This is a genomic window from Ferroplasma sp. (assembly GCF_037442045.1).
Classification (GTDB): Archaea; Thermoplasmatota; Thermoplasmata; order Thermoplasmatales; family Thermoplasmataceae; genus Ferroplasma.
Window position 1 is genome coordinate 1 of the sequence record NZ_JBBIRC010000001.1, and the last position, 55785, is coordinate 55785.

A 55785-nucleotide genomic window follows, 5' to 3' on the forward strand; every position below is an offset into this window, starting at 1 on the left:
TGCAGGTGCCGGGATTTGAACCCGAGTCGAAAGCTTGGAAGGCTTCCGTGCTACCAGGCTACACCACACCTGCTCAATTCCTGATTACAAATGCATTTATTTATTTTTCTATTTTTGCTTTATAATTTAGAATGATTATATTTATAATTAATATTCCCCTATAAATTTTATTTCCTTATGTGTTGTAACTCTTGAAGTTTCATTAATGTAAAGGTTATATACTGAATTAACAGGTGGAATGTTGGTAAGATTAAAGTATACGTATCCAGGTAAACTGGTATAATTATATTTTATAGGTGCACCATTTTCAGATATAGTGATATTTGTAATTTTGTATTTATAGTCTGTTAAATACCGTAATTCATAAGGACCGTGGGTTGATACAAGCTCGTATTCTTTATTGGTCTCATTTAATTTCTCCCAGTTGCCGTCGTGTAAGTATTCAAGATCTATTACTTCAGGTCCGGCAGCGACATGAAGCGGTGGGTTTAATGCTATTATCCAGAATACAAACCATGTAACTATAAGTTCAAGGTAAACTAACATTTTATGGGATATCCTCTTTGGCATTACTATTTTGAATAGTTTAACCAGATTTTTTAAGAAGTATATTACTGCTATAATCAAAATTATTGCAAGATACCAGTAACCATAGATTTCTAATTCCCCGGATAAAAGACCGACCAATGCGCCAGTTATGAATATAAGTATTATAGCTTTAGCTCTTTCACGTTCATACAATAAATATTCTCGTTTATCGAACTTTGGTTCCTCGAATAACGGTTCGTCATTTTTCTTAGGATTCACCATGGCTTTACCTGTTATCCGTTAATGAAAACAACATATTTATTGGTTTCGCATTTCTTATTATTCCAGAAGCAATAAGAACACCAGAAGCACCCAAATCCATGGATATGTCTATATCTTTCCTTGTTTTGACTCCAGCACCAACAAGAAATTTTGTTTTTCCACTGCACAGTTTGGATGCCTGTTCTATTATTTCAGGTTTAGATGTGGATACAGATACATTGCCGCCAATAAGTTCCGGTGGCTCGTATGCTATATATGATGGCTCCAGTATTGAATATTTTTTTACTTCATCAAGGTTTTCAACGCATAGAACTATTTCAAAATCAAGCGCTTTTGATTTTTTAACGGTTTCTTCTATAACTGAACTTTGTATCCTTCTTTCTGAATGATTCAATAGTGAACCATGTATTCCAATGTCCTTTAATGATTCTATGGAAATTGACCCGGTAAATGCACCATAACTGTTAGAATCCACATGCTGTGAAAATATTTTCAGGGAAGGGAATGTTTTTTGAAGCCTGAGATCAGTTGCAGCGATGCAGTAATAAAGACCTTTCTGATTATTTATGGTGCCAAACTCTGATAAAAGCTTTTCAGAATTATATCCGATAGCATTATTATAATGCTTAAAATTTATAAATATTTCTGGTTCCATAATTCAATAATACATAGATGCATATAATATTTTAATAATTTTAATTTTATAGGCATTCTTCTTTTAGTATTAAATTTAATGAGCCCTCCATGCAGCAACCGTTGCTTTTTTAATATTTAACAAAAATTTCATTTTTCAATATTATTATAAATACATATATAATAATCAGTAATGCTTATATAATATGTATTGATGTGGAAAATATGATAACAACAATAAGCAATGAGATAATACCCGATAAATGGTATAATGTAGTTCCGGACCTTCCAGAACCGCTTGCACCGCCAAGAGATTCAAAAAGTGATGTTTCATCCATAAATTTGCTTAATAAAATATTGCCAAAGGAGGTTTTAAAACAGGAATTTACATTTAGAAGATATGAAAAAATACCTGATGAGGTTATGGAGCAATATGAGCAGATTGGTAGGCCAACTCCACTGGTAAGAGCAAAAAACCTTGAAAAGGCACTGGATTATCATGGCAAAATATACTATAAATATGAAGGCGCAACAGTTACAGGTTCACATAAAATAAATACTGCTATACCACAGGCCTATTATGCCATGAAAGAGGGGGTCAATGGAGTTACAACAGAAACTGGAGCAGGGCAATGGGGATCTGCCACTGCACTTGCAGCATCATTGTACGGGCTTCCAGCTCAGATCTTCATGGTAAAAATCAGTTTTGAACAGAAACCTTTGAGAAAAACAGTAATGAACCTGTACAATGGAAATGTAGTTGCCAGCCCTTCAACATTAACAGCTTATGGAAGAAAGATATTAAAAGAAAACCCTGATACGCCGGGAACTTTAGGGATTGGAATCAGTGAAGCAGTAGAATATGCTCTTGACCATGATTACAGATATATGGTGGCCAGCGTAATGAATGTTGCACTTACACACCAGAGCGTAATAGGGCAGGAAACAAAAAAACAGCTTGAAATTCTTGGTGAACATGCTGATGTATTGATAGGATGTGTTGGCGGAGGAAGCAACTTCGGGGGTTTTGCATTTCCATTTATTCCTGATGGAGATGATACAGAAATTATAGCCACAACAGCACAGGAAGTTCCAAAATTTTCAAAGGGCGATTACAAATACGATTTAATGGACTCTGCTGGAATACTTCCTGAAGTCAGAATGTATTCTCTTGGTGCTGATTTTGTCCCACCGACGATTTATGCAGGAGGCTTAAGGTACCATGGTGCGTCTCCATCATTATCCCTTCTCATCAGCAAAGGCAGAATAAAAAGCGATGAAGTTACCGAAACCCAGGTAAAAGAAGCACTGAAATTGTTTGCCAATACACAGGGAATTATAGCTGCTCCTGAATCGGGACATGCAATTGCAACCATGATCAGTTATGTAAAGGCACATAAAAATGAGAAAAAAACCATAGTTGTGAATGTCAGTGGGCATGGTTATCTTGACCTTTCAATATTTGGGGAAAAGAAATGAAAAATCTAATACCGTATTTTACTCTTGGCTTTCCAGATAACGAGAAATTAACCCGCTTTCTTGACATAATTCCAGTAGACAAAATAAATTATATAGAGTTTGGATTTCCATCAAATGATCCGAGATACGATGGGCCAGTAATAAGAAAAACGCACATGGTCGGAAATAAAAATTTTTCTGATGAAGTTTATAAAAAATATTTTGAATATTTTCATAAAAACAATATAAAAATGTATTCTTTATCCTATTATTCAGATATAAAAGATCATTTTGATGAATTTATTGATTACCTGCAGAAAAGAAATTTTTCTGGCATAATAATTCCTGACCTTATCATAGATTATTTCAGTGAAGGAAAAGAAATAATCAATAAATTAACAGATCGAGGTTTTGAGTACATACCATTCTTCTCGCCATCTACGCCTGATTCTATAATAAAAGACATATCTTCTATTACATATTCCTGGATTTACTATGGCCTGCAGCCATCCACTGGTATAGATATACCATATGAACTGGACTACACCACTGAGAGAATAAATGATCTCCTTCCAGGGAGAGAAATAACCTATGGTTTTGGGATTAAAACCGATAATGATATTAAAGAGCTTATGAAAAATGGAGGATCGGGCGTTGCTATTGGAACATATCTTGAAAAAATGATCGAGGCAAACGATGAATCGGGATTTTTAGAGTATATAAATAAAATGAGGGGTGTTCTTGATGAATGATATGAATTATACTGCCGTAAAAAGGGATGTTATAAATGCAAGAAATACCATGTATGAACTGATTGATAAGCCAGATTCAGATAAAATTGAATTCCTTACAGAGCTCCATAATAGAGGAGAATCGCCGCAGGAAATTGCTGGATTTGCAATGGCGTTACGGGAAATGTCTAAAATAAATTTAAAGTTGCATGGATTAACAGATATTGTGGGCACCGGCGGGGATGGAAAAAATACTGTAAATGTAAGCACCGGAGCCAGCATACTTCTGGCATCAATGGGAATAAAAACCGCAAAGCACGGAAATTTCGGTATTACCGGACATCATGGCAGCGCAGATTTCATGAAATATATGGATTATAATTTTAAAATGAGTGAAAATGAAATACTTGAAAATATTAAAAGGAAAAGGTATGTTTATATTCTGGCCCCAGAATATAACAGCAGTTTTGCAAAATTTTTATCGGCGCGGAAACAAATAAATTTCAGAACTGTTTTTAATATACTTGGTCCATTGACAAATCCTTTGAATCCTGATAATGTTGTACTTGGAACGTACAGTGAAGACCTTGCAAATCTATATGCACAGGTTATAATGGAAGAGGGAAAGAAAGGTTTTGTTGTTCATGGTTCAGATGGCATGGATGAAATATCGCTTTCCAGTAAAAGTATATTATACAGTGTTGATAAAAAAATTGAAAAGAATATAGTGGATCCTGAAAAAATTACAGGGGGCATTGTAGAAATTGAGAGAATTTCCACAGAAGATTCTGTTAAAAGTTTTGAATTGCTGCTTTCGGGTTTGTCAGGCAAAAACAGTTATATAAAGAAATTTATTGCGATTAATGCAGCTCCTGCTGTGATTTTAAATGGGATGGCGAACAGTATTGAGGAGGCATATGATCTTTCCATTAACTATATTGAAAACGGAAAGGCCATTGCAAAATTAAGGGAGGTGTGCCAATGAAAGTGAAAATATGTGGCATTACAAATATTGAGGATGCTGACTACGCTATTAAGCTGGGTGCTGATTTTATAGGAGTAATCCTTGATCCTAAGGTGATAAGGCATGGGAATCAGAAACTTATAAAAGAAATAAAAATGAAACATCCTGATACTCTGGTCACAGGTGTATATACATCTATGCCCGAACACAGAGGCTACGAGGATTATATGCAGCTCCATTTCAACCATTCCATTGAAGATGTTTATTTTGCGAAAAAAACATTTCAAAAAAATATTATCTCTGTTATAGATTTTCATGAAAGCTATATAACTGACAAAATAAAATTGTATTTAAATTCAGGTTCCGATTACGTTCTTTTAGAAGATCGAACAGGCATTACCAATAGAAAAAATGAATTGATAAATATTTCTATGGAAAAGGTTGGAATAGCTGGAAAAATAGACAGCAATAATGTATTAAATCTTATGGAAACGGATCCTGACCTTATAGATGTGAGCAGTTCGCTGGAAGAATACCCGGGAAAAAAATCTTTTAAAAAAATGGATGAATTTTTCAGTAAAATTGGTGAGAAACGTGTTATTAGACAAAATTAAAGATCTAAAAAATAAAAACTTCGCTTATTTTTGCAAATTTGATGATACCAGAGTAAATGGAATAGAAAAACTGTATGTTTCCGATCAGGAACCGGTGAATGTATACAGCAATGCTATTGACCATATGAATAATGAATTTAACAGAAAGCTTGAAGATGGAATAACTATTCCTTTAATAGTGCCATATGATTTTATCGATGATATTTATCTGGATATAAAAATAAAGAGATCGTCATGGCCAGAGCTCTCTTATATAATACCGAATGAGGAATTTAATGGGAAGTATACAAGGAAGAAAAGCCATTCAACCGTTTTAAATAATGGTATTAAAGATAATGCGCTGGAAGCAAAAATAAGTGATGCAGTTGAACGAATTAAAAAGGGCGATTTACTTCAAATAGTACTGTCAAAAAGATTTAACCTTGAAAAATATGATACTTTATCTGCAGTGAAAAGGTTTCTAATAAGCGATAAATCACTTTATGTTTATTATTATAAGTTCGGTGACCTGGAAATAGCAGGGAGTTCACCGGAAAACCTTTTATCCATAGAAAATGGCATAATTACCATATATCCAGTTGCAGGAACAAGAAAAAGGGGTTCTTCTGAAATTGAGGATGCATTTCTTGAAAATGATTTAAAAAATGATGAAAAAGAACTTCTGGAACACAGAATGCTTGTGGACCTCGCAAGAAATGATATCGGCAGGATCTGCATCCCCGGATCTGTCAGTGTTAAAAATTCCATGGAGATACGGAAATTTGCCAGTGTAATGCATATAGTCAGCACCGTTTCAGGTGAACTCAAGGATTACATGCCAGGTGATGTTTTAAAATCAGTATTTCCGGCTGGAACAGTAAGCGGTGCACCAAAGAAAAAGGCAATAGCATTGATAAATGAATATGAAAGCTCACCAAGAGGAGCTTATGCAGGTGCACTTGGAGTAGTAAGCGAGGGAAGAATGGATTTTGCACTGCTCATACGAAGTTTATTCAAAACATCTGAGGAAAATTATACACAGGCTGGAGCAGGAATAGTAAAGGATTCAGTTCCATCAAATGAAATTCAGGAAATTTATTCAAAAATTTTAACAGCAACAGGTGATTTATATGAAAAGGATATTAATAATTGATAATTTCGATTCATTTGTTTACAATATATACCAGTATATTGCTTCATCTGAAGTACATGTAGATGTAAAAGCAAATAATGATCTGAATAATGCTGAAGGCTATGATGGGTATATAATATCACCTGGGCCTGGAAATCCAGAAAGGCAGGAAGATCGTGGGAATTTATATGAATTTATAGATAGAAACAGATCGGCAAAATTCCTTGGAGTATGTTTTGGAAATCAGATCCTTGGCTATTATCTTGGTTCAAGCATAGTACTGTCAAAAAGGCTGATGCACGGCCAGCCAGATATTATAGTTCATGGTGATTCTCCTCTATACAGAAATGTGCCTGAGAAGTTTACTGCAATAAGATACCATTCTCTTGTTCTTAATGGAACAAAAAATATTGTAGTTGATGCCTACTCACAGAATGATAAAGAGATTATGGGATTCCATTCGAAGGATGGAAATTTATTTGGTGTACAGTACCATCCTGAAAGCTATTATTCAGAATATGGCAAAATTATCTTTAAAAATTTTATTGATGCCCTATGATAGTTAACGAAATATACAAAAATAATGATAAAAGAGAAATTCTCAAATCTAATATGAGAGAGAGGGAAATAATAAGCTTAAAGGAAGCCCTTGCAAAAAATAAAAATGGCCCGGGAATAATAGGGGAGTATAAAAGAAAATCTCCATCAGGATTCAGAAATAAATCTAACACTGATATAGTTAAATACTTTGATGCTATAAAGGAAATCATCGCTGGAATCAGTATTTTAACGGAGCCTCAATACTTTGGTGGAAACCCGTTAGATGCCATTGCCGTGCAATGCTATAACAAACCAATCCTCATTAAGGATTTCATTTCCAGTAATGAAATGATCGATTCATCCTATATGGCTGGAGGTGATGCATATCTACTCATATGCGATTTCCTTGATTACGATAAAATTAAAAACATGGTACAATATGGCAAAAAACTTGGAATGGAAGCTCTGGTTGAAGTACATGATAAGAATAGCATTAAAAATATATTTCCAGATGAAAATGTGATCCTGGGATATAACAGAAGAAACCTGAAAACACTTAAAATGGATGATAACTCTCTGGAACTGTATGACAGGCTCAAATCATATGGATTGCCTCTGGTACTTGAAAGTGGAATAACATCAGAAAATATAGGCAGGCTTCACATAGAAAAATATCAGGGCCTGCTTATCGGTTCCTCCCTGCTGTCTGGCGATATAATAAGGTGGTAAAATGAGGGATATTAAAATAAATGATGAGATTACTCTTGGAGATAATAAATTCCTGATGATTGCGGGGCCCTGCTCTGTGGAAAGTGAGGAACAGATCATCAGCGTTGCCATGGATTTAAGAAAAATTGGTGTTAACGTTCTCAGAGGTGGTGCATTCAAGCCAAGAACATGCCCGGATTCATTCCAGGGTCTTGGAGAAGAGGGATTAAAATTACTTTCAAAAGCAAAGGAAGTTACTGGTATGGCAATTATTACTGAGGTTATGGATGGTGATGAGCTCCCACTTGTAGAAAAATATGCAGATATTATTCAAATTGGTTCGAGGAATTCACAGAATTTTTCCCTTCTAAAGAAAATAAGCAAACAAAATAAGCCCATGCTTTTAAAAAGAGGATTTGGAAATACAGTGGATGAATTGATAGGGGCAGCAAAATATTTATCAATGAACGGGAATAAAAATGTTATATTCTCCGAAAGGGGGATAAGGACGTTTGAACATTCAACAAGATTCACACTGGATATTTCAGCTATTCCGGTGCTACACGAAAGAACAGATTATCCTGTTATAATAGACCCGAGCCATGCGGCTGGATTAAATAGATACGTAGAGCCACTTGCACTTGGCGGGACTGCGTCCGGCGCTGATGGTCTGATAATAGAAGTGCACCCGGACCCGCCCAGTGCACTCAGCGATTCCGCACAGCAACTTACAGTTCCACAATTTAAGGATCTTTATTTAAAAGTACAAAAAATCAACAATATTTTTGGGAAAACTATGGTTTAGGTTATAATTATAAATTATCCTTTCATTACTGCAACAGGAATGAGTTTTGCAACTGGCTTTGCTATTTTAGCGCCATATACAACTTTTATTACTTCATCAATATCTTTGTAGCTCTCAGGTGATTCCTCTATTATTGCTTTTTTTGTTGCGGCACGGAGGTATATGCCCTGTGATTTCAATTCCATTTCAACTCCTTCTGATGTGAATTGCTCATTTGCCCTTTTTCTGCTTAAAACCCTCCCTGCGCCGTGGCATGAGCTGGAAAAGGTTATTTCTTCATTGCCTGGCAAACCCACCATAACATATGATGGCCCTCCCATATTTCCAGGTATTATAACTGGATGCCCGGTCACATTGAAATAGCCTTCTAGGGCATGGGCAGGCATGGCCCTTGTAGCCCCTTTCCTGTGAACCATTAACTTTTTTTTATTGCCATTTACATTATGAGTTTCCACCTTTGCCATATTGTGTGCCAGGCTGTATACGGTTTCTATCCCCATGTTTTCGAATTCTGAGCCAAAGATTTTCTCAAAGGACTTTCTGATTTTATACGTAATAATCTGCCTGTTTACAAAGCCAAAATTTGCTGCCGCATTCATTGCATTTATATAATCTTCCCCGATTTTACTATGTATATATGCCGATATTAGTTGTTTATCATCTTCATTTTTTACGCTATCGCTATCTTCATTCAGGCGCATAAGATAATCAGTAGCCACCTGATGCCCCAACCCTCTTGAACCGGTATGCACCATTACTGCAAGTTTTTTGCTGCTCATTCCAAATTTCTCTGCTGTACTTTGATCCATTAATGCATCTACTCTATCTATTTCCAGGAAATGGTTTCCAGCACCAAGTGTACCAAGCTCATTTTTACCCCTTCTGGCAGCCTTTTCACTTACATTAGATATATTTGAAGGCATTTTTCCATTTTCCTCTGTTCTTTCCAGATCTTTTTTGGTTGCAAAACCCTTATTATATGCCCATTCAATGCCTGATGCCATTATTTCGTTTTCATCATCTTCATTAATCCTGAAACTGGATTTATTGTCTATTCCGGCAGGTACATTTTTATATATTTCATCAAGCAGCAATTTTATTTTGCCTTTTGCTTCAGAATAATCAATATCAGTCATTATAAGTGATACACCACAGTTTATATCATACCCAACACCGCCTGGAGAAATTATTCCAGTGTCATAATCAAATGCAGCCACACCTCCTATTGGAAATCCATAGCCAAGATGAATATCTGGCATTGCCATGGAGCTTTTAACTATACCAGGCAAAGATGCAACATGCATTACCTGTTTTACTGGTTCATCATCTGTAAAATTTGAAAGAAGTTTATCATTGATATAAATTGTTCCTGGAACTTTCATATTCCCGGTAACTGGAATTTCATACTGATATTCGCTGATTTTCTTAATTGGCAACATTTGTTCTAAATTGCATGGTTGGACATAACTGTTTTCCTGAGAATTTAAATGCAAATAAGAAAAATTAATAAAATAGTTAAGTAATTAGGGCTAAATGGCAAAAATTTTTAACATTAAAAACTTTGACGAAAGAAAACAGTTCGAGATAAAACTTCAGATTGCACTGCTTAACAACACATTAAAAATTAAAGCCAATTCTAAAAACCCCGAAAAATATGATGAATATATTCAGGAACGCATTGAAAAAATGCGTGAAATTCTTGATACCACTGCAAAATTCAAAGTAATGGATGGGGATAAAACTCTGTATAGTTCAGAAGTTATAGGAGAACTCTGAATAAATCAATTTAAAAAATAATATATAAGTCCTTGTTATTTGTTATCATGAATAATTACTCAATTTTTAAAGAAATCATGGAAAACATAGAAACTCTTGACCGCCACATGACCATAATTAAAACTCTGCTAAGGGAACAGCCGCTTGGAATAATTAAAATGTCACAGCAGACAGGGATTCCGGAACATAAAATTAGATACTCTTTGCGTATTCTTGAACATACTGGAATTATAGAAGCTTCCCGTGAAGGTGCCATTCTTACATCTGATTTCATTGCAAATAAGGATCAGATACTGCAGGCTGCAAGGGAGAGCTCTGCCAGAATTGAGAGAATATATAAAGAATTGAAGGATATTCTGGAGTCGCCATGATGTTAAGGAGAAAAAAGCCGGCAGAAGATTATTACGTGAGAAGAGCTGTTCCAGCAGATGCCAGGGGAATAATAGAGTGTATGCAAAGCGTTATGGATGAAAAAATATATCTTGTCAGTGAATATTATTTGCTTACTGAAAGAGGGGAGCAGGAAAGGCTAAAAAATCGTGATGACCTTACCCTTATTTGCGAAGTGAGTGAAAGAATAGTTGGAGTGACAACAATACAGAGAGGTATGTACAAAAAAAACAGGCATACTGCATCCCTTGGAATTGCAATAAAAAAAGAATATCGCCATATGAATATGGGAAGCAGGATGATTAAAGAGGCGATTTCCTGGTCAAAACAACAGGGTATCGAGAAAATTAATCTGGAAGTGTTTTCCAGCAATACCAATGCAATAAAGGCTTACAGGAATATTGGCTTTCAGTATGAGGGTGTAAGAAAAAATCAGTTTCTTATTGGAGATAAATATGCTGATGATGTATTAATGACATATTTTACTTCAGAGTGGAATGAAGAATAACGTCTGACATAAAGCTTTAAATTCATTCTATTTATTAGCAATTAACATGCGCATGCTGAAAATCCGTAATATACTGTTCAGGGAGCTCCTTATATTCGTAGGTTTTACTGTGCTTTTATTCGTTTTATATAAATTTGTTCCAGAATCAATAATAAGAAATGATTTTCCAGGAACCAGCATAAATGTTCTTGGGCTGCATAGAAATTATTTTTTCCAGTATTTTTATTTCCTGTATGCTCTGGTTACAGGACGTGTAGGCTATGTACATAGCCTGATTTACTCTGGTTCGGTAACAGGAGCTATATCATTGTTATTTCCTGAAACAGTTGTTTTTTTGATTCTTACTTTTGCCATATCATATGAAGCCTCGTATATGATAGGATTCCATACAGGTACTGCATTCAAAACTGTGAAAAAATTGAGCATGAATATATTTCCACTTTTATTTTTATATCTTGGGGCTGGCCTTACTCTCCTTACCGTTTTTTCAGGATTGCTTGGCTGGTTCCCTTTCAGTGGCGTACTATCCAGCAGTTCTCTAGCTGAAAGCTGGATTTCCTATACGGGCAGGGATTTGTTTATCAGCTCACCAACAGATATAATAATAATTGATGGCATCATTCATAATTCCCCTGGAATACTCATTGATTATTTCAAACATATAGCTCTTCCTTTCCTGGCACTTTTCATACCAACCACAATATACCTGAGCGTATACATAAGCCATGAAACTTCTATTGAATATAATAAAAACTATATCAGATCCGGCATAACAAGAGATGCGTTCAGGGATAACTACACGGCATACATAAAAAGAGGGATAAAACCACGAATTCTGGAGGAGATAAAACCTGTATTTCTTATATTCATGGGTGGCATGGTCCTTGTTAGCTTTATATTTTCATATATGAATCTGGGCGAATTTACTGTATATTCATTCCTGAATTATGATTTTGGCTTTATGGGGGGAGTCTACAGCCTATTTATGCTCGCGCTTATAATAATAGTGTTTGATGCCATTGTGGATATAATCAATGTGGGGGCAAAAAATGAAAATTAACACAGGGCGCATGCTTGCAGTAATCAGTTCTGTAATTATTGCACTTTATCTGCTTGCATTCATTCTTGATCTTGTTGACCCGGGATATCTTGGTGTTCGCAGTCTGAGCAACCTGCTGATTTTCAGGAAAGGGCCTTCAATAATTCCGGCACCGCCTGTGCTTTCAAATGGCTGGAATGACTATATGGGCACTACATACTATGGCATATTGCTGTTTCCTGCCCTGCTTGGTTCACTGAAATTTGACTTCACAGTTATGTTTGTGTCACTTGCTATTTCGGCTTCAGTAGGAATTCTTATCGGCGGGTCTGCTGCAATTATTGGAAGAGGTTACAAAAAAATTATAGTTTATATTATGAAAATATTTTCCAGTGCGCCATATATACTTATCATGCTTCTTATTCTTTACATAGTAAGGCCACTGGAAACGGGCATTATTATTGCAATTTCAACTGGATGGTTTCCCTTTTATGTTTTGAGGTCTTTAAACATTTTTGAAACTAAATTAAAAAATAGAGAAAATTACAGCAATAAAAGATTATTATTGAATTTTTTGCCTTATTTTTTTACTGACATTGGTGCGATTACCGGGGTGGTTACAATAATAACCTATTTCGGTTTCTACTTCCGTAATCCTCTGGTCATCGATATAGGAAACATAATGTACCTTGATGGAAATGTGAATATCTTTCTTCTGTCTGGCGTATGGTGGATAGTGATTTTTCCACTTGCTTTTATAACTGTATTTATTTCTTTTACTGCTCTTTTAAGTTACGAACTGGGAGGGAAAGATGATGCAAGAATATGAAAATAGTGACAGTTTATTATTATTCAATGATTTCTGTATTGAATCCGGAAAAAATGGTGGTATAAAAAATTTAAATCTGGAAATTAAATCAAACTGTGATGTATTGCTGTATTCTGGAGAAGTAGATATATCCAAAATAACCGGCATATTTACATTTAATATATTTAATGATATTAAATTTTCTGGAAAACTACTTCACAAAGGGAGAGATATAATTGAGCTGGTCAATAAAATAAAAAAATTCAAAGTTAATGGCAACAGGATAGGCATACTAACTCGATTGATAGATGATATATTTCCATTACCTGCGGACCCTTTAGAACTTTTGGATCCAGATTTAACTATTTCCGAACAGATACTTGGTTTTATTCCATACAGGACAAGAATTGAAGTTTTGAATGGAATAATAAGAAGGGAAATGATTAAACTCACTGAAATAAAGGAAATTATAAAAGAATTTGATTCTGCAGATGATAAGAAGACATACGTGCTGAAAAAATCGATGGATTTTGGCATTTTACAGATTTACAGGAATATTTATGATATTCTTGATTCAGCGTCAGAAAACAGGGAAGATTTGATGGTTTCCTCTATAATTGCTGAAAAGAGTGGAGTCAATCTTGCTGATATAGTAGTTCTGAGAAATTATTACAGATACAGGATAGAATTTGACCTTTTACAGGGTGAGATTAACAGAAATAATATAGAAGAAAAAGATAATTCCAAACTTTATAAAAAACTTGCGGCCATTAAAAAAGAAACAAAAAGAACTTTTGACTTCACCGGGTTTAAACTTACAAGGCATTACAGTGAAAATATATTAAAAAATGAAATTCTTGCGCTTGTTAAAAACTACATGGAACTTATGGGCATTTCATTTAATCCTGATAACCTGGAAAGAGTTGCCGGCAACAGTAATATTTCTGATATTTATGGGATTCTGACATGTATTTCATTTCTTACAGACAAAAAGATGATGGTTATTGACCTATCGGGTTATTCTTCAGAGGCCATGAATATTATAGAATATATAAAAAGATTAAAATCTGTACAGAATATGGCATGCCTTTACATTTGCACAAACAAAGATATGTCAGAGAACAAAAATAAAATATTTGACAGGGTTATTTTTGCCTGAATATTACAGTGAAATTCTGTTGAATAAAACAATTCCATAACTGTTGACAGCGCCATAACCTGGAATTATGTAGTCCTGCATGTACAATTTCATTGTAATTGATCTTGATGCATTTATATACATATAAGTGCCATTCAAAAGTGAACTGACATTTCTGATATTTGTTTCATTATAATTTGCAGCAAGTTTTGATAAATTGTTATTTAATTCATTCATTAAAACAGATTGACTCCTGTTGCTTATATTATAAAGATAATAACTGAATCCATTATTATAGGAATAAGTGTAATTCATGGTATTTCCCAGCTCATTATAATATAGTGATAAATTCGTAGTTTCTGGAATTGTAGTTTCATACACTGGCATTAGATTTGCGCCTGCTTTTTCGTACTGCTGCATAAAGGAAACTGGCACAACTTCTATTGGAAATGTAATGTTGCCTGTACCTGCCATTTTCTCCAGATTGGTTTCAAATTCCGATAGATTTAGCCCGGAAACCAGAGGCGTTGTGAATAATGGTATTACCAGTGGTTTATATCTGTATGTAAGTACAGATGGGGTAACTGTAAGATTAAATTTATTTATCTCAGTTTTATTGCTTATGAAGGATTTCCACAGTTCCATGGCTTTTGTGGTATTGTGGCCTGGATATGCATACCAGAAGGCTTCTCTTACAGTTATATTGGAAAACAGGTTTTTGGGAAGGTTAGCACCTGCCACATATTTATCCAGGGCAGATATGTTGACATTTGAATTGAAATCATACATAACAGAAAGATTGTATGTATCATTGTAAGGTTTTACACCAGTGATATATGAAATATATGGATATGTTTCCGGGAAAAGTGCAATCTGAGATGTATTAAATCTCATATCCTGGTAGATTGAAGAAATCTGGCTCTTATATGTGATTGTAACGGAATTAATTGTTGGAACACTGTAATTGGAGGTTCCTTTAAAATAAGGATTCCTTACAAGTGTAATATAATGCCCCGGAATATAAGATGCAACCTCGTAGGGGCCATCAGCAAATGTACTGTTCATTACATAATTATTGCTGCGATTTTCAAAATATTTAAATCCTGATTGCGAAAATGTTAGATTTTCCCCCATGGATTTCAGGTATGATGCTGATGAAATAAATGTGCCGGGAGATGATAAAATGTTGAATACGGTATCGGAATTTATATTTTCTGTAAAGTTAAGAGTTATTGTGTTTGTTGTATTGCTGTATGTAATGGCTTTCATTATGTTCGTATAATTCATGGTGTCATGGTAATTCCCTGGAAGCAGGTACTGTGCAAGGATCCATCCTGGAGTTTGCGGCTCCTTATTTTCCAGCATGATGTCCATTAAAAGTGAATAATAAACATCATATGCTGTGACGGGCTTGCCATTCTGGAATTTAACATTATTGCTTATATTAAAAGTATAGTTATTTCCATTAATGCCATTGCCTTTAGCTGGCAGAGATGATGCTATTTCCGGGAAATAACTAGAATTGCCTTTTCCAATAAGAAGCTGCTCTGTATTGTAAAGTATTTCCAGATCTGCTCTTGAATATGCTTCTTGCGGGTTTAAATTCGTATATGGAGTTAAACTATCCATCACAATTGAATCACTTACTGTATTGATGTAAACTTTGGCATGTGGATTCACAGGAATGTCCATATAGTAATATGTTGTATAATTTTCAGTTCCATTTCCAGTAACTATTGCTAATTTCAGGGTATAATAGCCAGAAAAAAGGGTCAAATTGTAATCTACGCCAGAAACTGTAACGTTCATTGTCCTGTTCAGAGTCCCGTTTGTATAGATATAAAGCATCTGACTTAATATCTTGAATGTTGAATTTGCTGGGCATCCCGAATTGCTGGTGTTTATGTTTGCAGTTGTATTTCCAAAAAATATATTTGAACTTGAAATCACCGGTGGACTGGATGTTTTCATAATTGTAATCATTCCGTTAGATGTTCTGTTTCCATTACTTAAACTTTCAACATATACAGGTATATATATATTGAAATTTTTTGAACCGGATGTAAAATTTGCTTTATAATATATATAGTAAATTCCAGGGCTTGAATATAAATGACTTATTGTTACTGTATTACTGGTATAATTTAAAATCGTTTGGTTGTTGTCTCCCCAGTAAACTGTAAGTGTTTTATATGGCTCATTTGCTTTTAATGATAGTGTATAATTATCGCCTGCATAAAGATAATTTGGAGCGGTATTTACAGATACATCTGGCGATATTTGTGTTGTGTGCAAAGCAGAGAGAACTATAAAAGATGAAAGTAGAAGTATTAAAACTATTATAACAGCATACCATTTTTTCCTGGTTGACCTTGGATTTTTCGGATATGTTTCTGGATCTGGCATGCCTGAATTCATATTTTGATAATATAAAAGCAAATAATTAATGTTTTCTAAAATAATAATGCTTTACGAAAAATAATATAAATGATTGTAGTATATTACTTAATGACTGTAAAAGCTGTTGTTATGGCTGGGGGAAAAGGAACTAGACTTCGGCCAATAACATATTCTATTCCAAAGCCAGTAGTTCCTATAGCTGGCAAACCATGTATGCTTTATTTGCTTGATTCTTATTATAGTGCTGGAATAAAAGATATTATAGTAACTACTGGATATAAATTTAGTTCTCTTATAACCAGCATAATCGAAAATAAACATAATGACCAGGCGATTCTATTTTCTGTAGAGGAAGAACCTGCGGGTACAGCAGGAAGCGTAAAAATGGTTTCCAATTTTCTGGATGATACTTTTGTAGTTGGTAGTGGAGACATACTCTCAGATTTTAATATTGCTGAAATACTGGATTTTCATAGAAAAAATAAGGCAATGATCACAATAGTTTTGACGGAAGTGGATGACCCATCCCAGTTCGGCATAGTTGAAATGGAAAACAATAAAATTGTGAGATTTCTGGAAAAACCTGGAAAAGATGAAACATTCTCAAATATAGCAAGTACCGGAATCTACGTTATTGAGCCTGAAATCCTTGATTATATTAATGATATTCCCTATGATTTTGCCAGAGACCTCTTTCCAAACTTAATGAAGAACAATATAGATATATATGGTTATATGGGAAAGGGGGTATGGCTGGATACCGGTAGACCCAATGATCTTATAACGGCCAACCAGATCATGGTAGAAAAGTATGGAAAATCTTATGAGGATGATTTCATAAAGGGCAAAAATATAATTCTTGATCTGACTGGCATTCATGATGCTACAATTGAGAAATGTTACATAGGAAAAAATATTAAAATTATTGATGGAGTTAAAATAAAAAATTCTGCTGTATATGACAATACAGTTCTTGAAAATAATGTAGAAATAATCAACTCACTATTAATGAGTAATGTAACTGTAAAGCCAAACACAAAAATTAAAAATTCAGTAATAATGAAAAATTGCGTAATTGGAGAAGATTCAGAAATTATTGACAGCATAATTGCACCGGATATGGATATTAGAGGAAAATCAAGAATTTACAATGTTTCTCTTGCTTCTAAGGTTCTAGGAGATGAAATATAATAAGAAGATATATTGCAATAAGTATGATTGCAGCTAATATAGATATATAAATGAGCCGCTTATCATTGCCAAATATTATTGGTATCGGCCCGATCATAAGAAAACCTCCCATATGTGATTCTTTATGAGTTTTCTCAGAATCATAATCCTGATCTTGTTCATTAGTTTCCCTGTATTTTTTATTTAATTCTTCTGGTATTGAAATAAATAACAGGATCATGCCGAAAAAAATTAGCATGAATGGAATTATTGCAAGTGGGCTGCTGCTAAGTATAAATGGAATAAATAGAAATAAGCCTGCTTTTACAAGCCTATCAAAAGCCATTACAATTAAAATTAAAGCTCCAGATAAAATTAAAAGAATTCCAGTATACCGTATATTCATCTTTAATTAAAGGAACCCGGCCTTCTGCAAAATCAGAAGGTCTTCAGTGGTAAGCTGTTCACCAGCCTTAAATTTCTCATAAAGTTCTGTTGCTCTGTCCTGAAGTTCTGATTCCTTTTCCTTCCTTTTTGTAACTCTGCTCTTGTTCCTTATGGAAAATATTGCCTTTTCCATATCCTTCAATTCAGTCTTTGTCTTTATGAAAGCTGCATGTTCGGCTTCAGATTCCTGGCTGTATTTAATGAAAAGCTCGTGGTTTTCATCTGCTTCTTTCCGGACCTCGTCGAGCTTTTGGAGTTCATCATTAATCTCATCACTTAACTGGGAAATTCTGGTCGAAATTTCCTCTATATTCTTTTTATATTCCTCGCCAGTAGTCCTCTCCTGGTTGATATTTTCTGTGAGATTCTTTATATCATCATTTTTAAGAAGTTCCTCATCACGAAGTGTTTTTGATTTCTTTATTTCATTGTTTAATCTTCTAATGTCAACAATAAGCTTGTTTTCTTCTTCTTTTTTTAATTCTGTGGTTTGCTGCCTCTTTTCAAGATATTGTAGTTCCTTTTCCTTTACCCTGATATCTTTAAGGTCTATTCCAGTACCGAGCTTTGCTTTGTATTCACGTAATTGCTTTTTCAATTCAGAGAGAGCCTTATAATGAACTTCCTTTTCATCCCTAAGTCCCTTAATTTTCTCAATCAACTCGTTCTTTTCAGCGATTTTTTCCTTTGCATGCTCTCTCATTTCGTGAGTTTTCTGATTTAATTCATCACGAATTCTGGCATATTTTTGGGCTTCTGCATTAGCTTCATCTCGCTTTTTAATATGGAGTTCTACTTCATCTCTGATTGCCTCTTTTTTCGTCTCAAAATCTTCTAAAAGGTCCGTCATGCTAACACTTCGATGTCTTATTTCAGATAATGCGTTGGAATTAGTAATATTCTATTTCGCACATCTGTGGTTAAAATTTGTATTTAAAAAGACTATATAAGTATTACTATTAACTGTTCATTACAATAATATTATAAATCCAGATACTCTTATTTAATATAAAATTATATAACAAATAATCATAAACAAAAATGCATGGTGGTAATGTATACGAATTTGCTTTAAAATACAATATAGATTTGTCAAAAATTCTCGATTTTTCCGCTAACATGAATGATTTTATTACAGTGAAGAATCTATTTATAAATAAAGGATACATAGAACATTATCCTGAGAGCAACCTGGAAGAATATAAAAAAATACTTGCAGGCAGTGACTTTAGCATAAATAATATAACTATGGTTTCGGGATTGACTTCATTTATACATTTATATATGAATTCCATTAAAGGAAATTCTCTGATTATTTCACCATCGTTTACAGAATATATAAAATCAAATACATCTGGTAACAAAATACTTCTTCCCTTTAATGCAATAAATAAAAACCCGGAAATGATAAAAAATTACAATTATGAAACATTATTTCTGGTATATCCAGATAGCCCAACAGGACAAATGATGAATGAAGACAGTATTCACTCTATAATAGAAACTTCAATGAAAAAAAATTCAACTATATTTATTGATGAATCATTTATATGGTTTGTGAATAACCGAAAAATAAATGAAAAAGAAATGATTGAAAAATACAATAATGTTATTATAGGCCGATCGTTGACAAAGGTTTTGTCCATACCGGGATTAAGGCTAGGATATGTGTTATCAAATTCAGATACCATATCTGAAATAGAAAAAACCCTTGAACCATGGAGAATTAACCAGGGGGCCCTGCTATATTTACAAAACTATATGCCTCATTTCAGCGGGCTTGGGAAAAAGATTGAAATAGAAAGAAAATACCTGATAAAATCGCTTGAAAAGCAAAATTTTACTCTTATTGGCAAACCACAGGCAAATTATATTACATTTAAATTACCTGAAAATATTAATGGTGAAAAGCTTATGTCATTTCTTGCAACTAGAAATATAATGATAAGGCTTCTTGATGATTACTGTGACTTTGGCAGTAATTATATAAGAATTAACGTAAAGAGAAGGATTAAAAATAGAATTCTTGTTAAAAATATAAAAGGATATTTAGGTGATGCCATTGATTAAAATGATTCAGGTGCTTGGAACTGCATCAGATTCTGGAAAAAGCACGCTTGCCATGTCACTGTGCTATTACTTCGCGAATAAAGGATATAAAGTCGCACCGTTTAAGGCAATAAACATGTCACTTAACTCCATATCATTAAACGACTCATCAGAGATCTCAAGGGCACAGTGGCTTCAAGCAGTGGCGGCGGGAGCAGAGCCATCGTTTTATATGAATCCTTTCCTTATAAAACCGGAGGGTATGGGAAGATCTCAGATTATTGTTAATGGAAGAGCAATTGGAACAATGAAAGTCAATGATTATTATAAATATCTCTCTGATAATGCAGAAAAAATAATAAAATGCGCTATTAAAAAACTCTCAGAGAATTATGATCTGATAATAGCCGAAGGGGCTGGATCAGCAGCCGAAATCAATATGCAGGGTCGAGACTTTGCAAATTCTTATGTTTCAAGTTTATACAGTACTCCTGCTATTCTCATTTCAGATATTGATAAGGGCGGCGTCTTTGCCTCACTTTATGGAACTGTAAAGTTAATGGAACACAGTGATCTTGTAAAATATATGGTAATAAACAGAATGAGAGGAAATTCTGCTATGCTTGCAAGCGGCATATCAAAACTGGAAATATTGACTGAGAAGAAGGTCGCAGGAATAATACCATACTCAAGCATTTCATTGCCTGGTGAAGATTCAATGAACTATATAACATCAAAGAACAATGACAAAATTTGCATAATAAAATATCCATTTATGGAGAATTATAGTGATTTTGACCCTTTGTATCTTTTTAATATTGGATTTACCTATGTTGATAAATATAATGTTGATGCACTGGACAGATGTGACGTTATAATACTGCCAGGGTCAAAGCTTGTAGCTGAGGACCTTCAATATATGGAAAAAAATGGAATTGCAGAGAAATTGATTTCACTGAAAGGCAAAAAAACAATAATAGGCATATGCGGGGGATATCAAATGCTGGGAAATGCAATAAGAGGCAATAATGACGTCGAAAACATAAATGGTGAAATTAAAGGTTTGGGTCTCCTTGACATAGAAACTGAATATCTAAATGAGAAAATTTCTGGAACTGTAAATTACAGATTAAATGAGAAGAATTTTTCTGCGAATTCATCTGAAATAGGATATGAGATACATTATGGAAAAATTGTAAAAAATGGTGAATTGCCTCTGGCATATATTGGCAATGCTCCAGAAGGCTCAATGCATGGAAATATATATGGAACAAATATACATGGAATATTAGAAAACGCCGCGTTTTTAAGCCATATACTGCATTTTCAAACAAAAAATTACAGGAAGGAACTGATGAACAATATAGCTCAGGCCTCGAAGTTGTTTACAGAGAATATGGATATGAATTTAATTGAAAAAATGGTAATATGATTAACGTTCTGCTGCTTGCTGTATTTATTTTATTTCTTGCAATGCTTATTGACATTGTCTCTGGTGAGCCACCAGATAGTATTCATCCCGTTGTTTTTACAGGAATAACAATATCAAAATTCAAGCCTTTATTCATGAAATGCAAAAATAGAATAACTGGAGGGTGCTATTTTCTTTTCTGGATTATTGCAATAAATACCATTCCATTGCTTGCAGTTCTTTATATATTATATATTTTTAAAAATACAATATTGCTTATATTGTTTATAATAATATACGCATATTTCCTGAAAAGCACATTTTCTATTAAAAGCATGGGAAAACATATAAACAGGATTATTGGATCTATGAAGAAAGATGATATGATTGCTGCAAGAAGGTATACATCAATGGTTGTCCGCCGGAACACAACAGGTATGGATTCGCAACACATAGCCTCAGCTGCTATAGAAACCATAGCTGAAGGATTTGTAGATGGGTATCTTACTCCTCTGTTTTTTTATGCGTTTTTTGGGATTGCGGGAGCTATGGTGGCAAAAGTTATCAATACAATGGATTCAAATATAGCTTATAAGGACAGTAACTATTATGAATTTGGAAGATGCACAGCAATTGCTGATTCCATTACAAACTTTTTGAGTTCACGAATGGCCCCGGCAATATTCAGCATAAGTGCATTCTTTCTGAGAATAAAATATATAAAAAAGAAAATTCCAAATAGTACGGACAGCCTTAATGCAGGATACAGCATAGGTGCTATTTCAAAAATATTGGGAATCAGGCTTGAAAAACCAGGAGAATATATTGTGAATCCGGAAGGAAAAGAACCTGGCATTAAGGAAATCAAAAGAGCTTTGCATATATATTATCTGTCTTCAATTATATCAATTTTCATATTTGTTATTCCAGTTATGCTTATTTTGTATGTTCTTGGAATTTTTATAATTCTCTGAATTAAAATGCACTTGAATTAATTTAAAAGCAGATTCAGCATAAGTATTATAATAAAAAAATAATTTGCTCTTATGGAAATAGTCGAGGGAAATAGCATTTACAATAATATCAGTGATAAAAATGATATATTATATATACTTCTGGCTGGCACAACAGAGGTATCAACAATTCCGGGAATATCCGATGCAGGGGCATCTCCCGAATTAACAAAATTAACACCTGTACTGGATTCCGAGATAATATATGCTGGAAAATGCATAAGTTATAATGTTGTACCAATGACTGAAAATGGAATACCGACACCGTCTATTATTACAAGGGGATCAAATCAGCTGTCTGGAATTGATATTTTAATAGTGGATTCAGGAATGGTTCAGGACCCTAAAATTCCATTTATAAAAACTGGGCTCGGCAGTGCAGGAAATGGATCAGAGAAAAGAGCATTGTTACACTACTGGAATGCCATGGAATACGGAAAATACCTGGGCAATTTGCTGGATGGAAAGTATAAATATATATGCATCTCGGAGAGTGTTCCAGGAGGCACGACAACAGCTTACACCGTTCTTTTATCCGAAGGGATAAATGAAATGACCAGTAGCTCTATGAAAGATTCTCCAGACGGGATTAAAAAGGCATATGCAGAGAAGGCGTTGAGTAGAAAAATAAATTTTAGGGATGATAATGATAATATAGCAGAATTTGGAGATTATATGATGGCAATTGCTCTTGGGATAAGCAGTGCGGTGAAAAAATCAACAATTTTTTATGCAGGGGGAACACAGATGGCCACAGTTTTCTATCTTGATCAAAAGATAAATAATAAGGATAACAGATATGTATTCACAACAGGTTATATTATGAAGGATAAGGAAATGCTTATGAAAAAGCTTGTGGGATCAAAACTGATTTATGCAAATATGAACTTTTCCGGAATGGATGGATTGAAATATTATGATCAGGGTTATGTGAAGGAAGGCACCGGCTTTGGTGCTGCATTCGGCATTTCTTATCTTCTTGGAAATGATCCTGAAAAAATATACGAAAGTATAAAAAATACATATAAATTATTCCTGAAATAAGATGGAATAGTTATCCGAAAAAGGATTCCATGAAACTGTTTATTGCTTCCATGGACATCGATACAATTCTGGATATAAAAGGCCTTTTTGGCGTTAAATTTTTGATGGATTCTATTCCTGTTTTCGATTTTAGCAGAGTCATTACAGTATCCATTGTGCCAATACCGTCGATTAATCCTGTTGCCTTTGCCTGCTTTGAAGAGAATACAAGCCCGTTTGCAATACTTTCAAGCTCTTCCTCATTAAAGTTCCTTCTCTTTTTGACTTCATCCCTGAATGATGAATAAATATCATTCATAATATTTGAATAAATTTTATTTTCTTCTTCTGTCATTGGCCTGAATGGGGAATTAATATCCTTGTACTTTCCAACCTTGTTAATTCTCATTTTTATTCCAAAATTATCAAGAAATTCAGAGAGATCAGGAGACATGCTTATAACTCCTATTGATCCTACCAGTGATGTATTCATGGCAAATATTTTTTCAGCAGAGCATGCAAGCCAGTAAGCACCTGATGCACCAACGCTTTCAATCAGTGCATAAACAGGTTTCTGATTGGATATCTTGATCAATTGATTGTAAAGTATTTCTGTTGAATTGGCATCCCCGCCGCCTGAATTTATTACAAGTAAAAGGGCTTTAACCTTCTTTTTCTTTTCTATATATTCCAGAACTGGCATATACGAACTCAGGCTTCCGTGATTTATAGTTCCGTTAAAATTTAAAATACCTATATACATATATTAACATTCAAAACTATTTATTTAATTTATTGTTAATACTATCAGCATAATTGTCTATAGTTTTCTCCGGATCAGGTGAATTGTAAATAGATCTCCCAATAATTACATAATCTGCACCGAGAAGTATGGCTTCCGTAATATTTCCTCCCTGTGCGCCCACGCCGGGAGATATTATTTTCAGGTCTCCTGATAGTTCTTTAACTTTTTTAAGGTAATATGGTCTGTTTCCCGGCGCAACAAGGCCATAAACCCCTGCTTCCTTTGATGTGTTTATCAGTTCCTCTGTAATATTATCCAAATATGATTCCTGGGACATTGACACAACAGAAAAAACCTTCATTTCTTTTGCACTTTTAACTACCGCTTTCAATGAATTTAAACCGGTAAATGAATGGCTTATTATTCCATATGCGCCGTGTTCCCGTACTTTTTCTGTGATCAGGCTTACTGTATTGTCTATGTCAGCCAGCTTAAAATCGCATATAACGCTTGAATACTTTGATAGATCTCTAACTATTTTTATACCGTTTTCCAGAATTACGGGCCAGTTTACCTTAATTGCAAAAACTTTATCACCAACATTTTTTGCCAGTTCTATTGCAGTATCATAATTATAAACATCCAGAGCAAATATAATTTTATTGTCCATTATTGATTATATAGTATGGCTCTATATTAAATATGCCAAAATACATAAAATTAAATAAAAAAGGTTAATCAGCCAGTATGGATCGTGAAATGTTCATAGAAAAGGGTATAATAAAATTTGGAGATTTTACACTGACATCGGGGAAGAAGTCAAATTATTATATTGATATAAAGGAAGCGTGCACATACCCTGAGACTTTATCTGAAATTTGTGATGAACTTGCAAAAAAAACTATATACAATACTGTTGCAGGAATGGAACTCGGCGCTGTGCCTTTAATTGTTGGAGTTTCATTAAAAACGAATAAGCCCTATATTATAATCAGAAAGGAAGAAAGAGAGCATGGAACCAAAAAAAGGGTAATAGGAAATATAATTGTTGGCAACAAAGTTGATCTTATTGAGGATGTTGTAACCACTGGCAATTCTCTGCTGAAAACAGCAGTGGTGCTGAGAAACAGTGGTGCTATAGTAGATCATGCTTTATGTGTGGTTGATAGGGAAAATGGTGGAAGTGAACTATTGAAAGAAAATGGAATTAAGCTTGAATCGGTCAAAAAAGTATCTGAACTGTTATGAGAATGTATCATCTATTCTGCCAAGCTCAATTGATGTAGTTGCATTTCCAACCATTACGCCATTGCAGTTTGCAAGAATTGATGCACCTATATAATAACTGCCATAGTTTGCGGTTCCTGTTTTAACAGGCACATGAAATATATTGCTTAACTCCTTTATTTCATCTTCATTTGCTTCCGGTGAAACGAGCATTCCCTTATCATTAAGCACTGCAACGCTTCCAACGGTTTTAACTCCTGCTATAGTTGATTTTATTACTTCAACGCCAAGTATATCCCCTATCACTTTTTCAGATGATTCGGTAAAGGAAGGATGTATTATCGCTGCACGGTCACTGGTTATAATATTGTTTCCTATAGCATTTAGCCGGTCTTTTAAAATAACAAGATTTCTATTGCCAATATCAATACCTGAAAAATCATCTTTGCCAGAAAGGCCCGATACAATAATTCCATTGGAATTGAATGCAATCATGGTGCCAATTAAGCTGAAATTATCAATTATCACACCTGCAGTTCTGACTTTTAATGTTTCTTCTATAGATAATTTTGTTTCTTCCGGTACATTCCGCGGTATAATGGCAAAATCTTTAAAAACTTTGACATATACACCGATAAAATCACTGTCAAATATAGATAATTTGTTAATCATGATATTACGGCAGTATTACTTCAGTTGTGCCATCTTCGAGTTTAATTATTTTTAAACTTACCTTTGTGGGTATATGTTCCCTGCCACGGCTCCATATTAATTCATTTACTTTGTTATCGATCCAGATCTTTTCTTTTTCGGATTTTGTATATTTTGATACCGAATCCTTAATAATAGATATTGCTGTGTCAGCCCTTCTTCTTCTCGATGATGACCTTGCACCTCTGAGCGATACTGTTATTAATTCCTCTGTGGATAATTCATTATTTTCTACCATCGTTAACACCTATATTTTTAAGTTTGATCTTCTCCAATTTTTCCTCTTTGGGTTTTGTGTCATCTTTCTGTCTGTTTTCATCATCACCCATCCTGGAACTCTCCTGTTTGAATTTACATGTCTCATTAATCTAATTTTTTTGCCAAGCGGCTTGTTTTTGCTCATATTTATCTTCTCTCTATTTTTGTTTCTCTTTTTGTCCCTATTAACCTTGAAAGTATTCCCTTTAATTCATCATCGCCTATAACCCTGTTGATTCTGCCCATTCCTGCCAGCTGAATTAACTGGTTTTCTACGTTGCTTACAAGGTCTGGCTTTACAAGTTTGAGTGTACTTAATCTCTCTCTTGCTTCGGTGGATAATATCTGCCTCAGTATTTGCTGCCTCTGTGCGTCTTCCTGCTCACCCTGTTTCCGGTTTTCATCATCCATTTCACCCTGCTGAGCATTTCTCTGCATTTCCTGGAGTTTTCTTTTGCGTATATTATTTAATTCATCATCATTATCCATTTTCAACACCAGATATAGACATTAATACAATGTTGATAAAATTTTTTATTAAAGGTATTTTTCAAAAACCTTATCCTTTTCAGCAAGGCTTTTCATTACTTCCTTTGCTGCCTTATCAAGCATGGATCGCCCTGCAGGTGTAAGTGATCTTCCTGTTTTTATATCCTTTTTAAGGTATCCAAGTGCTTCAAGGGAATGAAGTATGCTCCTTATTATGAATCTGCTTCCCTGGACGGGATGATACCTTTTTGTGCCTCTGTCCTGGCGGCTTCCATACTCCTGGCTGAGTCTTGCTATTCCAATGCTGCTGTTTAAATAAACTTTTCTCATAATTGAAGCAAGCCTTGTATAATACCAGTCATCCTGAACCCATGCACGCTCTCTTCCGATACCGTCTTTAAGATAATTTACCCAGTCAGGTATCGCAACTTTGTTCTCCTTAAATTCTGATGCAAGCTTATTTAATAATAAATCTGCGGGAACTTCTCTAACATCTACCATATTATCACGATGCAGGTTTATTTATAAACTATTTATAACATTTTCGTTATTTTTAAAAATTTTAGGTTTTGCAAACAAAAATAAGATCAGCATTGCATTAACTAAAAGATCAAAATAAGTATAATAATTAATTGTGCGGAACAGGAAAAATGAAATGCCAATTGACAGAGACACTGATATTGCAAGGAGTAATAATGATATAACAAATATAAGCAGCATTGGGTAAGTTCCAAATGAATAATAATTTAAATTAGATGTCCCTGGCGGCAATTTTTTAAGGAGCCTGTTGAGATTTACCATTATTATTACATAAAACAATGTTATTGCATCCAAAAATTCAAAAATGTAAATAAATAAAATTTTATGGCTCATAACAATTGTAACAAGTATGAATGCCATTACTATGATTGAAAATATGATTAAACCGAATATGCCTTTATAAAATGCTATTGACTGCTTTTTCACAGGCAGTGAATTCAAAACCTCTATGCCTTTGCCTTCAACAACAAGAAGGTAAATTGAATAGAAAGAAGAAACAAACTCTACAAGATAAAACAGTGAAAACATTGATGAATCCATGCCAGACCCGACACCTATTCCTATAAACAGCGGGATAGCAAAAAGCACCGGGAGAAATATATATGATAAATTCTGTGGTTTTCTGAATGTACTTTTAGCATCTTTTTTCAGGAAAGCTACAAGCGTTGATCCTGTTTTCAACCTTGAATTTATTTTCTCACTGGATGTATTTTCCTCCGATGTCATCAATATATTGTATATTCTGTATCTCATAGAGAAATATATAAAGATAACTAATGCAAGAAAAAGTAATGATAATAATATTTCGATTATTCTGTATAATACAGGAAGTGCAGAATTAAAATATATAATATATTCAAGATTTATGGGAAATGCGAAGACACGTATATAAAAAGGCAGTGCTGCTACTGCGCTGCTAACATATCCAAAGTACGATGGGTCTTCAAGTAAAAGATAAAATGCACCTAAAAACAGAAAAAGTGCCATAATTTTAATAACGTTTTTAATAGAGGTATGTGTTTTAGCTTTTTTCCCTGAATAAACAAAGAGAATTGATGAAATAATGAAACTTAGGATTAATACAAGAAAAGCATAAATTATTGTAAGCAGTATGGTTTCGTAATTGCCTGTGAGCAAATAAAAAAATATAGCAGAGGGGAAAACAACAAAGATATATGAAGATGAATTGTAAATAAACCATGATACAAATGGAACATTTACATTAACCTTAATTGGCAATGATTTCAATGGGGACATGATATTATTATTGTATACCGAATTCAGAAAAACTATTGAATTATATATGCCTATTATAAATAAATATATAAACACTATAAGCCCGAATGACGCAAGCATTGATGGTTCATTCTCTTCAAAATAAACTGAATCGAGAAAGACAAATACCATGGTAAATAAAACAGCATTGGCCACATATGTCATTAATATATTTCTTGTAAAATACGCTTTTTTATTTCCTGTATTTACATTTCGTTGAAATTTTGGTGTATCCTTTATAGCAAGGTAACGCTGTTCAATCATTATCAATTTACTTAAAAACAGAGTTTGATTTTTCATTTTATCGATTCCCTCAGAGAGTCGATAAGATTATCAAGATCTTCATCACCAGTAAGCTTCAGGAATACTCCTTCCAGATCACCATTGCTGGATCCTGCCTCACTTTTTAGCTGCTCAAGATTTCCTGTCCCTGCTATATTTCCATTGTATAATATAGATATTGTATCACAGACATTTTGAGCTATTTCCATGATATGTGTTGAAAAAATTACAGTTTTACCCTGCTTGGTCATATCTTTTAATAATTCTTTAATTATGCGCGATGATTTTGGATCAAGCCCGTTCATTCCTTCATCCATAACAATGATTTTGGGATCATGCAGCAATGCCCCTATAATTGCAACCTTTTGTTTTGTGCCAAATGAAAGCGACCCTATAAATTCATTTAGATATTTTTCTATTTCCAGTGCAGTTGAAAATGCAGTTATCCTTTCTTTCAATGCATTAGCATCTATTTTAAATATGGATGCAATAAAATTAAAATATTCAACAGGAGTAAGCGATTCGTATAATGCTGGAGTTTCTGGTATATATCCTGTTATAGCTTTTATATTATCTAAATTTTCGGAAACAGGCATTTCATTAATTATTATTTCCCCTAACGAGGCGGGCAGGATTCCTGCCATTATTTTCAGGAGTGTAGTTTTTCCTGATCCGTTTGGGCCAAGTATGCCATATATCTGACCTCCTGCAATAGACAGGTTAATTCCATTAAGCGCCGTGGTACTTCCATACCTTTTGTATAAATTATTTATTTCAATAGTGTTCAACAATATTAATATTAAAACATATTATAAATATTTTTGTTGGCAGCAAGGAAGCCGAACATTAATTGTTATTCAAAACAATGTTATGTGGAAGAGCAAATGGAATATTTCTCCGGCAGTGAAAGTTATGGCAGCCGCACCAAGTGCAAGCAATGCCGACCTTAAGCCCGACTTAAATATTGGGATATTAAGGGAAAGTGCTACAATTGAGTTTGAAATTCCCTGCGCTACAAAGACAAGGATAACGGAAAATATTACTGCTACATACCTGGAAAAAAAAATAAAGGGCAATATTGGAATTACAGCACCAAGTATATAAGAAACAGCGGTATTTAATGCTGAATGTGTGGCTTCAGCAGAATATTTGCCGATCATATTTTCTATTGCCCTGCTTTTCGAAAATATATGCTTTCTGTTAAGCAATCCAATTTTATATTCAGATTGTGATTTCTGTGCAAGATATGCACCGAGTGCCATGCTGAATGTTCCGCTTATTCCTACAACCATGCCGCTCAATGCAATATCCATATGATTTGTTATTATGGCGGAAAGGCCAACTAAGGTTGCAAGTACTTCAACAAGTCCGTCGCTCATGCCATATAGAAAATCCCTGCTCTTTTGAATGTTTTTTTCACTGTTAGAAATTTTATTTGCAAATATTTCTTCATGCTCCATTTCTGAAATAATCAGATCATGCACCTTTTTTTTGTAAATATCATCTTCTTTATAATTATCAAGATAAGCTTTATACTTTTTAATTGATTGATATTCACCGTGTTCAAGTAAATTAATAATAAGGCTCTTGCCAACAACTTTTCTTATTATTATCATGAAAAGATATTTAAATTTCCTGTACTTGATCTTGTTCATATTTACGTTTGATGATTTCAGTGATTCTCCCCAGAAATTGGCATGTTCACTTTCAGTAGCTGCAAGTTTCCTGAAGTTCTCTTTCAGATCAGGATCATCTGTTGTTCTGTACATATATGAATAGAACACCATATCTGTCAATTCATCACGAAGGAAATTTATCTGATATCGTGGGTTGGAGTCTGCAACCATACAGCTAAATAGAGCAATCATATAAAAGGGCTCCCGCTCATTTAGGTATACCTTTATTGTTATATACATCGTATACAGAGCATTAACCATAAATAGAGATTAATTTATTATACCAATAATATAATAATACAAAAATGTACTGATGGCAAACTATATAACTGTTCTAAGATTATATTTTTATGGAAAATAATGTATTGCTAAACGGCGTTGAAATTAAAACTGAACTGCCTGGTCCAAATGCAAAAAAAGTAATAAAAGAAGATGAAAAATACCTGGCGACTTCAACAAAGTCTTTGCCTGTTGTTGCATCAAGAGGTTTGGGATGTTATATTGAAGATGTTGATAAAAATGTTTTCCTTGATTTTTCAAGTGGAATTAGCACCACAAATATAGGTTACGGCAATCAGTATGTTATTTCTAAAGTTCAGGATCAGCTGCATAAATTATGGCATTTTGCAGGAACAGATTTTTACTATGAAGAGCAGGTAGAATCGGCAAAGGCACTCATCAATGTTTCTCCCGGGAGCCATGACAAAAAGGTCTTTTATACAAATAGCGGTGCAGAAAGCAACGAAGCGTCACTGAAGCTTGCCAGAAGCTATACAAAGCGGCCACAGTTTATTGGGTTTATAGGGGGCTTCCATGGAAGAACAATGGGTGCACTGGCATTCACAGCATCACAGCCTATACATCATGATGGATTTTTCCCTGAGATGGATGGAGTTACACACATACCATTTCCAGATCCATACAGAAATCCTTTCAATATAGATGGGTATGATGATCCCGATGGCCTTACAAATGCAATTTTAGATTATCTGGAAGATTATGTGTTTGGAAAATTTTTGCCATCCAATAGTGTTGCTGCCATACTTGTTGAACCCATACAGGGAGAAGGAGGATATGTAGTCCCACCAAGAGATTTCCATAAAAAACTTATGGAGCTCGCACATGACAATGAAATATTATATATAATGGATGAAGTCCAGACAGGTTTTGGGAGAACTGGAACATTCTTCGCATCAGAATATTTTGGTGTCGACCCTGATATTATGTCCGTGGCTAAATCCATTGCTTCGGGAATACCAATGGGTGCATCGGTTGTAAAAAGCAAATATGATTTTGAAAAATCTGGGCTGCATTCCAATACTTTTGGCGGGAATCTTCTGGCTTCAGTTGCAAGCCGTGCAACAATTGAGGAAATAAAAAATCAGGATATGCTCGGAAATGCCAGAAAAATGGGAGACTATATGAATAAAAGATTGCATGAACTGCAGGAAAAGTACGATAACATTGGAGATGTGAGAGGGCTTGGATTAATGCAGGCAATAGATTTTGTTAAGAACCGGAAAACGAAGGCACATTTCAGCGAACTGAGAGATAAAACTATAGAAAATGCATACAAAAAAGGGCTTATACTGCTTGGAGCTGGAGAAAGCGGAATTCGTTTCATACCTCCACTTATAATAAATGAAAAACAGATCGATGAGGCAATGAATATACTTGGAAGTTCAATAAAACAGAGCTTATAAATTTAAATAATTTATTAAAGTTGTAAGTGGGAGGCCATTTTCCCATCTCAGTATATAATTTCCCGTTTTTGTAACTTCCTGCTTTGGAAGAAGCTCATAAAGTCCCCTCATTTTTCCCTTATAACTATAATTGCTCTCTATTGAAAAGAACCTCCAGAAATCACCCTTATAATTTTTTAATCTGTATGCATAAGTTATAAAAAGCCCGGATAAGATACATCTATTATGCAATTTTAATGCCTGATCCTGCTTGGTTCCGGAGGCTTCACTGAATGCTAAATGGTCTCTGGATGAGGATTTTACCTCTATAACAAGAGAATAATCATCACGCAGAGCCACAAGATCTGCCCCAAATGATCCTGCTGCCCTTGCAACATAGAATGGTTTGTCGAATATTGTATATATTGTATCCCTTGACACCGGATCCAGATTTTTTGCTATTCTTTCCACCGTGTTTTTTGTTCCTGATAGTATGTTCATTAATTCTCTTTCATATATGCTGCCGTTCATTTCAATCACTGAATTAAATTTTCAGGTCTTTTCTTATGTTCTTTAAAGAGTTAAGGCGATATTCAGACCTTTTTATGGCTTCCTCAAATCTGGCCTTTTCATCTGAAGTTTCAGGAATAATTTCAGGTATCTCTGAAGCATGGCCATTCTCATCAATTGCAACATAAGTAAAAAATGCTCTGGTCGTGACACTTTTATTTCCAGTTTCCACATTTTCCGAGGATACGTCAATTTCAATTTCCATTGTTGATTTAGTAGTGTAAGTAACCATAGAGTGCAAATGAACTATATAACCGAGTTTTATTGGCGAAAGAAAGAACAGGCTGTCTATACTCCCTGTTACAACCTTTTTTCTGCAGTGCTTAAATGCAGTTATGCTTCCTATATTATCCATCCATTCTACAAGGCGTCCACCATATAAATCACTAAACATGTTTGTATCTTCAGGGAGTACAATAATCTCCGAATTAACTTCTGATTCGCTTACTCTTTTTTCCATGCAGGTTTATTATAGATAATTTAATAATCTTATCATAAATACTTAATTATTGATGATGCTTCATGCAGAGAATTGTAATAGCAGCAGTCCAGAATGGTTCTGGAGAAAATACGGAAAATCCGAATTTAACTTTTTTTGAAGAAATATTCAAAGAGTTTGGTAAAACTATTTCCGAAAATGAAATTGTATTTACTTATAGCTGCAAATATGCATGGTATCCAGATCAGAGTTTTATTTCGATAAGTTCTATATTGAACACTTATGATCGCATTAAATATAGAGCAGGGTATTCCAGAGATATTGTACCAGTTCCTGCCAGAGTTGAAATTTCCAGGGTTTCATCTGCTAACAATGCTTTATCCAATAATAAAAACGGCGATAGAAATGGAGTCAACAAATTAATAATGGAGCCGGTACCGGTGGATGTGCTGGAAAAATCCGCAATAATGGCACTTTTATCAGATGGATATTTGCCTATTGTAATACCGGATTTTCCAGTTGCAAAGGAGCTTCAGTATTATTCTGATTCAAAGGAAAGTGTTGATATTTATTCGGCTTCTTCCCTGCTTGCAACTCTTATAGAAGCCGATAAACTTATAATTATATCTGAAAGAAGATTGGCCATTGACAATATTGAAACATTAAAAAATATAAAATATGCCAGACTAAGGGAGTTATTTTATAATAGCTCCTTTAAAGACCCTGAAATGCTGAAAATAATAGGGGCAATGCTGGATTTTATTTATAAAGGAGGAAAAGCTACTATGCTTATTTCATCCAATATGGAAAAGGTAATAGATATTAAAAAATAATTATTCATTGTTACTGCTTATTACAGCATCAGGGTGAACAAAACATTTCCTGCATCTGGGCTCATAACTTTCCATTCCCCCTATTTTAATCTGTTCGCCGAATACTTCTTTGCCATTCATAATTCTCTGTGTAAATGTTGCATCCTCGCCGCATCTGGCACAAACGGCTGTCAGAGAATAAACCTGATCAGACCTTGCTATGATTTCCATAGATGTTTTAAACGGGGTACCAAGATGGTTCTTGTTCAATGCAGCGATATAAACAATTTTATTTTCACTGGCGATTTTATCGGCTATTTCTGGCAATATTGAATTATGGTTCCAGAATTGTGCCTCGTCTATGCCTATTACATCAACATTTTTTGAAAGTTCATACATTTTTTTCACTCCTTCATTATCAACATTAAGAACTATTGCAGGAAGCCTCATTCCCTTATGGGTTGTTACAAACGTTGTATCATACCTTTTATCAATTTCTGGCTTAAACAGCAATGTGTTCCTTCCGGCCAAAATTTCGCGCTCAAGCAGTTCAATTAATCTGGAAGTTTTCCCAGAAAACATTGGGCCTGTAATTGTTATTAGTTTGCCCATACTGATGTTCTTCATATTTTCGTATAATTAACTTGTATATGTTTTTTGACTCTCCGGAGCTATGGTTGTTAAAAATAGAAATTGCGGAATCCTTCAATTGTATTTAATTCCAGGCATTTATTAATATTCTATTAAATTTAATTTAACTGCATATTTTTTCTGCATTCGTAAGAATTTATTTCCAATTGTTATTCCATACTCATAACCCGGTAAAAATACACATATTACTCAATTTATGTTATTTTGCTCAGTTTCGACTATGACATACTTTTAATGCGCTTAATTATCATCTTCGAAAATCTTATTTGTATAGACATGATTATGGACATACCCGGGTGAATTAATGGAGGCAGAGATAACAAATTTTAGAGAATATTATGATAACAAAATCATAACAGCGTTGATAGGGATAGAAGCGGATGTAAACAACGTAGATACAATTGGAAGGATAATTGGAGAAAACAAAAACGTCGAAGAAATATTTGTGGTTACCGGTGAATACGATTTATTGATCAAAGTCAGATTTCCCGATTACGTAGCTCTTGAAAAGTTCATAGTTAATAACCTTAATTCAATAGAAGGGATAAGAAAATCCAGAACAATGATGGTATTGTCCATCATTAAGGATGTATATATGAGGTGATATAATGGATGAGAATTTATTTAATGAAGTTATGGCACTGATGGATGATCTGGAAGATGATTCCTCCATGCCAAGAAATGTTAGAAAGACCTCTGCTGAAGCAAAGGAGAAGATGAAAGAAGATAAGGAAAGCCTTGATCTCAGGTGTGCTACTGTCATATCCAAACTTGATGATATGTCCAATGACCCGAATGTACCCTCACATGGCAGGGCAGCAATATATACCATAATTAGCAAACTGGAAGCACTTTCTAAATCATAAATTAATTTATGGAACAACGAAAAATGTTTCAGTTATTATATATTAATTTTTTTTTACATAGTTAAATATTTATAACATTATAATATTATTAACAGATTAAAATGGCGCTTTCTGAAGAAGTTAACAAATTAGCGAAATACTTGATGGTGTCGGACATACCAAGAAGTGTGGCATACACGCTTGTGTACATAAAGGACAAGGGAGAAATAACATCTGTAGAGATAGAAAGGGAAACTGGTTTAAGGCAACCAGAAGTATCCATAGCAATGCAATGGTTACGCAGAAAAAACTGGATAGTAAAGCGGAATATGAAAAAAGAAGGCAAGGGCCGGCCCATACATGGATATAAACTATCAAAGGATTTCAATGAAATACTTGAAGAGATAATAAATGAACGTGAAAAAAAGATAGATGAAATAAATAGCACGATAAATCAGTTAAAAAATTTTAAAAATTAATATATTATTTTTATAAATAATTTTTAAACATAAAAATATTAATTGTATATTGCTATATTGGGTTATGTCATCTATCGGACAATCTATTGTTGCTGGATTAAAATCAGGATTCATATATTTTCTTATTGCATCTATAGTAAATGTACTGATAATTTACATATTTATAGGTGAAATTGCCTTTGCATACGGTATACTCATTACTTCTTCTAAGGCCTCGCTTTTATTTACAGTTTTAATCATTCGCCAGGTATTTGATATATTTTTGCTGGGCATAATTTTTGGAATAGTTTATTCTATTCTGCTTGCAAAGTATTTTGATATTCTTCCCAGAAATACACTGAATGGAAAAATAAAATTTCTTGTAATAGCATACTGGCTCGTGTTTTTTGTTATTATTACAGCAGATGAACTTGGCATAGCTGGAATGTATAGCATGATTTTCTATTTCGTATCATACGTTGTTGCAAATTTCCTTTTAGCACTTTTATTTGGGAATCTGTTAAAAAAATATAATTCCAGATATTTGAATCAAAGTGCATAATAATATTTGTCGATAATTTGTACTCTAATATTTGTATTATACCATTCAATATGACTTTTTACTCCATTTTCATAAACTGATGGCAAAAATGGCGTTTTTAGTAGTAAATTATTTTCATCATCCAGCTTGCATTCAACATAGCTCAGTGGAATGCCAAAGGATCCTTTTCTGATATCATCAAATGGATTTATATGCGTGGTAAGTGTGTATTCATCTGATCTGCCCATTATCAAGGGAATTTTTGTAAATTTATTAAGAGCATTTTCTATTTTAGGAGCGAAAAATGGCATTATGCAATATTTTACACCAAAAATATTTGTTTTAATATCCATTATTTTGGAATAAAAATCTGGATTCCCTATTAGAAAATCCGGAGTGGTTCTGGATATGCTGCTAATCTTATCGATTATAATAGTTCCTGAAAATGTGAATGGAAGCAATAGGGAATATACTATTCCAAGAGGAGTTGAAGGCACTATTGATGAGAAAAATTTAGGGCGTGCGTCAAACTTTGGTAACCAGTAATTTAGTATAAATGTTGATTCCATGAATTTTTTCACTGTAAATACAAAAAGTTTATCGTGAATATAAAACATAATTTCTGAAAAGCCAGATTCATCAGAACCATGATCATTATTCCCGCTGTATATAAATTCAAAAAATTTCAGTATATTTTTTCCATATTTTATCCGTTTATAATGTTTTATAGTGTATATTATTGCTTTGCCAAGAGTGAGAAAATCGTCAGGGTCCGATACAATATATTTTATTTTCTCATTAATAGCCTTTGAAACAAATTTTTTGCATATTACTATTACATTTATGCCATGCTTTTCTGCATACTCATTAATTGTTTTTTCGTCAAGATTCCCATCAATTATAAGAGGGGCAGCTCCAATTTTAAAGCATGAAAGCATGGAAATGATATATTGGGGCGAATAATCCATTGCAATTCCTATTATGTCGCCTTTCTTCACATTCAATACATGCTGAAGCTGATATGCCATGGAATCAATATAACGGAGTAATTTTGAGTATGTTATGTATTTCTCATAAAATATTATTGCAGGCCGGCTTCCATTCACTTCCGTATTTCTCTCCAGAAGTGCGTATGCTGAAATGTTTGGTATATTCACATGCCCATTTAAGGCTTCAATCATTATAATAGAATGGCTAAAAAGGTTTAAATCTTATTATTCAGAACATTTTTAATATTTTCTATCATATCCATTACACTGTAATAATTGCCATATTTTTTATATGCTATTTCACCGCATTTTTTATTGATCATTGAACCAAGTACGGCAGAATTAAATGGACTTACTTTACGTGATGCAATGCCTGCAACCATTCCTGCCAGCACATCTCCTGTTCCGCCCATTGTCATTCTGCTGTTGCCGCCACAGGAGCGTTTTATTTTGTTGCCATCAGTAATTATATCAATTTCTCCTTTTAATAAAACTACAATTTTAAATTTTTTCGCAACGATCATTGCATTTTCCTCAGTAGGATCCATTCCCGTAAATGCAGTAAATTCCATCCTATGTGGCGTTATTATGGCATTTCTGCCAGCAACTTCTTCAGGTTTTATAACTTTCAAAGCGTCTGCATCGAGAATTAATTGCCCCTTATAATTACTCAGCGCATATCTCATTAAATCTATTGCATCCTGGGTTTTTCCCATTCCTGGGCCAATAAGCAGTGAATCCATTTTTGATAAATCTGGAAATTTCGAATTTTTTACAGAATAAAACATCAATCCCGGATTGTAGGAAAGTATTATTGGCCTATTTTCATTGTTTGAAAATACCTTAACAAGATCAGGGCCTGCATTATATGCCGATAATGATGACATAACTGCTGCTCCTGTAAATTCCCAGCCGGCAAGAATTCCAATTACACCATTCATTCCCTTATGGGATTCTGGACTGGAAACGGGCATATACACCATGTCTCCTGGCCCTGCGGTGGATTTTATTGCCTCTGGAATTCCAATATCGCATACAGAGATTTCGCCACTGTTTTCTATTCCCATTCCAGTTTTAATATCTGTAAACGTAACAGTATACTCAGGTTTTATCTTTTTGCTTGATGGGAATCCTGAAGGCACATCTATTGATATAACTGGCTTTCCGCTTTTGTTTATAGTATCGATAATATTGCTATATGGTTCCCCAGGTTCATCCTTAATTCCTGTGCCAAATATTGAGTCAATAATTATATCTGACTCTGAAATTATGAGTTCGAGAGATGATACAGAACAATAAATTCCGTTGTAATCATTGAAAGCCCTTCTGGATTCCGGAGTTTTCAGGCTGTTTATTCCTTTAATTAATATAACCGAAACTTTATATTTTTTAAGAAGGTATTCTCCAGCGCATATACCATCTCCTGCATTGTTGCCGGTACCACATATTATAGCTATTGATTTTGCAGCAGGAAACTTTGATCTTACAAAATCTGATACAGCTTTGCCTGCATTTTTCATCAATTCATATGTATCGCCATAAATGCTCTTGTAATTAATATCCATGCATTTTTCATCAAGATAATCCATAAAAAAATATTGTTATGGCGTACTTAAACATAACTCAACGAATAGCTGAAGAATTCACATTAATAATATATATGACATTGTAATAATTAATTATGTCAAGAATAGTATTGCATGAAAGAGATAAGCCCTATATGGTAAAAGTCGGTGATAAAGAACTCCATCTTTGTGCCTGTGGATTGTCAGAAAATAAGCCATATTGTGATGGGCACCATATGAAAACCACTGATGAAGGAAATAAATTATATGTTTATGACCACAACGGAAATAGAATGGAAGTAAGTTCATTTTATAAAAAAGAATGAATAAATTAAATTTAATACCGCTCAGCTTGCCCGTCATTAATCATTCAATCATTTATCAATAAATATCATCATAGCGGTATTTCATTATTATTTTATTGTATATTAAATTTTAAACTTATAAGATTCCTGAAGTTTTTAATGCATCATTTTCTTCCTGTACTGACATTAATTGAATTTAAACTAGCCACGCAGTAAATCAGATAATTTTAAAGAATAAATATTTCTATAAACTTAAAAAATAAAAATGGGGCTGCCCGAATTTGAATCGGAGTCTCAGGCTCCCAAAGCCCGTAGGATACCAAGCTACCCCACAGCCCCTTGTAACTACAGTTTAAAAAGGTATATAAAATTTATATTTATTGTTTGGTTTTAACAGTTTTTTTGGGAGTAGGAGTTTCAGGTATGAGTTTTGCAATTCTGTGGTTTGATACATAGGCATAGTATATCATCATCAGTACAAGCCATGTTCCGCCTATAAATGAAATTAGAAATACCAGATATTGCATTGGTGTATCCGTTGTAACAGCAGGTATATAGGATACTATGTTTGCATTTCCAAATACATATGGATATTCCTTTAATTCCAGAAAAACGAGTGATATAATAGTTAACAATATAATAAATGGCTTATATGATGCAATATATGTTGTTTCTTTGAAGATATAGAGTATGGGTATAATTAGAGCCAGTATTATTGGTATTATTATATAAATATTATTGACTGTATAATCCTTTGCTGTTATGGAATAATAAGAAGACATAAATATGGCCAGTCCTATTGCAACAAGTATTAATGGAAGGAATTTGCCAGTAGGCGTTTTTATATCAGTTAATTTGTAAAATACCATTCCCAGTCCATTTGCCATTATCAGGGCTCCGATAATAAATCCTATGACGCCTAAATGTGAGTAGAATACACCGAAATTTGTATAACTGTCAGAATATGGTTTATATGAAACTGCACCATAGCCATAAAGATGGACGCCGTATCCGCTTGATATTGCTGCAAGTATAGAGAGTGCCATTATACCCATAATAAAGGTTGCAACCGTATATACAAAATAAAGTTTCCTCTCATCAAAATATTGTTTTTCATGCCATATAAATTCCGCATATACGATAAAAGAGTTTCTTACAACAAGGAAGAAGATAAATGTTGCAAATAATGGAAATAATGCATATGATATTGAAGGCATCAGTATCGGTATAACATTTTCCATATCTACAAGCCACAGTACGAAGAATGTTCCAACAACTTCCCAAACCGGGACTATGTAAGATAAAACATTTATTCTGGTTTTATTTTCTTTGAATCTTGTTGCAATTGGAACAACAGCCATCATTTCTGTTGAAAACATAGTAACCATGGATGCCACTACCACGATTAAAAATAGTACATCAATATTTAAACCGTAAATTAAATCTGCCATTTATCTCACCTCATCCCTGCTTTTGCGGAAACACCTTTGTTTCTCTTTCTTTCTTCTTCCATCTTTAAATCATCTTCGCCCAGTTTTAAATCTTCCTCTACATTAGATAGTTTCATGACCTTCCCTGCGAAATAGAATGTCACGGGGAACACTATGAGGTAGAATGCTATAATTGCTATTCCAAGCGGAAATACAATTGGTGAGGTTGATGCAGCCTGAGCTATGGTCATTGTTCCATAATATTTAACGCCGTTGACGACAAAACCTCCGGCTACGGGTGATCTTATAATAAATGGAACTCTTCCTACTTCTGCTGTGTACCATCCATCTTCCATTGTAAATACACCCATTATAGCAAAGGCAATTCCTGCAAGAAGTGTGGTTTTGTTGCTTAATGGGTCTTTTTTCCTGAAGTACTGTATTACTACATATAACCAGTAGAAGCCCATTAGCATTCCAAAGCCAACCATCAGATCAAGAGTGTCATGCACTACGTATGGAGGCCAGACACCGTAATCCGTAACACCATTATACGTTGTTAAGGGTATAAGGCCAGGAATTGAACCTTTGCCAAATGTGAAAGGAAACGCCAGAAGAGATTGTGCATATGGAAATGATGGTGCATAAGCCAGTTTATGATTTATGAGTATACCAAAAATATGCTCAGGGGCCATGGTTGCAAATGATGTCCCTATTGTCGCATGCAAATCAAGCTCCAGTGCGGTATATTTTATTGGCTCTATAACCATTAAAGTTGAAAGCTCGTTTGACCCTGTTGCCCCAAGGTATATAATATCGAGAATCATAAATACTGCAGCTATATTGATTCCTCTTCTGTAAACCATCTTTTCGGACATATTTGTTGTTTTTATGTATTTATATATTAAATATCCAAGAATCATTGCTATGCCTGCGTAATAAACAGCGCCGGACATATGGAGTTCTTCAGCAGCAGTAGAAGCTGTGAGAAATGGTGCAAAAGGATTTACATTTGTTACCTGTCCTGTAGTCACAAATTTCTCTACATTAAAACCATTTGGAGTGTTCATCCATGCATTTATTTCAGTAACTGTAAAAGCTGATAGATATGTTCCTATTGTAACAGCAAGGCTCAATCCCCAGTGCTCCCATCTATTTTTAAAATCCTTCCAGAAATATACATACATTGGAAGGGCAATAGCTTCTAGCAGGAACGAAAATACTTCAACATAGAAAGGACCCATGGAAACCTCCCCAACCAGCTTCATGAAATTTGGCCAGAAAAGGAATAATTCCATAGCCATTACTGTTCCTGAAGCAGTACCAACGGCAAAAAATATGACAAGTGCTTTAGATAGTTTGTATGCAAGCGTGTCATAATATTTATCTTTCTTTTTCAGTGCAAGGAATTCTGCAATGGTTACCATAATTGCAAGGCCCATACTCAATGAGACCAGCAGTATATGCGAAGATATAGTGTAAGCGAACATTGCACTATCCCAAACCGGATATGATATGAACATGTTTACCAAAAACGTAATTATAAAATCATATTTAAAGTTAATTTTATTCCCAGAGTAACTAAATTATTCTATAATTTCAGAATCATGAAAAAATAATCATAAATTATTAATCAAATATAAAAATATTTTCATTAAACTATTACCGGTTTGAATGGTTTAATTATATTTTTTTCGGCTGCTCTTTTATAATATAAATCAAGGGCTTTTCGTCCGGTTTCCCCAAAGTCTATAGAAAGATCATTTACATACATTAAAATAAATTTTCTTTCCAGTTCAAAATCATCATATCTCGAATATTTCATGGCATATTTTACTGCATCTGTTTCATGTTCTTTTGCATATTTTATTGAATTTTCGAAGTCGGTTTTGTACTTTAATTTGTATTCAAGAGGCATGTCCTTTTTAATTGCGTTGAATCCCAGCGGTATTGGAAGGTCCCCTGCATATTTTTTCCATTCATCATAAAGGCTTAAAACCTTTACAAGGCCTTTGTTCTGGAAAGTTAATTGCTCATCGTGAATTATTATCCCTGCATCGACTTCATCTTCCATAATTGAATTTACTATTTTATCAAATCTTATTTCCTTAAATTTTCCTGCTTCAGGGGCAAACATTCTGTATAACAGTTCAGCAGATGTATATTTTCCCGGTGTGGCTATTGTTTTGCCTTTCAGGTCAATTTTATTTTTTGCTATTACAAGTGGGCCATAGGTCAATCCAAAGCTTGCTCCTGATGTTGTAAGATCATATTTATCGGCAACATGCATGTAACCGTTTGCTGATATTGCAGTAACATCATAGTTGGCATCAACAGACTCTCTGTTAAGTGTTTCGATATCCTTTACAACCTGTTCATAATCAAAAGATGTTTCTATCTTGTGCTCAAACATGGCGTAGAACATAAATGCGTCGTCCGGATCCGGTGTGTGTGCTATTATCATTTTCATACATATATATTGCAATAAAGTAAAAAGTATTTCCTCTTATGAATATTTTTTTGGAATTGAAATATGATGTGGTTAATTCACTCAAATTAATGCTTTTACCGTAGTTTGTATTCTATTTTTTCAAAAACTCAAATTCCTGTAAAGCTGGATAAATAAAAAAATATTCTATTAAATAGAGCTGATTATATAAAAAATAAAATAATATTTATCAGGAATTTATTACAAATTTATATCCATATTCTATTATACCGCTATCCCCATCCTGCCTTATTTTTCTGAAGACTGCATGAACCTTGGTTCCAATGTCAACATCACCAGGATCGCAATCAACGATCTGAGCAGTTATTACAGGGCCTTCCTTCAATTTTATAAGGGCAAGTATATATGGAACCTGCCTTTTAAATGCCGGTGCTGCATCATGGACAAGTGTGTGTGAAATAACTTCACCATCACCACTGAATTTTATTTTTTCCATCTTTCCAATAGATTCCCTGTGGCATTTAGGGCATATATCTCTTGGAGGAAAATATGAAGTTCCACAATTCATGCATTTAAATCCAATAAGATTGTATCTATATTCTGTTTCTCTCCAGATTCTTGATAATTCTGTCATTTTATTCACCCAGTATGTGTATTATTGAAGATGTTCCAGTTCCAGCCATATTGTGCAAAAGTGCGTACCTGGCATTCTTAATCTGGTTAGCCCCTGCAACTCCCTTTAATTGCCTGTATGCATCTACAGCCTGCCCTACACCAACTGCACCATATGGATCTCCTTTAGCTTTCAATCCTCCAGACGGATTTACCGGCAGTCTTCCGTTCAGTTTTATATCGTCATATACTAAATCCTTTGCTTTTCCTTTTTCTGCAAATCCTAGATCTTCCATTTCCAGTAATCCATATATTGAAAATGAGTCATGGATCTCCATAAATGATATATCATCCCTTTTGATCTTTGCCTTCTGAAATACTTTTTCAGCTGCCAGTTTTGTAGAAGACAGAGTATATATTGATTTTCTGGATCCTACAGAAAGATAATCCTCAGCCACGGCAGAGCTCAATATGTGAACACCTTCGCGCTTATTTTTTTTCATGAAATCTTCGGAAGCAAGAACAAGGGCTGCAGCGCCATCACTCAGGGGAGAGCAATCCATCAGATTTAATGGGTCTGCGACTTCCACTGCATTCATTGCCTGCTGCAGTGTCAATTTATTTCTGAATTGTGCATCAGGGTTCTTTGAGCTATTTGCATGGTCATTTACAGAAAACATTGATAATGCTTCCTTTTCAACGTTAAAATCATGCATATATTTTCTGGCAATAAGAGCGGCCATTGCCGCAGGTGTTGCACCAAAAAATGCTTCCCATTCACGGTCAAGAATAGAAGATAACTTTTCAAGTATGTCACTTCCATGTATATCGGTCATCTTTTCAACTCCACCGACAACTGCCACATCGTATTCGCCTGATTTTATAGAAAGATATGCTTCCCTAAGTGCCGCAGCACCTGATGCTGTTGACGATTCAACTCTGAGTGATGGTATTCCATCTTCTGATAGGCCGGAAAAGTCCGTTATCAATGCCCCTATATTTTCCTGTTTATTTATAATTCCAGCAAGTGAATTAGCTCCGTAAATAACACCTATATCCCTGGAATATATTCCAGCATCTTCAATAGCTTTTAAACCTGCTTCTACTGCAAGGTTTCTCAATGATTTATCCCACAATTCGCCGAACTTTGTTTCTCCAGCGCCAATAATATAAACTTCATTACTCAAGGCTATCACCCATAACAATTATTTTTCTAAATTTTGTATACATAGCGTAATCTATAAATTTTACCTTTTCTATCATTTTTCTCACTGCAGGTGCGTTTTCACGCTTATAATTTTTCATATTTTCTGTTACAGTAATATCAAAAGCATCAGAACCAGCACCTGAACCAAAAGAAACAGCAAGAATTCTGTCACCGGGTTTTGCTTCATCAAGTATTGCAGATAAGCCAATCATCGTAGAACCGGAATATGTATTTCCTATATATGGCGTCATAAGACCTGTTTTATACTGTTCTTCTGTAAAACCAAGAATTTTTGCAGCCCTTGTGGGAAATTTTCCGTTTGGCTGATGGAATACTGCATAATCATAATCTGTATTCTTTGTTCCCATTCTGTCCATCATTGCTTTGGCTGCTGCTATAACATGCTTAAAATATCCCGGTTCTCCGGTAAATCTTTCTCCGTGCCTGGGATATGGCTCACCTTCCCTTCTCCAGAAATCGGGCGTATCTGTAGAGACTGACAAAGTGTCGTTGATTTCTGCAATTACATCTTCCTTACCAATAAGCATTGCTGCACCGCCAGCGGAGGCACTGTATTCAAGGGCATCCCCAGGAGCTCCCTGTGATGTATCCGATCCTATAGCAATACCGTATTTTATGTAGCCAGCATCAACCATTGCCTTAACATTCTGCATTCCTGCTGTACCTGCCTTGCATGCAAATTCGTAATCAGCGGCAAAATATTGAAGGGGCATTCCAATTGCAGCTGCAACTATGGTTGCTGTTGGCTTAACTGCGTATGGATGAGATTCTGAACCCACGTAAATTGCACCGATATCGTGTGGATTTAATTTCTTTCTTTTTAAAGCGTTTCTTGCTGCTTCAACAGAAATTGAAGCAACATCCTCATCCGGGGAAGGCACTGATTTGCTCAGTATAAAAAGGTTATTTTTCATTTTTTCTGGGTCATCACCCCATATCCTGGCGATTTCCTCTGGTTTTATTCTGTATACAGGGATATATGATCCGTAACTTACTATTCCAGACATAAAGAGATAAGTATAAGGGCATATATAAAAATTCACGTTTAATAATTCGCTTATTACCGTATAAAGAAGATAAGTTTCTGATAGTAAATTCAGTAATTAAAATCTTTTAAAAAGCTTTATATAGGATTTATTCATCGTTATGTTATGGCAAGTATAGATATTGGAGAAGTACTTTTAATTTTAGTCGTAATAATAATAGTGGCAGTCATACTTTCAGGAATTCATATTTTGAAAGAATGGCAGAGAGCACCGGTTTTGACTCTTGGAAGGTATACCGGATTGAAAGGACCGGGGCTTGTTTATGTAACGCCAATTATAAGTAAAATAACGGTTGTTCTTTCAACGAGAATACAGGCAGTGGCCTTTAAAACAGAGTCAACATTTACCCAGGATAACGTTCCTGTAAATGTCGATGCAGTTATGTATTTCCAGATTATTGACCCTGATAAGGCTATATTAAATGTTGAAAACTATGCTGCTGCAACTCAGCTTGCTGCACAGACAACATTGAGAGAAGTTCTGGGTAAATCATCATTCGATGAAATATTATCAGAAAGAGAAAAAATTGGTGAGTCCGCGAGACAGATCATTGATGAAAAAACAGAGCACTGGGGAATTAAAGTATCATCGGTTGAAATTAGGGATGTACTTGTTCCACAAACACTTCAGGATGCAATGTCAAGGCAGGCTGCTGCAGAAAGGGAAAGGAGATCGAGAGTTACACTTGCGCTTGCTGAAGTTGAAGCAGCCGGTAAAATGGTGGATGCTGCAAAACAGTATGCAAACAATCCGACAGCTTTCCAGCTGAGATGGATGGATATAGTATATCAGATAGGGCTTGAAGGAAAAGGTTCACTTATAATGATACCGCAGAATGTACCTACCGTTGGAGATACATCGCAGTTCTTTACAGCAACAGCATTAAATAATATATTAAGCAAGAGTACTGGAAATGTTGGCAACAGCACTACAAGTGGGAGTAAACAATAATTAACTGGTTTACGTCCAGATCTCCGGGCCTGTTTTCACTGAAAGGCCCATTATAATTTAATATTGTTGATAATTTTTTTCTTCTCATTGAAAATATTTTTGCCAGAAATTTATCAAAACTTTCAATATCTATATCAAATTGTTTTTTCTTTATTGATATTACGGCGGAATCTACATTCGGAACAGGAGAAAAAACTTTTCTGGTTACCTTAAAGAGTATTTTTATATCTGACCTGACAGATGCATTAACTGTAAGCCTGGAATAATCCTTTGTGCCTGACATGGCTACCAGCCTAATTGCAAACTCCTTTTGAACCATGAGTATTGCGGAGTCAAAATCAAAATTTAATAGTCTAAACAGTATTGGTGATGATAAATTATATGGTATATTTCCTATAATATGATTGTAATACGAAGGTTCTGTATCAAGAAAGCTTTCCTTAATAATTTTAAATTTTCCTGACCTGATCTCTTCTGAATATCTGATGCTTAAATTTTCATAAAATCTATGGTCAGGCTCAATAGCAGTAAGTTTAACAGGTTCTGATAATATAAGATCGGTAAGAATCCCGTTGCCGGGTCCAATTTCCAGAACACTATCAGATGGTTTTAGGCCAAGGGCCCTTACCTCACGGGCAGCAAGGTTTTTGTCGTTTAAAAATACCTGCCCGTATTTTTTTGAAAAATTTCCGGTCATTTTGCAACAAACAACTTGTATTTTTCATATCTGTTTTGCAGCTCATCCAGTATCCTGTTAACTATCATTTTCTTCGGGTTATGCACGCTTTTAACACGCTCTGATATGTCATCAAATGATTTGAAAGGAGATATTTTTCTTTCGTCCAGAATTGCCCACATACTTTTATTTCCCAGCCCCGGGAGAAGCTCCAGTGTATGCATTCTTGCATTTATTGCTTCTGCATTATTGAAAAAATTGATAAATCTACCTGGATCATCGTCTATAATACTTTCTATTGCATATGGAAGTTCGCTGATTGCCGCACTTGTCAGTTCCTTATACGTTATTCTACGTTTTATAGATATTATTTTATCTCTTTTTTCCGGTGATTTGCCAATATATATTTTATCGCCCACAGTTATCACTGCATCCGGTTTTGGCAGTATTTCAAGCAGTTTAAATTCATTTTCCCCGATTGCAAGTATAAGTGGAGATTTTCTGAAATTCTTGTCTTCAGACCTTCCCTGCGACAAATAATCTATTATGTAAGCATATTCTTCCATTTATAAAACCCTAAGTATATCGATTGTACTATCTAAAACTTTGTTATCTACAGTAATGTTATACGAGTTTAATATTGCCATTAGTTCCTCAGGTGTAGAAGGCTTAATGTCTATAATTTTAATTATTGTTTCCTTTGGAAATTTGTGCACTTTAAGTATATCGTTATAAAGTTGTTTTATGTCGAAATCCTTGTCATACTTTAAAAATTTCTCCACATATGTTAAAGTATCGTTTTCGCTTGTGGTTCTATCTTCTATGTTTATAAGGGCATTATAAACTTCGTTATTGGTTTTATAGGTTATTTTCATTGAGTTAACCTCTTGAGATGAACAGGCGCAGATATTATTTTTCTCTCTGTATTCCCAATTTTAATTTTAAGTATGTAGCAACTACCCTGCATACCTGTAATTTTTCCTGTTCTTCCCTGGAAGTTATGAAAAGGCATTCCTTTCTGTATGGCTGGATCAATTACAACTGCAACTGTTTCACCTACTTCAAATTTCTTTAAAAGGCTATTTACCTTTGGCATTCCTCTCTGTTTTATTTTCTTCTTTAACTTGCTTCTTGAACCTGATCTGGTTCCATTAGACATTGTTGTCATATTTATTCACCTCTCTATTTTTAATACATCCAGGCATTTTACTTTCAATTGAGCCCCATAGACTGAAGAAAGATTTGGCACCGTTCTTCCATTGTCGCCATTTATTAATTCCTTTATATATGTCCCGGATTGAGCCCTTATTTTTATTCTTGCTTCCTTATCATGTATATCTTCTATATTTATATATTTTATTTCTTTTTTTCTTACAAGATCGGATCGATTGCCGGAAACTCTTTCCGGAGTTCTCTGCGATATTGTATAATTTTCAAATTTGGAAGCGGATTCCTGAAGCTTTTTTTCATTAAATGGATCTATGCATTCTATTGTTGCCAGATATGTCTTGTCGTAAGCAGCTTCCTTTATTTGCTTTATAGTTTTCTTATCTGTAAATTCAAGATCTGAAATGTATATGTTATTGCCGGAATTATTCACTTCGTCCATAAACTCTTTCAAGGAAATGTTTCTTATTGCAGGTTCATTAATCTCCATGACAAACTCCCTTCCATTGCCAAGCATCATGACATCAACATCTTCCCTGCCTGACCCATGGAATTTATAATTTTTTCCTCCTGCAAGTTTTAAAAGTATTTCACCTATAATTGATTCCAGTGTATCACCGGTTCCATTCAGCCACCTTGTTTGAGGCATATCCCTTCTTTTTTTTATATATGTTCCATAGATATATAATGGCTTTACTATAAGTTCCACATTATCATAAATTGTATTGATTTCGATTAATATGTCTGAATCTTTTGAAAATTCTTTCCCTGTTATCTTTGTAAAATATTTGCCAAATTCTCTGTTAAATTCCTTTTTTATGCTTTCTCCATTATTGCCAAATTTATTCTGAATTAGTTCCTCTTCCAGCATTATTTCCGGTTCGAATTTTGAACCAATTAATATTGTTGAGTACTCTCTGGTTCCTATTGCATCTTTTACCATACTGGAATATTTTTCAAAGTCATTGAAAATTCCCCTACAAATTCTGCATGTATCCGGCACATTTACCGGACCGTAAAACGCTTTATATGCAAACTCCAGTTTTGTTCCTCTCTCATAATCCGTAAGCCCTGTATCAATATTTGCAAAAATGCGGCCTGTACATCTTATGCACAGTCCATCTGTAAATAATTCTTTAAAATCTTTCATAAAAAAATTATCTGGCCTTTACTACTTTTTCTACGTTAGGCCTTTCCTTTATAAATACCCTTGAACCACATTCACATTCTATATCTGTGGTGCCAAAGGATTTTTCAAGCTGTCTTCCACATCTTATGCATTTATACATGGTTGTTTATCTCCTTTACAGTTTCACTGCTGTATTCCGGTGTGTATGATCCACCGGCAAATTTGTAACCGCAATGCCTGCATTCCCATATACCATTGGCTATTCTCTTAACTTTCTTCTGCTTGCATGATGGGCATGTATAAAAGCTGATTTTCTGTTTATATATTTTATTCCATGCTTTTCTTACTGTAACACCATACCTTGGACCGAAACGGCCTGAAGCCCCTACTTTTACTGTGTGTTTTGTCATATATTCACCTTAAATATGTTTCCCTTAATTTATTGCCTGTATTACTTGATGTTTTTATAGCTTTTCTTATTTCATCAAGTGAAAATTCTCCAATTTCGCCTTTTTGCATGGCATGAATATTGTGATCCTCTGAAATTGTTACAGTTATTCTACCATTTGAAATCTGTTCTTCTTCAAGATCCGGATCACATATAAGTTCATCACCGATTTTTGCCATGGTAACAGCCACTGGGGTTGCATTGAGCGGAAGTTTATAATCCTTTTGCCCGATTTTGGAAGCTGGAACAACGGTATTTTTTAATGCAGCAACAACTGCAATTGTAGCTGCATCTATTATATTTCCATCATAATTTAACACATCTATATCAACAAATATCATCCATACTCTTTTTCCGGATTCTATTACCAGTTTTGATGTATCAACCATCTTGCTTTCTCTTATTCCTCTGTCAACAACTCTGGAATATTCAATTGCCTGCTCACTTGGAGGGCCGGATTCAAAGGTTGGAAATGCCATTGGAAGCAACTCTATATTCAATGCCATTACACCACTGTCAGGAGAATCCTCAAATGGAGTTCCTTCTTCAACCTTTATTCCAGCTACAACTTTTGTTTTACCTAGCTCTACCATGGCGGATCCGGCTGCTTTTGGAATAAAATTTTCGGTTATTTTAATTTCCCTATAATCTTCCAGCCCTCTTCCGTCGAGGCGTTTTCCTGTTTTTATGCTTTCTAATATAAATCCCTTTCTGATTTCGGATAATACTGCACTTGAATCCATCGGCATTTTTATTCACCATCCTCTAAACTGTATTTGCTCATCAAAGCATTTCTCTGCAATTCTGAAATTCTGGGCATTGCATTCATCATCATTGATGTGGCCTGATTCAATTCATCCTCAGACACATCGCCATCAAGCTGAAGAAGAACAACTTTTCCAGTTCTTGGCAGGATTGCCATGGGTATATCTGCCTGCCCGAAATTATCTTCATCCTTTGAAAGATCAAGGACAATTTTTCCATCAGCTTTTCCTGCTGTGCATCCTACAACAATATCTCTCATTGGAACTCCAGCATCTGCTATAGCTACTGATGCGGCTGTAAGGCTTGCAATTCTTGTTCCTGCATCAGCTTCTAGAACCTGTATAAAAACATCAATTTCCGCTCTTGGAAGTTTTTCCAGAACTATTGCAGAAGACAAAGCTTCGGAAATTACCTTTGATATTTCCATGGTTCTTCTGTCGGGACCGGGGCGTTTTCTTTCTTCTACTGAATATCCTGACATATTATATCTGGCTTTTACTATAGCCCTGTCAATATTCTGTGCGTGCTTTGGATATGCTTCCCTTACATAAACGGCCACCATAATTTTATTTGCTCCCCATTCTATAAAAGCTGACCCATCTGCACGGTCAACTACACCGGTCTGAATCTTTATAGGGCGCATTTCATTAAGGGCACGCCCATCCAGCCTGAGCCCATCATCTCTAATCAATTTTATATCTCCTTCCATTAATTTTCACCTTTCATATTCTTAAGATATTCTTCCATCCTATCTGTTAATCCTATTGTGTGTGCTTCCTTTTCAACTATTCTTATTGCTGCTACGGCTTTCTTAACATTTTCAAGATCACCGTCGATCCAGATAAATCCGTTCTGGCCTACAATTATTTTGGTATTTGTATAGTTTTTTATAATATTTATCATATTCCCTGCTTTGCCTATAACACGTGGAACCTTTGGAGGCTTTACGGATATAACACGCCCTGATTCCAGTTTTCTCATTCCGTTATCTCTCATTGATACCCAGCTTTCCTTTATCTCGTTGGATACTGAAATCCTTGCATATATATAATCACCAACCTTTAAATAACGGCTAAGGTCGCCAGAAGAAACGCGCCACGGAGTGTCGTTCATATGCATAATAGCATAATATGGTGAATTTATATCCACTGTCCACATTGTTGGGCCTATATCCATTATTTTTCCAATAACCTTATCATTGGTTCTGGGCAAATAAGGGCTGTTGAATGGAGCTACATCAACAAATTTCTCACTTTCCTGAATTACGCCAAAGTATTCAGAAAAAAATTCTGAATCAGATTCATATATACCATTTCTGGGTTTTAATTCTGCTATCTCTATTTTATCCCCAGGATAAACTATTTTTTTTGTCTCCAATTGAATACACCTTTTACTTTATGAAATATACATTCGTAATATATTTATCTTTGTGATTGATTTTACATTAATATATAAATGATTTTAATAGTAAATGGATTTAAAAATCATTTTAATAATTTTATGTCTGCCTCACCATTTGTTTTTCTGTTCACTAGATCCATCAAATCACCCTGCATTCCTGCCGGTATTTCCACAACACATATGTAATCACCTGCATTTGACCATTCTTCTTTTAATATGGTACCCATTTTCGCAATATCACCGTAAAGCCTTCCATATGCGTCACCAGAAAGTTTCACTGCGAGCCTTGCCTTTTCCATCCTTATTGGTATCAGTGGCCTTATTGCTTTGAGCACCATTTGAACCTGTTCATCAACTCCTTTAAACGGATCTATCCGAACTTTTGCCTCCTCCATAGCTTCTTCTATCCTTATTGCCGGTATTGGTGTATTGGTTTGTGGATTTATTGCTTCACGAACAAGTTCATTAATTACCTGTTTTCTTTTCAATTCAAGCATTTCCCTTCTCTGATCTGTTGTTAACTGAATCTGCCCTCTTTTTATTATCTCTATTGCAATCTGAGCTATATCTGTAGTTTTAAAAACGTGCTTCAGTATTTCTTCATTTGTCCGTTCACCTTTTTTTGCATCCTTAAATATTTCAGGCAATGCGAGATCGTTTTCAAGATCTATTTTTCCATTCCGTATTCTGGAAGCTGCGTCAGGATCCACAAGGATTTCAAAGCGATAACCGTTATATTCAAATCTTGCGATTACTGCTTCATCTGTACTTACCATTGTTGATAATGATTTATTTAAATAAAAAATTATACTTTTATTTTATTTTTTGGTACCGATGCAATAAGGAAAAATATAGCACTTATACTTGAGATTAAAACAAATACAAAGGATATTTCATGATCGAATAAAAACAGAGCGGCAAATATGGTGCTGCCAAGAAAGCCTGATATTGCCTTTCCTGTGTAGAATACTCCATTGTTAGCAGTGGAGAACCTTGAACCAAAAATATCCCCTATTAATGAGAAATACATAGAAATCATTGCACCTCCGAAGAATCCTATAAATATTATTGCGAAAACATACATCCTTAAAATTAAAAATATTGATCCAAGTATCAAAAATGAATCTATCAGCATAACGACTTTTGTTCGTCCAATAAGGTCTGATATATATCCAAGTATAGGTCTGCTTACACCACTGAGAAGTGGGAATAATGAAACAAGTATTGTAAATTCAACAAGTGGCAGTGTTTCGCCCAGATATCCAAATGAAGCCGAAACTACTATTAATGGAATGGCACCCAGTATAAATGATATATACAGTATCCAGAATCTCTTGTTTTTAAGATTCTTGGATGTTTTTTCACCGACCAGTGCCTGAGTTTCCGGATATTTTGCCTTCATTAAAAGTACAGGAAGTATAATTATTTCCGAAACTCCTATTATAAGCATTGGTTCCCTGAATGACACTGCCCTTGCTATGAAAATGTTTGCAACCGCGGCGCCCAGTCCAAATCCCAGCGAAACAAATCCCACCGCAAATCCCCTCCTGCCTTTAAACCATTTAACTGCAAGATTTGTGGATATGCCATATAATATTCCTTCTCCAATGCTGCCCAGTGACCACAGTATATAAAAAAGGTATAGATTGCTGATAAATGAGGTGCCCAGAAATCCAAGAGAGGATAAGACTGCTGAAAATATTCCTATATTTCTTGGCCCATTCTTGTCAGCAAAATAACCGCCAACACCCTGAAAACCTGTAGAAAATATGGCAAAGAGGGTAAAAGCAACTTCTATTTCCACAAGAGAAACGTTTAATCCTGTTTTAAGCAAGGGCTCAAAAACGTTCCATGAATATTGATAAAGTGAATTAAAAGACATTATTACAACGCCGATTATAAGATAACCTTTTTTCACATATCAAAATTAAGTTTAATAATATAAATATTCTTACAATTTTTGTTTCATTCGAATTCTTTTAATAAATTTGTTTATTGCAAAGATTCCCCAGATTGATTCTATAACTCCGAATGGATATACTCCTGAGAGAATACCATAAATGGCTGAACCGAAGCACATCAATGCAAATAATAATGAGTATTTTGGTGCCCTAGATTCCAGAAGATAGAATACCATCATCATTGCAAGGACTGTTGAACCGTAAAGAGTCAATAAAGTTAGAAACATTATTCACAATTATATGTAACTAAAAATAATTTTGTACTTAAAATAATACAAATATTATTGTCAGCAATAAAATTACTGCAACCAGATAATCAATTTTTTCAGGTGTGAATGATGCAAGTTTTTTTATAAGAACTTTACTTAATAAAAGTGTTATCACAAGAAGGGCTAAAGCAGATGATATAACAAACAGAAACAATGTTAAATAAACGAAATGAATGCCATAAACCACGGCTATAAGTATTACTGGAACAATAGCAGGATCAGGTATTATGCTTACCAGCAATATAGATTTTTCAATTTCTTTCGACTTTGATTCCTGTTTATTTCTTTCATGCCTGGCATTAATAACTATGTATGTTGCTACAAAAATAAGCAATGCCACAGCAAAGACCTTTATATAAAACTGCGGAAAGAGATACATTCCAAATATGGCTATTGCAAATGAAAGTACAGCGGAGAAAATTCCATGGATTAACCCAAGGCCAAAAGATAATGTTCCGGTTTCACTGCTTCTGAACTTTTTATGAATGGAGTATGATAAAATTGGTGTCCAGTGGTCAGGGGCAATCATATGCAATGTTGCTATTACAATTGCCAGGCTTACGATTGCGGCTGGAAGCAGAATATAAAGTGCAAACATAAGAGCCAATAGTGTTATCGTATAAGAAATTATATATAAAATATGGCTT

At 34.5% G+C, this 55785-nt stretch carries 69 protein-coding genes and 2 tRNA genes; 28 read left to right on the forward strand and 43 right to left on the reverse strand.

Annotated features, from left to right (window positions below):
• The 3 genes from WKI77_RS00005 to tpiA form a co-directional block, all read right to left on the reverse strand.
• A tRNA-Gly gene (locus WKI77_RS00005) sits at positions 1–73 on the reverse strand.
• 74 nt (positions 74–147) lie between these two features.
• The gene (locus WKI77_RS00010) at positions 148–810 is read right to left on the reverse strand and encodes a hypothetical protein (protein WP_337859783.1); all 663 of its coding nucleotides are present in this window, start codon (positions 808–810) and stop codon (positions 148–150) included.
• A gap of 4 nt (positions 811–814) precedes the next feature.
• Positions 815–1465 (reverse strand): triose-phosphate isomerase, encoded by a 651-nt coding sequence (gene tpiA / locus WKI77_RS00015; protein ID WP_337859784.1) that lies wholly within the window; start codon positions 1463–1465, stop codon positions 815–817.
• 203 nt (positions 1466–1668) lie between these two features.
• Between tpiA and WKI77_RS00020 the strand changes: the two genes are divergently transcribed.
• The 8 genes from WKI77_RS00020 to aroF are packed head-to-tail and all read left to right on the forward strand — an operon-like array spanning position 1669 to position 8374.
• On the forward strand, positions 1669–2922 hold the full coding sequence (locus WKI77_RS00020; protein WP_337859785.1) for a TrpB-like pyridoxal phosphate-dependent enzyme: 1254 nt from the start codon (positions 1669–1671) through the stop codon (positions 2920–2922).
• On the forward strand, positions 2919–3653 hold the full coding sequence (locus tag WKI77_RS00025) for a tryptophan synthase subunit alpha (protein WP_337859786.1): 735 nt from the start codon (positions 2919–2921) through the stop codon (positions 3651–3653). The genes WKI77_RS00020 and WKI77_RS00025 overlap by 4 nt, the downstream gene beginning before the upstream one ends.
• A complete protein-coding gene (gene trpD, locus WKI77_RS00030; RefSeq protein WP_337859787.1) occupies positions 3646–4617 on the forward strand; it encodes an anthranilate phosphoribosyltransferase in 972 nt (323 codons plus the stop codon). Before WKI77_RS00025 ends, trpD begins: the two co-directional genes overlap by 8 nt.
• On the forward strand, positions 4614–5210 hold the full coding sequence (locus WKI77_RS00035; protein WP_337859788.1) for a phosphoribosylanthranilate isomerase: 597 nt from the start codon (positions 4614–4616) through the stop codon (positions 5208–5210). Before trpD ends, WKI77_RS00035 begins: the two co-directional genes overlap by 4 nt.
• Positions 5191–6342, forward strand: a complete 1152-nt coding sequence (locus WKI77_RS00040; protein WP_337859789.1) for an anthranilate synthase component I family protein — start codon at positions 5191–5193, stop codon at positions 6340–6342. The genes WKI77_RS00035 and WKI77_RS00040 overlap by 20 nt, the downstream gene beginning before the upstream one ends.
• Complete coding sequence (locus WKI77_RS00045) at positions 6320–6880, forward strand: aminodeoxychorismate/anthranilate synthase component II (RefSeq protein ID WP_337859790.1); 561 nt, start codon at positions 6320–6322, stop codon at positions 6878–6880. Before WKI77_RS00040 ends, WKI77_RS00045 begins: the two co-directional genes overlap by 23 nt.
• Entirely contained in the window at positions 6877–7590 is a 714-nt protein-coding gene (locus WKI77_RS00050) for an indole-3-glycerol-phosphate synthase (protein ID WP_337859791.1), read from the forward strand. The genes WKI77_RS00045 and WKI77_RS00050 overlap by 4 nt, the downstream gene beginning before the upstream one ends.
• A 1-nt stretch (position 7591) precedes the next feature.
• On the forward strand, positions 7592–8374 hold the full coding sequence (gene aroF / locus WKI77_RS00055; RefSeq protein ID WP_337859792.1) for a 3-deoxy-7-phosphoheptulonate synthase: 783 nt from the start codon (positions 7592–7594) through the stop codon (positions 8372–8374).
• A gap of 14 nt (positions 8375–8388) precedes the next feature.
• On the opposite strand, the gene WKI77_RS00060 is transcribed toward aroF, so the two are convergent.
• Positions 8389–9813, reverse strand: coding sequence for an RtcB family protein (locus WKI77_RS00060; protein ID WP_337859793.1), 1425 nt, complete (start codon positions 9811–9813; stop codon positions 8389–8391).
• 94 nt (positions 9814–9907) lie between these two features.
• Here WKI77_RS00060 and WKI77_RS00065 point away from each other — a divergent pair, with 94 nt between their 5' ends.
• From WKI77_RS00065 to WKI77_RS00090, 6 genes are read left to right on the forward strand one after another with little or no spacing between them, the layout of a single operon-like run.
• Positions 9908–10150 (forward strand): hypothetical protein, encoded by a 243-nt coding sequence (locus WKI77_RS00065; protein ID WP_337859794.1) that lies wholly within the window; start codon positions 9908–9910, stop codon positions 10148–10150.
• Between the two features lie 47 nt (positions 10151–10197).
• Positions 10198–10521 carry a transcriptional regulator gene (locus WKI77_RS00070; RefSeq protein WP_337859795.1) on the forward strand — a complete coding sequence of 108 codons (324 nt, stop codon included), beginning with the start codon at positions 10198–10200 and terminating at the stop codon, positions 10519–10521.
• Positions 10518–11048, forward strand: coding sequence for a GNAT family N-acetyltransferase (locus WKI77_RS00075; RefSeq protein ID WP_337859796.1), 531 nt, complete (start codon positions 10518–10520; stop codon positions 11046–11048). Before WKI77_RS00070 ends, WKI77_RS00075 begins: the two co-directional genes overlap by 4 nt.
• Before the next feature lie 52 nt (positions 11049–11100).
• Complete coding sequence (locus WKI77_RS00080; RefSeq protein WP_337859797.1) at positions 11101–12108, forward strand: hypothetical protein; 1008 nt, start codon at positions 11101–11103, stop codon at positions 12106–12108.
• Positions 12098–12916 (forward strand): hypothetical protein, encoded by an 819-nt coding sequence (locus WKI77_RS00085; protein WP_337859798.1) that lies wholly within the window; start codon positions 12098–12100, stop codon positions 12914–12916. The genes WKI77_RS00080 and WKI77_RS00085 overlap by 11 nt, the downstream gene beginning before the upstream one ends.
• Complete coding sequence (locus WKI77_RS00090) at positions 12900–14054, forward strand: hypothetical protein (protein WP_337859799.1); 1155 nt, start codon at positions 12900–12902, stop codon at positions 14052–14054. The genes WKI77_RS00085 and WKI77_RS00090 overlap by 17 nt, the downstream gene beginning before the upstream one ends.
• Positions 14055–14057: 3 nt before the next feature.
• On the opposite strand, the gene WKI77_RS00095 is transcribed toward WKI77_RS00090, so the two are convergent.
• Entirely contained in the window at positions 14058–16451 is a 2394-nt protein-coding gene (locus tag WKI77_RS00095; protein WP_337859800.1) for an ABC transporter substrate-binding protein, read from the reverse strand.
• Positions 16452–16520: 69 nt separating this feature from the next.
• Between WKI77_RS00095 and WKI77_RS00100 the strand changes: the two genes are divergently transcribed.
• A complete protein-coding gene (locus tag WKI77_RS00100; RefSeq protein WP_337859801.1) occupies positions 16521–17624 on the forward strand; it encodes an NDP-sugar synthase in 1104 nt (367 codons plus the stop codon).
• Here WKI77_RS00100 and WKI77_RS00105 read toward each other — a convergent pair.
• Both WKI77_RS00105 and WKI77_RS00110 read right to left on the reverse strand, forming a co-directional pair.
• Complete coding sequence (locus WKI77_RS00105) at positions 17599–18009, reverse strand: DUF131 domain-containing protein (protein WP_337859802.1); 411 nt, start codon at positions 18007–18009, stop codon at positions 17599–17601. The two genes, WKI77_RS00100 and WKI77_RS00105, sit on opposite strands and share 26 nt — an antisense overlap.
• A 6-nt stretch (positions 18010–18015) precedes the next feature.
• Positions 18016–18900, reverse strand: a complete 885-nt coding sequence (locus WKI77_RS00110; protein ID WP_337859803.1) for a phosphoserine phosphatase — start codon at positions 18898–18900, stop codon at positions 18016–18018.
• Between the two features lie 191 nt (positions 18901–19091).
• Here WKI77_RS00110 and WKI77_RS00115 point away from each other — a divergent pair, with 191 nt between their 5' ends.
• The 4 genes from WKI77_RS00115 to WKI77_RS00130 all read left to right on the forward strand — a co-directional run bounded on the left by WKI77_RS00115 (position 19092) and on the right by WKI77_RS00130 (position 23567).
• Positions 19092–20120, forward strand: coding sequence for an aminotransferase class I/II-fold pyridoxal phosphate-dependent enzyme (locus tag WKI77_RS00115; RefSeq protein WP_337859804.1), 1029 nt, complete (start codon positions 19092–19094; stop codon positions 20118–20120).
• Entirely contained in the window at positions 20107–21531 is a 1425-nt protein-coding gene (locus WKI77_RS00120) for a cobyric acid synthase (RefSeq protein WP_337859805.1), read from the forward strand. Before WKI77_RS00115 ends, WKI77_RS00120 begins: the two co-directional genes overlap by 14 nt.
• Entirely contained in the window at positions 21528–22484 is a 957-nt protein-coding gene (locus WKI77_RS00125) for a cobalamin biosynthesis protein (RefSeq protein ID WP_337859806.1), read from the forward strand. The genes WKI77_RS00120 and WKI77_RS00125 overlap by 4 nt, the downstream gene beginning before the upstream one ends.
• Before the next feature lie 72 nt (positions 22485–22556).
• A complete protein-coding gene (locus WKI77_RS00130; protein WP_337859807.1) occupies positions 22557–23567 on the forward strand; it encodes a nicotinate-nucleotide--dimethylbenzimidazole phosphoribosyltransferase in 1011 nt (336 codons plus the stop codon).
• Between the two features lie 10 nt (positions 23568–23577).
• On the opposite strand, the gene sppA is transcribed toward WKI77_RS00130, so the two are convergent.
• Together sppA and pyrF are read right to left on the reverse strand one after the other, a co-directional pair.
• Complete coding sequence (gene sppA, locus WKI77_RS00135) at positions 23578–24309, reverse strand: signal peptide peptidase SppA (RefSeq protein ID WP_337859808.1); 732 nt, start codon at positions 24307–24309, stop codon at positions 23578–23580.
• Between the two features lie 16 nt (positions 24310–24325).
• The gene (gene pyrF / locus WKI77_RS00140) at positions 24326–24961 is read right to left on the reverse strand and encodes an orotidine-5'-phosphate decarboxylase (RefSeq protein WP_337859809.1); all 636 of its coding nucleotides are present in this window, start codon (positions 24959–24961) and stop codon (positions 24326–24328) included.
• Between the two features lie 77 nt (positions 24962–25038).
• Between pyrF and pyrE the strand changes: the two genes are divergently transcribed.
• Positions 25039–25539, forward strand: a complete 501-nt coding sequence (gene pyrE / locus WKI77_RS00145; protein ID WP_337859810.1) for an orotate phosphoribosyltransferase — start codon at positions 25039–25041, stop codon at positions 25537–25539.
• Here pyrE and WKI77_RS00150 read toward each other — a convergent pair.
• From WKI77_RS00150 to WKI77_RS00185, 8 genes are all read right to left on the reverse strand, one after another.
• Positions 25534–26190: a translation initiation factor IF-6 gene (locus WKI77_RS00150; protein WP_337859811.1), complete on the reverse strand. Its 657-nt coding sequence runs from the start codon at positions 26188–26190 to the stop codon at positions 25534–25536. The two genes, pyrE and WKI77_RS00150, sit on opposite strands and share 6 nt — an antisense overlap.
• A 4-nt stretch (positions 26191–26194) precedes the next feature.
• Positions 26195–26467: a 50S ribosomal protein L31e gene (locus WKI77_RS00155; RefSeq protein ID WP_337859812.1), complete on the reverse strand. Its 273-nt coding sequence runs from the start codon at positions 26465–26467 to the stop codon at positions 26195–26197.
• A gap of 9 nt (positions 26468–26476) precedes the next feature.
• Complete coding sequence (locus WKI77_RS00160; protein ID WP_337859813.1) at positions 26477–26632, reverse strand: 50S ribosomal protein L39e; 156 nt, start codon at positions 26630–26632, stop codon at positions 26477–26479.
• 2 nt (positions 26633–26634) lie between these two features.
• Entirely contained in the window at positions 26635–26976 is a 342-nt protein-coding gene (locus WKI77_RS00165) for a DNA-binding protein (protein WP_337859814.1), read from the reverse strand.
• Between the two features lie 48 nt (positions 26977–27024).
• Entirely contained in the window at positions 27025–27477 is a 453-nt protein-coding gene (locus tag WKI77_RS00170; protein ID WP_337859815.1) for a 30S ribosomal protein S19e, read from the reverse strand.
• A 21-nt stretch (positions 27478–27498) separates the two neighbouring features.
• Positions 27499–29091, reverse strand: coding sequence for a hypothetical protein (locus tag WKI77_RS00175; protein ID WP_337859816.1), 1593 nt, complete (start codon positions 29089–29091; stop codon positions 27499–27501).
• Entirely contained in the window at positions 29088–29861 is a 774-nt protein-coding gene (locus WKI77_RS00180) for an ABC transporter ATP-binding protein (protein WP_337859817.1), read from the reverse strand. Before WKI77_RS00180 ends, WKI77_RS00175 begins: the two co-directional genes overlap by 4 nt.
• A gap of 69 nt (positions 29862–29930) precedes the next feature.
• Complete coding sequence (locus tag WKI77_RS00185) at positions 29931–30920, reverse strand: VIT1/CCC1 family protein (RefSeq protein ID WP_337859818.1); 990 nt, start codon at positions 30918–30920, stop codon at positions 29931–29933.
• 179 nt (positions 30921–31099) lie between these two features.
• Between WKI77_RS00185 and WKI77_RS00190 the strand changes: the two genes are divergently transcribed.
• Positions 31100–32452, forward strand: a complete 1353-nt coding sequence (locus tag WKI77_RS00190) for an acetyl ornithine aminotransferase family protein (protein WP_337859819.1) — start codon at positions 31100–31102, stop codon at positions 32450–32452.
• Here the strand turns inward: WKI77_RS00190 and WKI77_RS00195 are convergent.
• Together WKI77_RS00195 and WKI77_RS00200 are read right to left on the reverse strand one after the other, a co-directional pair.
• A complete protein-coding gene (locus WKI77_RS00195) occupies positions 32447–32962 on the reverse strand; it encodes a hypothetical protein (RefSeq protein WP_337859820.1) in 516 nt (171 codons plus the stop codon). The genes WKI77_RS00190 and WKI77_RS00195 overlap by 6 nt on opposite strands.
• A gap of 13 nt (positions 32963–32975) precedes the next feature.
• Complete coding sequence (locus WKI77_RS00200; RefSeq protein ID WP_337859821.1) at positions 32976–33461, reverse strand: acyl-CoA thioesterase; 486 nt, start codon at positions 33459–33461, stop codon at positions 32976–32978.
• 62 nt (positions 33462–33523) lie between these two features.
• Here WKI77_RS00200 and WKI77_RS00205 point away from each other — a divergent pair, with 62 nt between their 5' ends.
• Positions 33524–34273: a hypothetical protein gene (locus WKI77_RS00205; RefSeq protein ID WP_337859822.1), complete on the forward strand. Its 750-nt coding sequence runs from the start codon at positions 33524–33526 to the stop codon at positions 34271–34273.
• Here WKI77_RS00205 and WKI77_RS00210 read toward each other — a convergent pair whose 3' ends face one another.
• The gene (locus WKI77_RS00210; protein ID WP_337859823.1) at positions 34274–34879 is read right to left on the reverse strand and encodes a thymidine kinase; all 606 of its coding nucleotides are present in this window, start codon (positions 34877–34879) and stop codon (positions 34274–34276) included.
• A 328-nt stretch (positions 34880–35207) separates the two neighbouring features.
• Between WKI77_RS00210 and WKI77_RS00215 the strand changes: the two genes are divergently transcribed.
• The 4 genes from WKI77_RS00215 (at position 35208) to WKI77_RS00230 (ending at position 36768) form a co-directional block, all read left to right on the forward strand.
• A complete protein-coding gene (locus WKI77_RS00215) occupies positions 35208–35507 on the forward strand; it encodes an Lrp/AsnC ligand binding domain-containing protein (protein WP_337859824.1) in 300 nt (99 codons plus the stop codon).
• Positions 35508–35511: 4 nt separating this feature from the next.
• Complete coding sequence (locus tag WKI77_RS00220; protein ID WP_337859825.1) at positions 35512–35769, forward strand: UPF0147 family protein; 258 nt, start codon at positions 35512–35514, stop codon at positions 35767–35769.
• Positions 35770–35870: 101 nt separating this feature from the next.
• The gene (locus tag WKI77_RS00225) at positions 35871–36227 is read left to right on the forward strand and encodes an ArsR family transcriptional regulator (protein WP_337859826.1); all 357 of its coding nucleotides are present in this window, start codon (positions 35871–35873) and stop codon (positions 36225–36227) included.
• A 64-nt stretch (positions 36228–36291) separates the two neighbouring features.
• Positions 36292–36768 (forward strand): hypothetical protein, encoded by a 477-nt coding sequence (locus tag WKI77_RS00230; protein WP_337859827.1) that lies wholly within the window; start codon positions 36292–36294, stop codon positions 36766–36768.
• Here WKI77_RS00230 and WKI77_RS00235 read toward each other — a convergent pair.
• The gene (locus WKI77_RS00235; RefSeq protein WP_337859828.1) at positions 36756–37928 is read right to left on the reverse strand and encodes a class I adenylate-forming enzyme family protein; all 1173 of its coding nucleotides are present in this window, start codon (positions 37926–37928) and stop codon (positions 36756–36758) included. The genes WKI77_RS00230 and WKI77_RS00235 overlap by 13 nt on opposite strands.
• A gap of 23 nt (positions 37929–37951) precedes the next feature.
• Positions 37952–39325, reverse strand: a complete 1374-nt coding sequence (locus tag WKI77_RS00240; protein ID WP_337859829.1) for an NAD(P)H-hydrate dehydratase — start codon at positions 39323–39325, stop codon at positions 37952–37954.
• Positions 39326–39417: 92 nt separating this feature from the next.
• Between WKI77_RS00240 and WKI77_RS00245 the strand changes: the two genes are divergently transcribed.
• A complete protein-coding gene (locus WKI77_RS00245; RefSeq protein WP_337859830.1) occupies positions 39418–39627 on the forward strand; it encodes a CDGSH iron-sulfur domain-containing protein in 210 nt (69 codons plus the stop codon).
• 245 nt (positions 39628–39872) lie between these two features.
• Here the strand turns inward: WKI77_RS00245 and WKI77_RS00250 are convergent.
• From WKI77_RS00250 to WKI77_RS00280, 7 genes are all read right to left on the reverse strand, one after another.
• Positions 39873–39945: transfer RNA gene (locus tag WKI77_RS00250), tRNA-Pro, on the reverse strand.
• A 38-nt stretch (positions 39946–39983) separates the two neighbouring features.
• Positions 39984–41057: a hypothetical protein gene (locus WKI77_RS00255; protein WP_337859831.1), complete on the reverse strand. Its 1074-nt coding sequence runs from the start codon at positions 41055–41057 to the stop codon at positions 39984–39986.
• 5 nt (positions 41058–41062) lie between these two features.
• The gene (locus tag WKI77_RS00260) at positions 41063–42559 is read right to left on the reverse strand and encodes a cytochrome ubiquinol oxidase subunit I (RefSeq protein WP_337859832.1); all 1497 of its coding nucleotides are present in this window, start codon (positions 42557–42559) and stop codon (positions 41063–41065) included.
• Between the two features lie 131 nt (positions 42560–42690).
• Positions 42691–43506, reverse strand: a complete 816-nt coding sequence (locus tag WKI77_RS00265; protein WP_337859833.1) for an MqnA/MqnD/SBP family protein — start codon at positions 43504–43506, stop codon at positions 42691–42693.
• A gap of 208 nt (positions 43507–43714) precedes the next feature.
• Entirely contained in the window at positions 43715–44119 is a 405-nt protein-coding gene (locus WKI77_RS00270; protein WP_337859834.1) for a Zn-ribbon domain-containing OB-fold protein, read from the reverse strand.
• 1 nt (position 44120) lies between these two features.
• Positions 44121–45293 (reverse strand): thiolase domain-containing protein, encoded by a 1173-nt coding sequence (locus WKI77_RS00275; protein ID WP_337859835.1) that lies wholly within the window; start codon positions 45291–45293, stop codon positions 44121–44123.
• Positions 45277–46332 (reverse strand): hydroxymethylglutaryl-CoA synthase, encoded by a 1056-nt coding sequence (locus WKI77_RS00280; RefSeq protein ID WP_337859836.1) that lies wholly within the window; start codon positions 46330–46332, stop codon positions 45277–45279. Before WKI77_RS00280 ends, WKI77_RS00275 begins: the two co-directional genes overlap by 17 nt.
• Before the next feature lie 144 nt (positions 46333–46476).
• On the opposite strand from WKI77_RS00280, the gene WKI77_RS00285 reads away from it, so the two are divergent.
• Positions 46477–47322: an SPFH domain-containing protein gene (locus tag WKI77_RS00285; protein WP_337859837.1), complete on the forward strand. Its 846-nt coding sequence runs from the start codon at positions 46477–46479 to the stop codon at positions 47320–47322.
• On the opposite strand, the gene rsmA is transcribed toward WKI77_RS00285, so the two are convergent.
• From rsmA to WKI77_RS00355, 14 genes are all read right to left on the reverse strand, one after another.
• The gene (gene rsmA / locus WKI77_RS00290; RefSeq protein ID WP_337859838.1) at positions 47300–48019 is read right to left on the reverse strand and encodes a 16S rRNA (adenine(1518)-N(6)/adenine(1519)-N(6))-dimethyltransferase RsmA; all 720 of its coding nucleotides are present in this window, start codon (positions 48017–48019) and stop codon (positions 47300–47302) included. The two genes, WKI77_RS00285 and rsmA, sit on opposite strands and share 23 nt — an antisense overlap.
• Positions 48016–48564, reverse strand: a complete 549-nt coding sequence (locus tag WKI77_RS00295) for a DUF655 domain-containing protein (RefSeq protein ID WP_337859839.1) — start codon at positions 48562–48564, stop codon at positions 48016–48018. The genes rsmA and WKI77_RS00295 overlap by 4 nt, the downstream gene beginning before the upstream one ends.
• The gene (locus WKI77_RS00300; protein ID WP_337859840.1) at positions 48565–48873 is read right to left on the reverse strand and encodes a hypothetical protein; all 309 of its coding nucleotides are present in this window, start codon (positions 48871–48873) and stop codon (positions 48565–48567) included.
• Positions 48870–49166 (reverse strand): 50S ribosomal protein L21e, encoded by a 297-nt coding sequence (locus WKI77_RS00305; RefSeq protein WP_337859841.1) that lies wholly within the window; start codon positions 49164–49166, stop codon positions 48870–48872. The genes WKI77_RS00300 and WKI77_RS00305 overlap by 4 nt, the downstream gene beginning before the upstream one ends.
• Positions 49167–49172: 6 nt before the next feature.
• The gene (locus WKI77_RS00310) at positions 49173–50315 is read right to left on the reverse strand and encodes a tRNA pseudouridine(54/55) synthase Pus10 (RefSeq protein ID WP_337859842.1); all 1143 of its coding nucleotides are present in this window, start codon (positions 50313–50315) and stop codon (positions 49173–49175) included.
• A gap of 7 nt (positions 50316–50322) precedes the next feature.
• Positions 50323–50454 (reverse strand): DNA-directed RNA polymerase subunit P, encoded by a 132-nt coding sequence (locus WKI77_RS00315; RefSeq protein ID WP_337859843.1) that lies wholly within the window; start codon positions 50452–50454, stop codon positions 50323–50325.
• Positions 50447–50704: a 50S ribosomal protein L37ae gene (locus tag WKI77_RS00320; protein WP_337859844.1), complete on the reverse strand. Its 258-nt coding sequence runs from the start codon at positions 50702–50704 to the stop codon at positions 50447–50449. The genes WKI77_RS00315 and WKI77_RS00320 overlap by 8 nt, the downstream gene beginning before the upstream one ends.
• Positions 50705–50708: 4 nt before the next feature.
• Positions 50709–51491, reverse strand: a complete 783-nt coding sequence (gene rrp42, locus WKI77_RS00325; protein ID WP_337859845.1) for an exosome complex protein Rrp42 — start codon at positions 51489–51491, stop codon at positions 50709–50711.
• Positions 51492–51493: 2 nt separating this feature from the next.
• The gene (gene rrp41 / locus WKI77_RS00330) at positions 51494–52216 is read right to left on the reverse strand and encodes an exosome complex exonuclease Rrp41 (RefSeq protein ID WP_337859846.1); all 723 of its coding nucleotides are present in this window, start codon (positions 52214–52216) and stop codon (positions 51494–51496) included.
• On the reverse strand, positions 52216–52884 hold the full coding sequence (rrp4, locus tag WKI77_RS00335) for an exosome complex RNA-binding protein Rrp4 (RefSeq protein WP_337859847.1): 669 nt from the start codon (positions 52882–52884) through the stop codon (positions 52216–52218). Before rrp4 ends, rrp41 begins: the two co-directional genes overlap by 1 nt.
• A gap of 107 nt (positions 52885–52991) precedes the next feature.
• Positions 52992–53684: a ribosome assembly factor SBDS gene (locus WKI77_RS00340; protein ID WP_337859848.1), complete on the reverse strand. Its 693-nt coding sequence runs from the start codon at positions 53682–53684 to the stop codon at positions 52992–52994.
• Between the two features lie 29 nt (positions 53685–53713).
• On the reverse strand, positions 53714–54826 hold the full coding sequence (locus WKI77_RS00345) for an OFA family MFS transporter (protein ID WP_337859849.1): 1113 nt from the start codon (positions 54824–54826) through the stop codon (positions 53714–53716).
• Between the two features lie 33 nt (positions 54827–54859).
• Complete coding sequence (locus tag WKI77_RS00350; protein ID WP_337859850.1) at positions 54860–55096, reverse strand: hypothetical protein; 237 nt, start codon at positions 55094–55096, stop codon at positions 54860–54862.
• Between the two features lie 37 nt (positions 55097–55133).
• Positions 55134–55736 (reverse strand): hypothetical protein, encoded by a 603-nt coding sequence (locus WKI77_RS00355; RefSeq protein ID WP_337859851.1) that lies wholly within the window; start codon positions 55734–55736, stop codon positions 55134–55136.
• Positions 55737–55785: the final 49 nt, after the last annotated feature.

Excerpts from the sequence above, each read along its gene's own strand:
- WKI77_RS00050 (WP_337859791.1), top strand. The coding sequence starts at position 6,877 with ATGATAGTTAACGAAATATACAAAAATAATGATAAAAGAGAAATTCTC.
- WKI77_RS00235 (WP_337859828.1), bottom strand. The coding sequence starts at position 37,928 with ATGATTGAAGCCTTAAATGGGCATGTGAATATACCAAACATTTCAGCA.
- WKI77_RS00200 (WP_337859821.1), bottom strand. The coding sequence starts at position 33,461 with ATGGAAAAAAGAGTAAGCGAATCAGAAGTTAATTCGGAGATTATTGTA.
- WKI77_RS00260 (WP_337859832.1), bottom strand. The coding sequence starts at position 42,559 with ATGTTCATATCATATCCGGTTTGGGATAGTGCAATGTTCGCTTACACT.
- WKI77_RS00165 (WP_337859814.1), bottom strand. The coding sequence starts at position 26,976 with ATGGATAATGATGATGAATTAAATAATATACGCAAAAGAAAACTCCAG.
- WKI77_RS00320 (WP_337859844.1), bottom strand. The coding sequence starts at position 50,704 with ATGACAAAACACACAGTAAAAGTAGGGGCTTCAGGCCGTTTCGGTCCA.
- rrp42 (WP_337859845.1), bottom strand. The coding sequence starts at position 51,491 with ATGCCGATGGATTCAAGTGCAGTATTATCCGAAATCAGAAAGGGATTT.
- WKI77_RS00070 (WP_337859795.1), top strand. The coding sequence starts at position 10,198 with ATGAATAATTACTCAATTTTTAAAGAAATCATGGAAAACATAGAAACT.
- WKI77_RS00190 (WP_337859819.1), top strand. The coding sequence starts at position 31,100 with ATGGAAAATAATGTATTGCTAAACGGCGTTGAAATTAAAACTGAACTG.
- WKI77_RS00225 (WP_337859826.1), top strand. The coding sequence starts at position 35,871 with ATGGCGCTTTCTGAAGAAGTTAACAAATTAGCGAAATACTTGATGGTG.
- WKI77_RS00220 (WP_337859825.1), top strand. The coding sequence starts at position 35,512 with ATGGATGAGAATTTATTTAATGAAGTTATGGCACTGATGGATGATCTG.
- WKI77_RS00280 (WP_337859836.1), bottom strand. The coding sequence starts at position 46,332 with ATGTCTGGAATAGTAAGTTACGGATCATATATCCCTGTATACAGAATA.
- WKI77_RS00115 (WP_337859804.1), top strand. The coding sequence starts at position 19,092 with ATGCATGGTGGTAATGTATACGAATTTGCTTTAAAATACAATATAGAT.
- WKI77_RS00270 (WP_337859834.1), bottom strand. The coding sequence starts at position 44,119 with ATGACAGAATTATCAAGAATCTGGAGAGAAACAGAATATAGATACAAT.
- WKI77_RS00060 (WP_337859793.1), bottom strand. The coding sequence starts at position 9,813 with ATGTTGCCAATTAAGAAAATCAGCGAATATCAGTATGAAATTCCAGTT.
- trpD (WP_337859787.1), top strand. The coding sequence starts at position 3,646 with ATGAATGATATGAATTATACTGCCGTAAAAAGGGATGTTATAAATGCA.
- WKI77_RS00310 (WP_337859842.1), bottom strand. The coding sequence starts at position 50,315 with ATGAAAGATTTTAAAGAATTATTTACAGATGGACTGTGCATAAGATGT.
- WKI77_RS00160 (WP_337859813.1), bottom strand. The coding sequence starts at position 26,632 with ATGAGCAAAAACAAGCCGCTTGGCAAAAAAATTAGATTAATGAGACAT.
- WKI77_RS00255 (WP_337859831.1), bottom strand. The coding sequence starts at position 41,057 with ATGGCAGATTTAATTTACGGTTTAAATATTGATGTACTATTTTTAATC.
- WKI77_RS00100 (WP_337859801.1), top strand. The coding sequence starts at position 16,521 with ATGATTGTAGTATATTACTTAATGACTGTAAAAGCTGTTGTTATGGCT.
- WKI77_RS00350 (WP_337859850.1), bottom strand. The coding sequence starts at position 55,096 with ATGTTTCTAACTTTATTGACTCTTTACGGTTCAACAGTCCTTGCAATG.
- WKI77_RS00065 (WP_337859794.1), top strand. The coding sequence starts at position 9,908 with ATGGCAAAAATTTTTAACATTAAAAACTTTGACGAAAGAAAACAGTTC.
- WKI77_RS00110 (WP_337859803.1), bottom strand. The coding sequence starts at position 18,900 with ATGACGGACCTTTTAGAAGATTTTGAGACGAAAAAAGAGGCAATCAGA.
- WKI77_RS00105 (WP_337859802.1), bottom strand. The coding sequence starts at position 18,009 with ATGAATATACGGTATACTGGAATTCTTTTAATTTTATCTGGAGCTTTA.
- WKI77_RS00265 (WP_337859833.1), bottom strand. The coding sequence starts at position 43,506 with ATGAAAATGATAATAGCACACACACCGGATCCGGACGACGCATTTATG.
- WKI77_RS00210 (WP_337859823.1), bottom strand. The coding sequence starts at position 34,879 with ATGAAGAACATCAGTATGGGCAAACTAATAACAATTACAGGCCCAATG.
- WKI77_RS00045 (WP_337859790.1), top strand. The coding sequence starts at position 6,320 with ATGAAAAGGATATTAATAATTGATAATTTCGATTCATTTGTTTACAAT.
- WKI77_RS00355 (WP_337859851.1), bottom strand. The coding sequence starts at position 55,736 with ATGTTTGCACTTTATATTCTGCTTCCAGCCGCAATCGTAAGCCTGGCA.
- tpiA (WP_337859784.1), bottom strand. The coding sequence starts at position 1,465 with ATGGAACCAGAAATATTTATAAATTTTAAGCATTATAATAATGCTATC.
- WKI77_RS00285 (WP_337859837.1), top strand. The coding sequence starts at position 46,477 with ATGGCAAGTATAGATATTGGAGAAGTACTTTTAATTTTAGTCGTAATA.
- WKI77_RS00035 (WP_337859788.1), top strand. The coding sequence starts at position 4,614 with ATGAAAGTGAAAATATGTGGCATTACAAATATTGAGGATGCTGACTAC.
- WKI77_RS00025 (WP_337859786.1), top strand. The coding sequence starts at position 2,919 with ATGAAAAATCTAATACCGTATTTTACTCTTGGCTTTCCAGATAACGAG.
- WKI77_RS00315 (WP_337859843.1), bottom strand. The coding sequence starts at position 50,454 with ATGTATAAATGCATAAGATGTGGAAGACAGCTTGAAAAATCCTTTGGC.
- WKI77_RS00170 (WP_337859815.1), bottom strand. The coding sequence starts at position 27,477 with ATGGTAGATGTTAGAGAAGTTCCCGCAGATTTATTATTAAATAAGCTT.
- WKI77_RS00095 (WP_337859800.1), bottom strand. The coding sequence starts at position 16,451 with ATGAATTCAGGCATGCCAGATCCAGAAACATATCCGAAAAATCCAAGG.
- rrp41 (WP_337859846.1), bottom strand. The coding sequence starts at position 52,216 with ATGGAAGGAGATATAAAATTGATTAGAGATGATGGGCTCAGGCTGGAT.
- WKI77_RS00020 (WP_337859785.1), top strand. The coding sequence starts at position 1,669 with ATGATAACAACAATAAGCAATGAGATAATACCCGATAAATGGTATAAT.
- WKI77_RS00130 (WP_337859807.1), top strand. The coding sequence starts at position 22,557 with ATGGAAATAGTCGAGGGAAATAGCATTTACAATAATATCAGTGATAAA.
- WKI77_RS00125 (WP_337859806.1), top strand. The coding sequence starts at position 21,528 with ATGATTAACGTTCTGCTGCTTGCTGTATTTATTTTATTTCTTGCAATG.
- WKI77_RS00150 (WP_337859811.1), bottom strand. The coding sequence starts at position 26,190 with ATGATTAACAAATTATCTATATTTGACAGTGATTTTATCGGTGTATAT.
- WKI77_RS00195 (WP_337859820.1), bottom strand. The coding sequence starts at position 32,962 with ATGAACGGCAGCATATATGAAAGAGAATTAATGAACATACTATCAGGA.
- pyrF (WP_337859809.1), bottom strand. The coding sequence starts at position 24,961 with ATGGACAATAAAATTATATTTGCTCTGGATGTTTATAATTATGATACT.
- WKI77_RS00245 (WP_337859830.1), top strand. The coding sequence starts at position 39,418 with ATGTCAAGAATAGTATTGCATGAAAGAGATAAGCCCTATATGGTAAAA.
- WKI77_RS00300 (WP_337859840.1), bottom strand. The coding sequence starts at position 48,873 with ATGAAAATAACCTATAAAACCAATAACGAAGTTTATAATGCCCTTATA.
- pyrE (WP_337859810.1), top strand. The coding sequence starts at position 25,039 with ATGGATCGTGAAATGTTCATAGAAAAGGGTATAATAAAATTTGGAGAT.
- WKI77_RS00215 (WP_337859824.1), top strand. The coding sequence starts at position 35,208 with ATGGAGGCAGAGATAACAAATTTTAGAGAATATTATGATAACAAAATC.
- WKI77_RS00185 (WP_337859818.1), bottom strand. The coding sequence starts at position 30,920 with ATGGTTGCAGACTCCAACCCACGATATCAGATAAATTTCCTTCGTGAT.
- sppA (WP_337859808.1), bottom strand. The coding sequence starts at position 24,309 with ATGTATATAGGTATTTTAAATTTTAACGGAACTATAAATCACGGAAGC.
- WKI77_RS00340 (WP_337859848.1), bottom strand. The coding sequence starts at position 53,684 with ATGGTAAGTACAGATGAAGCAGTAATCGCAAGATTTGAATATAACGGT.
- WKI77_RS00175 (WP_337859816.1), bottom strand. The coding sequence starts at position 29,091 with ATGAAAAATCAAACTCTGTTTTTAAGTAAATTGATAATGATTGAACAG.
- WKI77_RS00090 (WP_337859799.1), top strand. The coding sequence starts at position 12,900 with ATGATGCAAGAATATGAAAATAGTGACAGTTTATTATTATTCAATGAT.
- WKI77_RS00120 (WP_337859805.1), top strand. The coding sequence starts at position 20,107 with ATGCCATTGATTAAAATGATTCAGGTGCTTGGAACTGCATCAGATTCT.
- WKI77_RS00155 (WP_337859812.1), bottom strand. The coding sequence starts at position 26,467 with ATGGTAGAAAATAATGAATTATCCACAGAGGAATTAATAACAGTATCG.
- WKI77_RS00230 (WP_337859827.1), top strand. The coding sequence starts at position 36,292 with ATGTCATCTATCGGACAATCTATTGTTGCTGGATTAAAATCAGGATTC.
- WKI77_RS00305 (WP_337859841.1), bottom strand. The coding sequence starts at position 49,166 with ATGACAACAATGTCTAATGGAACCAGATCAGGTTCAAGAAGCAAGTTA.
- rsmA (WP_337859838.1), bottom strand. The coding sequence starts at position 48,019 with ATGACCGGAAATTTTTCAAAAAAATACGGGCAGGTATTTTTAAACGAC.
- WKI77_RS00205 (WP_337859822.1), top strand. The coding sequence starts at position 33,524 with ATGCAGAGAATTGTAATAGCAGCAGTCCAGAATGGTTCTGGAGAAAAT.
- WKI77_RS00010 (WP_337859783.1), bottom strand. The coding sequence starts at position 810 with ATGGTGAATCCTAAGAAAAATGACGAACCGTTATTCGAGGAACCAAAG.
- WKI77_RS00080 (WP_337859797.1), top strand. The coding sequence starts at position 11,101 with ATGCTGAAAATCCGTAATATACTGTTCAGGGAGCTCCTTATATTCGTA.
- aroF (WP_337859792.1), top strand. The coding sequence starts at position 7,592 with ATGAGGGATATTAAAATAAATGATGAGATTACTCTTGGAGATAATAAA.
- WKI77_RS00240 (WP_337859829.1), bottom strand. The coding sequence starts at position 39,325 with ATGGATTATCTTGATGAAAAATGCATGGATATTAATTACAAGAGCATT.
- WKI77_RS00075 (WP_337859796.1), top strand. The coding sequence starts at position 10,518 with ATGATGTTAAGGAGAAAAAAGCCGGCAGAAGATTATTACGTGAGAAGA.
- WKI77_RS00295 (WP_337859839.1), bottom strand. The coding sequence starts at position 48,564 with ATGGAAGAATATGCTTACATAATAGATTATTTGTCGCAGGGAAGGTCT.
- WKI77_RS00085 (WP_337859798.1), top strand. The coding sequence starts at position 12,098 with ATGAAAATTAACACAGGGCGCATGCTTGCAGTAATCAGTTCTGTAATT.